Below are 57,538 nucleotides of genomic sequence, written 5' to 3'. Positions count from 1 at the left end.
TGCATCGGCGGCGGATCTGTTCGAAGTCGGCTTCAACCATTTCTTCCGCGCCTGCGCGCCGGACGGCAAGCCTGGTACGGGCGACCTCGTCTACTTCCAGCCGCATTCGTCGCCGGGCGTCTATGCGCGGGCTTACCTCGAAGGTTTCCTGTCCGAGGAGCACCTGCGGCACTACCGCCGCGAACTCGCCGGGCCGGGCTTGTGCTCGTATCCACATCCGTGGCTGATGCCGGACTTCTGGCAGTTCCCGACCGGCTCGATGGGCATTGGCCCGATCAACGCGATCTACCAGGCGCGCTTCATGCGCTACCTCGCCAACCGCGGCCTCGCTCAAACGGCAGGCCGCAAAGTGTGGGGCTTTTTCGGCGACGGCGAAATGGATGAGCCCGAATCGACCGGCGCGCTGTCGCTTGCCGCACGCGAGGGGCTCGACAACCTCGTGTTCGTGATCAACTGCAATCTGCAGCGGCTGGACGGCCCGGTGCGCAGCAACGGCCGCATCATCGACGAACTGGAAGCGCATTTCGCCGGCGCTGGCTGGAATGTGATCAAGGTGGTGTGGGGCTCGGACTGGGATGCGCTGTTCTCGCGCGATCGCAGCGGCGCGCTGCTGCGCGCGTTCGCGCACACAGTGGACGGCCAGTTCCAGACCTTTTCGGCGAACGACGGCGCGTACAACCGTGAGCGCTTTTTCGGCCAGAACCCGGAGCTTGCCGCACTCGCCGCGCAATTGGGCGACGACGACATCGACCGCCTGCGCCGCGGCGGCCACGACGTGCGCAAGCTGCATGCGGCCTACACGACAGCGCTGGCGCATCGCGGCCAGCCGACTGTGATCCTCGCGAAGACGATGAAGGGCTTCGGCATGGGCACCTCGGGCCAGGGCCGCATGACCACGCATCAGCAGAAGAAGCTCGGCTTCGACGACCTCAAGGCGTTTCGCGACCGTTTTCGCCTGCCGCTCAGCGATGAGGACGTCGAGCAGCTGAAGTTTTACAAACCAGCGGAAGACAGCCCGGAAATGCAGTACCTGCATGCTCGCCGGGCGGCTCTTGGAGGCTATCTGCCCAGAAGGCGGCGAGCTGCATCGGCGGGGCTGATCGTCCCGCCGGTGTCCTCCTGGGGGCAATTCGCGCTGGACTCGAACGGCCGCGAGATGTCCACGACGATGGCGCTCGTGCGCATGCTGAGCGCGCTGCTGAAAGACGCGCAGGTTGGCCCGCGCGTGGTGCCGATCGTCGCCGACGAAGCGCGCACGTTCGGCATGGCGAACATGTTCCGCCAGGTCGGCATCTATTCGCCGCTCGGGCAATTGTACGAGCCTGAAGACCTGGGCTCGATGCTGTATTACCGCGAGGACACGCAAGGGCAGATTCTCGAGGAAGGCATTTCGGAAGCAGGCGCGGTGTCGTCATGGATCGCCGCGGCGACGTCGTACAGCGTGCACGATCTGCCGATGCTGCCGTTCTATATCTACTACTCGATGTTCGGTTTCCAGCGCATCGGCGACCTGATCTGGGCGGCAGCAGATCAACGCGCGCGAGGCTTTCTGATCGGCGCGACGTCGGGCAAGACGACGCTCGGCGGCGAGGGCCTGCAACATCAGGACGGCTCGAGCCACCTCGCGGCATCGACGATTCCAAATTGCCGCGCTTACGATCCGGCGCTCGCCTACGAGCTTGCCGCGATCGTCGACGAAGGCATGCGCGAGATGGTCGAAACGCAACGCGACGTGTTCTATTACGTCACGGTGATGAACGAAAACTATGCGCAGCCTTCGGTGCCGGGCGGCGATCCGGCCGCGACGCGCGCGGGGATTCTGAAGGGCATCTATCCCTTGGCCGCCGCTCAGGCGCAGCAGGCACAGCGAGCAGCACGGGCGCAGGTGCAGTTGCTCGGCGCGGGCGCGATTCTCGGTGAGGTGATCGCCGCGCAGCAGATCCTGAAAGGCGACTGGGAGATCGACGCCGCCGTATGGAGCGTGACGAGCTTCAGCGAATTGCAACGCGATGGCATGGCGGCGGAACGGCTCGCGCGTCTGGGCGACACGCCGCCTGCGCCGTATGTCACGCAGGCGCTCGCGGCATCGCAAGGTCCGGTTATCGCCGCGACGGACTATGTGCGCGCGGTGCCCGAGCTGATCCGGGCGTATGTGCCGCGCCGCTATGTGACGCTTGGCACCGACGGCTTCGGCCGCAGCGACACGCGCCGGGCGTTGCGTGAATTCTTCGAAGTGGATCGCAAGGCTATCGTGTTGGCCGCGCTGCAAGCGCTCGCGGACGACGGCACGATCGAGGCCCGTGTGCTGGATGCTGCGCGCAGTAAGTATCGTGGTGATGCGCCGGCTGGCGCGGCGCCGTGGCAGTGCTGAGAAGGCCTACCACCCGCTTATGGCCACCTGATTTTTCCCATCCCGCTTCGCGCGATACAGGCCGACGTCGGCGGCTTCGATCAGCGTCGTCACCGGCTCGGCGACCGACGGCACGAGCGTCGCCGCGCCGATGCTGATCGTCACGACGCCGCTTGCCGAGCCCGCATGCGCGATCGCCAGCGCCTCGATCGCGAGGCGGATTTTTTCGGCGAGCAGGCGCAAGCCGCCCGCCGATGTGCCTGGCACCACCACCGCGAACTCTTCGCCGCCAAAGCGCGCCGCGAGATCGGGTGAGCGCCCGAGACACGACTCGACGGTTTGCGCGACGCGCTTGAGCACTTCGTCGCCGGCGACGTGTCCGTAGGTGTCGTTGTAAGCCTTGAAGTTATCCACATCGATCATCAGGAAGCCGAGGCCGGTCTTGTCGCGCGTACCGCGGCGCCATTCGGCGGCCAGATACTGATCGAGATAGCGGCGGTTCGACAGACCCGTCAGCCCGTCCGAATGTGTAAGCCGCTGCAATTCGAGGTTGGTCGCGAGCAGCTGCTGTTGCGATTGACGCAGCGCCTGGTAAGCCTCGTCGCGTTGCAGCAGGTTCAGATACGAGCGCGAGTGATAGCGGATGCGCGCGATCAGCTCGATGCGGTCCGGCAGCTTCACCAGGTAATCGTTGGCACCGGCGGCGAAGGCCGCGCTTTTCACGAGCGGCTCTTCCTTGGTCGACAGCACGATGATCGGAATGTCGCGGGTCGCCGGATTCTGCCGGTATTGCCGCACCAGCGTAAGACCGTCGGTGCCCGGCATCACGAGGTCCTGAAGGATTACGGTCGCGCGCGTTTCCTCCGCGCACTGCACCGCGTCTTCGGGCGACGCGCAGTAGTGGAAGTCGACGCTCGCTTCGTCGGCCAGCGCCTGGCGAATCGCCTCGGCGATGATCGCCTGGTCGTCGACCAGCAACACCATGATCGGGCATTCCGCCGCGGGAGGATTGCCGAGGATGCGCGCCAACGCGTCGTCGATGGCGAGGTTGGGCGCGTCCTCCGCGAGCGCCTGCGCATTCGCGTCGCGTTCTGCAAGGCCTCGCGCGGCGGCGTTCTGTTGCGGTTTGGGAGTGTCCATGATGTTCAGCCAGAATGAATGTCAGTGAATCGGGCTCGTCGGTGGCCGGTGCGTTCTATCGCGCGCTCGCCGCGGCGGCGAGCGCGGCGGCAATCCGGGGCAGCGGCAGGATCGCGACAGCCGCGCCAAGCGCGGCGGCCGCTTTCGGCATGCCGTACACGGCGCTGGTCGCTTCGTCCTGCGCGATCGTGTGATAGCCCTTGGTGCGCATCGCCTTGAGACCGATCGCGCCGTCGCGGCCCATGCCGGTGAGCAGCACGCCGATCGCGCGCGCCGGCCAGCGCGCCACCACGCTGTGAAAAAACACGTCGACGGAAGGGCGATACGGCGTTTCTTCCGGCACGCGCGTGTAGCCGAGTACGTCGGGCAGTGTGAGATGCAGATGATCGTCGGTGCCAGCGAGCAGCGCGAGGCCCGCCTGCGGCCGGTCGCCTTCGCGTGCGATCCGCACCGGCAACGCCGATTGCTGGTTCAGCCAGTCCGCCATGCCGGCCGCGAACGCCGCGTCCACGTGCTGCACGATCACGACCGCTGCGTTGAAATCCTTCGGCAGCCCGGCGAGCAGCGTGGCGAGCGCGGCCGGTCCGCCCGCCGACGCGCCGATCGCCACCAGCGGCGTATCGCGGTTCGTCGCGCGTGCGATTCCCGCCGCGGCCGCCGCGCCGGGCGCGTGGCGCTCCTTGACGAGCGCGCCGATGCGATCGATCTTCGCGATCAGCGTGGCGATGCTCCGGTGCGCGTCGGGACCGCTCAGCGACGGCGTATCGACGGCGTCGAGCGCGCCCGCGCCCATCGCCTCGTAGACGCGCCACGCGTTCGCGCCCACGTCGACGGTGACGATCAGGATCGCGCACGGCGCGCGCGCCATGATGCGGCGCGTGGCCTCGATCCCGTCGACGTTCGGCATCACCAGATCCATCAGCACGATGTCGGGCCGCTGAGCGGCGCAGAAATCGACCGCCTGCTCGCCGTCCTGCGCGACCCACAGCACGTCGTAGTCGTGACGGGCGGCGAGGGCGCGCCGCAGCGCCTCGACGGCGAGCGGCATGTCGTTGACGATTCCGATCTTCATCCGTTTACCCGTAGGCCTCGCCGATCAAATCACGCACCGCATCGAGCAGTGCTTCGTCATGAAAACTGCCTTTCGCCAGATAGTAATCCGCGCCCGCGTCGAGACCCGCGCGGCGATCCTCTTCGCGATCCTTGTAGGACACGATCATCACCGGCAGCGCTTGGAGTTGCGGGTCGCGTTTGATCAGCGTGACGAGTTCGATGCCATCCATGCGCGGCATGTCGATATCGGTGATGACGAGATCGAAGCGTTCGCCGCGCACGGCGTTCCAGCCGTCCATGCCGTCGACCGCAATCGTCACGTCATAACCGCGCGTGGCCAGCAGCTTGCGTTCGAGTTCGCGCACGGTGAGCGAATCGTCGACCACCAGCACGCGCCGGACGACGCGCTGCGCCGTCGACGTGCCGCCATGCTGCGCGTGCCGCAGATCGCCGCCCGCCACGAGCCGCTCGACCGAACGTAGCCAGTCGTCCACGTCGGCGATCAGCACGGGATCGCCGTTTTCCATCAGCGCGCCGGCCGTGATGTTGCGGATCTTGCCCAGACGCGGGTCGAGCGGCTGCACGACCAGCATCCGCTCGCCGAGAAAACGGTCGACTACCACGCCGTAGGTTTGCGGGCCGTCGCCGATCACCATGATGCAGACGGCGCCGTCTTCATTGGCGGGCGGCGCGGTGTCGAGAATCTGGTGCGCGGTGACGACGCCGATGCGCCGCCCCGAGAACGCGATGTGCTGATGCCCTTCGAGCAATTCGATGTCCGCGCGGCTCACGTGCAGCGTACGGTTCACGTGCGCGAGCGGCACTGCGTACGGCTCGCCCGCGACTTCGATCAGCAGGCTGCGGATCACCGACAGCGTGAGCGGCAGTTGCAATTGCACTCGCGTGCCGAGACCCGGCTCGTGGGTGATGCGCACGGTGCCGCGCACGCGTTTGACGACGTCGTGCACCGCGTCCAGTCCGACGCCGCGGCCCGACACTTCGGTTACCTGATCGCGCAGGGAGAAGCCGGGCAGGAACAGAAATTCCAGCAGCTCGGCTTCCGACAGACGCGCGGCCGTGTCCTCGCTCGCCAGCTTCTTGCGCACGATCGACGCGCGCAGCGCGGCGAGGTCGATGCCCGCGCCGTCGTCTGAGACGGTGATCAGCAACGCGCCGGCCGTGTGACGCGCGTCGAGCGTGAGCGTGCCTTCCTCCGCTTTGCCGCGCGCGAGCCGCACGGCGGGTGCTTCGATGCCGTGGTCGAGCGCGTTGCGCAGCAGGTGGCCGAGCGGCGCCTCGAGCAGATCGAGAATGTCGCGGTCCACCTGGGTCGATTCGCCGACCGGTTGCCAGCGCACTTTCTTGCCGAGCGCGCGCGCGACGTCTCGCACCATGCGTGCGAGTCCGCCGGTGCCGTCGCCGAACGGGCGCATCCGGCATTGCAGCGCGGCGTCGTAAAGCTGTTGCGACAGATGCGTCGAGCGGCGATCGAAGCTTTCCAGATCGGCGAGACGTTCGGCCAGCAGATGCTGCGATTCGGCGGTGAGGCGTCGCAGTTCTTCGAGCGCCGCGTGCGCGCGCGGATCGAGCTTCAGGCCGGCAAGCGTTTCGTGCAGCCGATCGAGCGCGCGGGTGCTGTCGCGCTGCACGCGTTTGACTCGCAGCATCGATTGCGCGAAGGGTTTCAGCCAGCGCGATTCGACCAGCGATTCGCCCGACAGCGACAGCAGCCGGTCGAGGTTGTCGGCGCGCACCCGCAGCATGCGGCCGGGGTCGTTGGCGGTGCTGGTTGTGCTGTTCGTGTTGGCCCGTGCGGTGGGTGTGTCGGCCGCAGTGCTCGCGGGTGTGGCGGGCACGACTGTCGGCGTGGCTTCCGCGCGCAGCGCGTCGGCCAGCAGGTTGAACGCGGCATCAGCGTCGGCGTCGGCCTTGCCGGGCGTATCGACCCGGGCCGCCGATGGTTCGATGACCGTGCGAGGCGCGGGCGCTGAAGCCGCTGAAACTGCGGCACCCGGTGATGGCATCCCGTCGCGCCGCAGCGAAGCCCCATGCGGCGCCACCCTCTCCATACGTGCTTGCAACGCAGCCACACATGCGCCGACCGCGTCACGCGCCGACTCGTCTTCATCGTTGCCGATGTGCGCGACGATATCGACGCCACGCAGCAATTGGTCGATCCACGCGGCGTCGAGCAGCGCACGGCCTTCCTGCGCGGCGACGAAGCAGTCCTCCATCGCATGCGCGAGTTCGACGCCGACCTGCACACCGACGATGCGCGCCGCACCCTTCAACGAATGCGCGGCGCGCATGCAGGCTTCGAGCGCGGCGGCGTCGTGGGGTGCGCGGTCGAGTACGAGCAGGCCGTCGTTGAGCACGCGCGCCTGGGTCCGCGCTTCTTCGCGGAACAGATCGATCAACGACGGGCGGCGCGGGTCGTCGGTCATCCGAGGCTCCGGTTCAGCGTGTCGAACAGCGCGTCGGCGTCGAGCAGGCCGACGCTCATGCCGCGCCACGGCGCGACCGCGCGCGTGTGCGCCGCGGCTGCGTGCGACAGCGTTGCGGGCGGCGCACAGAAAGTGGACGGCGCGAGCCAATGCACGCCGTCTACCTGATCGACGGGAAACACCGCGTGCTCTTCGTTACGCGAGACCACCAGCAGGCGCGGCAGATCGTGGCGCGACGGCTGGCTGTCGCGCGTCGCGGCAGCGGTGGTGGTGTCGGCTTCGAAACCGAGCAGGTGCGTGAGCGCCAGGCACACCAGCAATTCGCCGCGCACATTGACCACGCCGAGCACCGCGCGATTTTGCCGGTGCGGCAACGTGTGAATCGGCCGCGTCTGCACGATGCGCTTGAAGATCGGCGTCGGCAGCGCGAGCCATTCGCTGCCGATCCGGAACACGAGGAACGATTCGTTCGTCCCCCGCGCGTCGTGCCGCGGTTGGGCGGCCGTGCGGAGGTCATGGCGTGACAGATCCACGCGCGGAATCGGCTGATCGAGCAGCTTGGCGGCGGCCGCTTCGAACACCGGGCAATTCAGGCAGCGCACGTAGTCGGCCAGCCGCTCGCACGACGAATCGCCGCGCACACCGATGCGGTTCCAGCAATCGTCGAAGCCCGCCCTGCGATCGTCAGTCACGTGGCGCTCCTTGTGCGCGCGTCGCGCGTTGCATCAGGCGGCGCGCGCCGTCGCGATCTCCTTCGAGTTCGAGCAGCGCCGCCAGATGCGTGAGCGCTTCCGCGTGCTGCGGCTCGAGATAGAGCGCCTTGCGATACTGGCCGCGCGCGAGGAGGGCGTCGCCGTTGGCGTCGGCCAGCACGCCGAGCAGGTAGAACGCGTCGGCGTGCGGCGCGTGCTGCTCCAGGTACGCGTTGATCGCGGCGGCGGCTTCCGTCAGGCGCCCGGCGTCGGCCAGCGCGTGTGCGGCCTGAAGTGTGTCGCGTGCCGCGGTGCTCGGCGCATTCAGCGGCGAAGCGCTTTTCTGCGGCGGTGCCGAGTTAAGCGCGGCCGCTGCGGGGACCGGCGGCGTGCCAGCAGGTCGCGTCATGCCGTTGTTGAACAGATTGAACTGGGCCGCACCATCGAGCGACGCGCTGCGCGTCACTTGGTCGAGCGCTGCGCGCACGGCCGGATCGGGCCATGCAAAAGGCTCGGCGGCGAACGCCAGCGCAGGCGCGAGCGCAGGCGCCGGCGAATGCGTCATCGCGAGGGCGGCGGCGCCGGCGAGCAGCGCGGTGTGCCGGCCGTTCCACGGCGCGTCGGCGGGCGCGGCGCGCCGAAACGCGAACGCCAGCGGAATCTTGGCGGACTGCATGCCATGGCGCATCAGCAGTCCGGTTTCCGCTGGACCGACGAACAGCGTGCCGTTCTCCGCCAGCACGCTGTCGAGCGCGCGCAACGCGGTCTGCTGCGTTTCACGGTCGAAGTAGATCAGCACGTTGCGGCAGAACACGAAGTCGTAGACGCCGAGCGCCGCCGCGTCGAGCTGCATCAGATTGGCGCGCGAGAAGCGTACTGTGTCGACGATGCGCGGCGCGAGACGCCAGCCGTCTTCGGAGCGGGTGAAATGCGTGTCGCGAAAAGCGAACGCATTACCGCGAAACGAGTTGCGCCCGTAGAGCGCGCGCTGCGCCAGCGCGAGCGAACGTTCGCTGATATCCATTGCGTCGATGCGAAAACGCGCAGCGTCGATGCCGTCGTCGAGCAAGCTCATCGCGATCGTATACGGCTCTTCGCCGCTCGAGCACGGCAGGCTCAGGATGCGCAGCGGCAGTCCCGCCGCGCGTTCGTCAAGACGTTCGTGCGCAAGGCGGACGAGCGCACGGAACGCATCGGCGTCCCGATAGAACCAGGTCTCGGGCACCACCACGGTTTCGATCAGCGCCTGCACCATCGCTGGCGATGCCTGCGTCGCGTCCCAATAGTCGGCGAGCGTGGCCTCGGCAGGCCCCTGCGCGCGCCATGCGGCGGCGCGCTGATCGACCGCGCGCTCGATTGCGTGATGACCGAGCGACGCTGCGTCGAGCCCCATGGTTCGATGCAGCAGTTCGGCGAAGCGTCGATAGAGCGGCGCATTGTCGTGATGCGCGTTCATGCGTGCGCCTCGGGAAACAGCAGCGCCTTGACGTCGTCGGGCAGCAGATGTTCGATGCGCACCCACTGCACGAAGCCGCCCGCGTCGCTCGCGACCGGGCCCAGATAGCGCGCGTGCGGCACGTCGATGCCGGTCTCGTGGAATGCTTCGGTATCCAGACGAAGCGTGCGGGTCGCGCCTTCGAGCAGTAGCGCAAGCAGCCGCACGGCGCCCGCATGCGGATAGCGCACCAGCACGACGCGCGTCGACATCAGTTGCGCGGCCGGACGGCCGAGCGCCCGTGCGGGCAGATCGATCACCGGCAGCGGCGTGCCCTCGTAATCGAGCACGCCCGCCACCCACGACGGCGCGCCCGGAATCGCCTTCGGCGGCGATTGCGGCGCGAGCGGCATCAGACGCTCCACCTGCGTCGCGTCGATCACGTAGCGTTCGCTATCGAGCGTGAAGAGGATGAAAAGCATCGGCGTGTGAGCGGTGACGAAGCGGGCGCTGGCGGGTTCGCCTTGCGGCGCGCGTCAGGCCGCCACCTTGAAGCGCGACACGCCGGTGCGCAGACTGTTGGCGACGTGCGTCAGATCGTCGATCGCCTGAGTTGACTGCCGCAGCGATTCCGCCGTCTGCTGCGCGGCCTCCGACAACTGCGTCAGCGCCTGGGTGATCTGCTCGGCGCCGGTCGCCTGGGTCTGCATCCCGTCGTTGACCATCGAGAAGCGCGGCGCGAGTTGCTGCACCTGCTGGATGATCTGCGTGAGATGGCCGCCGACGTTCTGCACGTCGAGCATGCCGCGCCGCACTTCCTCGGAGAACTTGTCCATGCCCATCACGCCTGCGGCCACCGCCGACTGGATCTCCTTGACCATCTGTTCGATGTCGTAGGTGGCGACGGCGGTCTGGTCGGCGAGGCGGCGGATTTCGGTCGCCACGACCGCGAAGCCGCGGCCATATTCGCCCGCTTTTTCCGCTTCGATCGCCGCGTTCAGCGAGAGCAGGTTGGTCTGGTCCGCGACCTTCGTGATGGTGGCGACCACCTGGTTAATGTTGCTGGCCTTCTCGTTGAGGATCGCGAGCTTCGCGTTGACCGAGCCGGCCGCTTCCATCACGAGGCGCATGGTTTCTTCCATGCGCGCGAGACCGGCGTGGCCGGTACCCGCGAGCGCCGCCGACTGGCCCGCTACATCCGATACTTCGTTCATGGTGCGCAGCAGGTCGCGCGAGGTCGCGAAGATTTCCCGCGACGTCGCGCCGATCTCGGTCGTGGTGGCGGCGGTTTCGTTCGCGGTGGCTTGCTGTTCGCGCGAAGTCGCGGCGATTTCCGTTACCGACGTGGTGACCTGCATTGCCGATTTCTGGGCCTGGCCGACCAGCGCGGTGAGTTCGTCGGTCATCCGGTTAAAACCGGCTTCGAGCGCGCCGATCTCGTCTGCGCGATTCAGATGCAGGCGTTGCGTCAGGTCGCCCGTGCGCATCACGTCGACCACTTGCAGCACCTTGGCCATCGGCGTGGTCACCGCGCGCAGCAGCCAGTAACCGGCCAGCACGGCGGCAATCGCGGCGAGCAGCAGCATCACGAGCAACACGATGCGGGTGGTCTCGACCGAATTGCGGATGCTGTCCGTGGCCTGGTCGGAGTAGCTCTTGTTGTCTTCCACCAGCTTGCGCACCGACAACCGGCCGGTTTCCCAGATCGGCGTGAGCTGCGTGTTGAAGATGCGCGCGGCGTTGTCCTTCGAAGCCGGCAGGTTGTTGAGCAACGCGGTCTGGATTGGCAGGTACTGCGCGTGCTGCTGGCGGAAATGGTTGAACAGGTCCCGGTCGGTCTGGCGGGAGATGGTCGAGCTGTAGTCGTCGATCAGCTTCTGGAGCGTCTGCTGGGTTTCCTGCAAACGCGTGGCATCGCGCTTGACGGTGTCGGGGTCTGCGTCGACGTAGATCAGACGCTGCGTCACCGAATAGTTCTCGAACCAGGCCGCACGCATCGCGGTTGCGTAGTAGAGGCCGGGCATCGAGTCCTGCTGCTGACTCTTCGCGTCGCTGTCGATCGCGCCAAGCTGCTGGAAAGTGACGATTGCCATTGCCAGCATCACGATCAGCACGATCCCGAAGCTGCACAGAATCCGTTGACGGATGGTCCATTGTTTCACGCGCACGCCCCTTACTTTTTGGCTTGGTCCCGATCCCGGCTTGCCTGACACCGGCCCGTTCCATGATGGACGGATCGGTAAGCTTGGCGGGTCGTCGGATTGGTGGATTTGTCCGACGGCTTATGCGGCGGATTCTACATTGATCGGGAGATTGTTTCGCAATTGACAATTGCGGGTGCGCGCGGCGGACGACTCGCGAGGGCGTTTGTAACGTAATGTTCCGTTACCACTTGCAGCATCTATTTCTACGCACTCCCTTCACAATCCTTTCCATGCCTGAACGGCGGGAGCTGAAAATGAAAAAGATCGCAGTGGCGTTGGTGATGGTGGGAAGTCTGAGCATGGCCGGGCAAGCTTCGGCTCACGGTCATGGCGGTGGCGACGTGGTCGGTGCGCTGATTGGCGGCGCCGTGCTCGGCGCAGTGGTGAGTTCCGCGTTGACGCCCGCGCCGGTGGTGGCTTACCAGCAGCCTGTCTATGAGCAGCCGGCTTACCAACCCGCTCCGGTCTATGCGGGGCCGCCGCCGGGATACTGCTATGACCCGTACCAGCGCGGCTATGTCGCCTGCGCCGCGCCGGCGCCGGCACAGTATGGATACGGGCAGCCGCAACCTCAGCCGCAACCGGGCTGGTGATCCCAAGAGCGCGCAATCCTGCGTGCCGCAGAAAAAAGGCCGTCGCTCGATGCGACGGCCTTTGCATTTGATGCACCGCTCAGCGTTTGCTCAATGTTTCTGATGCAGCCATTCAGCATAGTGCGTATCGAGCCAGCGTTCGAGCCTTGGCGGCTTCGTAGTGCGGTGATAGAGGGACGCTGCCCAGATGGCAAGACCGATCACGATCATGACGGCAGGCCCCAGCAAATAAGCGATCAACGACTCAGGCATCGGAACCTCCGTATCGGCTTGCATCGATGCTTCAGTGTAGGCGATGGAAATCGGGGAAAAAAGAATCGTGTGAAGCGATTTGGCGGCGTGCTTCATGCCAGACAAAAGTTCACCTGTGAAACCTGGCGGACAATTTTATTTTTGAATCAGATCATTGGCTTGCCGACAGGTATGAGCGGCTTGTGTACCTAAGAATAACCATCGCAAAAGGCGGAAACGTTCGTCAGGCCGGGTGGGTTACCGTGCGCCGCGCGGTGTCGAGCTGTTGATCGACGAAGTCCGACCAGCCTTGAAGGATTCGACGCTGCTGCGCCGCTTTGTCCTCGTGTGAGAGAGCGTCGGCACCAAGCGCGCAGACGCCGTCGGGCGCGTCCTCTCCCTGCGCGAGTTCGCGCGCATGCGTCAAAGCGGTGCGCCGGAAGTCGTGTAGGACGAAATGTTCAACGTCGAGGCCGAGTGCCTTGACCGCCTGATTCAACGTGCTCTTCGCGATGGGCCGATCGTCGCCCCGGACGCTGGGGAATACGAATTTTCGGCTGGCCTTGGCGCGGTGAAGCTCACGCAGCATCGAGACCGCCTGATGCGGCAAATAGACGACGCGGTCCCGGCCCCTGTTCAGACGCGCGGCGGGAATCGTCCACAGCGCGTTGTCCAGATCGAATTCGGCCCACGTCGATTCCACCAGATCCGATTTGCGCACCATCGTCAGCACGAGCAGATGCAGCGCCAGTTTCAAGGGGCGGCGAATGCTCGACGCGTCGATCGCGCGCAGCATGCTGCCGATTTCCGCGCCGGAGAGCACGCGGGTGCGGCTGTCGAAGGTGGCGATCGAGCGCGCCGCAACGACCTCGGCCGGGTTGCCGGTCGCGAGCTGGCGCGCCATCAGATAGGCATAGAGGCGCTTGACCACGTTGCGCGTGTGGAGCGCCATTTTCGGCGAGCCCCGGCTTTTGATCCGCTCGCAGATTTCGACGATGTCGTCCGCGGTGACCGCGTTGATCGGCTTGCCGCCGATCGCGGGCAATACGTCCTTGTCGAGTGCGCGCCGGGTCGTGCGGCGATATTCGGCCGATTTACCGGCCATGGCGGTGGCGAGGTAGAGATCGGCGGCTTCGCGCAGCACGTCCGCCTTGCTTTCGGCGCCGCGATCGCGCCGGGCGGTGGCGACCGGCGAGATGCCCTGCGCGACCATCTCCGCGTATTTTTGCGCCTTGGCCCGCGCGACGCGCAGCGAGATCATCCGATAGTCGCCGATGGTCGCGAGCGGTTGCCGCCTGCCGTTAAGCGTGTAGCGAAAGCGCCAGACCTTGGTGCCAGTGGTCATGACTTCGATCACGAGGCCGTTGCCGTCGGCGACGCAATAGCGGGTGGCGCGCGGTTCGAGCGCGCGAATCTGGGATTCAGTGAGGGGGACAGCGAGGCGGGGCATGCTTGGATCGTTGAGACGCAGACAGCGGCGATTTTAGCGCTTAGGGTGGCTGTGTACCAAAGATTCTTTGGTTTTTGCGTCAACAACGTGAATGAAGGTCGTTTGCGATGCGATGCCTGGAAGCGGTGAAAACGCCTACGAGGCGCGCAAGCCCACAAATCTCAGTTTCACGACTACTTGCCAATACAGAATCTGCTGAAAATCACCCCTAGCAGATCGTCCGAGCTGAACTCACCGGTAATCGAGTTCAACTGATCTTGGGCGAGCCGCAATTCCTCGGCGAATAGATCCAGCGCCTGCGAGTTCTGATCCGCGTGGGCAGCCGCCGTCGCCAGATGCGCCTCGGCCGCGCGCAATGCGATCAGATGCCGCTCGCGCGCCAGGTACACGCTTTCCGCGCCGGCCTGCCAGCCGGCGATGCGCAACAACTCGGCGCGCAACAGTGCGACACCGTCACCCTGTTTCGCCGACAAACGCACCTCGCTAAGATCGAGATGCGGGTCGAGCGCCTGGGTCGCCGGCACGAGGGCTGTGAGGTCGGTCTTGTTCAGCACGCGCACCACCGGCACACCGCTCGGGAAGCGCCCGGCGATTGTTTCGTCTTCGGCGGTCATGCCCGTGCGCGCGTCGAGCAGATGCAGGACCACGTCCGCACGTTCGATTTCGTTCCAGGTGCGCGCAATGCCGATCTTCTCCACTTCGTCTTCGGTATCGCGCAGACCGGCAGTGTCGATCACGTGCAGTGGAATGCCTTCGATCTGGATGGTTTGCGCGACCTTGTCACGGGTCGTGCCCGCGATCGGCGTCACGATGGCCAGCTCGGCGCCCGCGAGCGCATTTAGCAGCGACGATTTACCCACGTTCGGCTGGCCCGCGAGCACCACGGACAAACCTTCGCGAAGCAACGCGCCCTGGCGCGCTTCGCTCAGCACGTGCGCGAGGCGCTCACGAATGCGCGTCAGCTTGCCGCGCGCATCGGCGGCTTCGAGGAAGTCGATTTCTTCTTCCGGAAAGTCGAGCGTCGCCTCGACCAGCATGCGCAAGGTGATCACCTCTTCGACCAGCGCGTGGATGTCGCGCGAAAACGCGCCGTCGAGCGAGCGGCCGGCCGAACGCGCGGCGGCCTCGGTGCTGGCCTCGATCAGATCGGCGACGGCTTCGGCCTGCGCCAGATCGAGCTTGTCGTTCAGGAACGCGCGGCGGGTGAATTCGCCCGGCTCGGCAAGACGCAGGCCGAATGCGCGGCCGGCGTCGATACAGCGCTGCAGCACGAGTTGCAACACGACCGGTCCGCCGTGGCCCTGCAATTCGAGCACGTGCTCGCCGGTGTACGAATGCGGCGCCGGAAAATACAGTGCGATGCCCCGATCGAGCGCTTTACCGCTGTCGTCCAGAAACGGGACGTAGCTGGCGTGGCGTGGCGCGAGCGCCTGGCCGGTGAGCGCCTTCATCAGCGGCTGGGCCGCCGCCACTCCCGCGCGGCCGAACGAAATCCGCACGACACCGATGCCTCCCCGACCGGGCGCGGTAGCAATGGCGACGATGGGATCGGAATCAGTGGTGAGCATGGGGCGTCGAAAAAAGCGGAGAGAAGGGCGGCGCGGCGCCAGGTAAACAGCGCGAGGCATTGTAACGCGGGCGCGGGCGACGACTGCGCAGCGGGGATGGCCAATGCGGCTGTCGCTGACTCTGACGGCAACTGCGCTTATCTCAAATAAGCTAGGATTATTCCTACGTTATCTTAGGAAAAGCGAAGGGAGATAAGGCGAGCGGAAGGCTAGAAAGCCTGCAGAATAAAGAAAACTAGAAAAAATTCCGACTGCCGAAATGCTTTGTCTGGCGCGGTTCGTAAGCTAAAACTATCTCAAATACGCTAATAGTAAGCCTGCCTGGTTGTCAACTCGGAGGATACTGAATTGCACAATCTGGCCCATGCCGACCGACAAAGAAAAAGCCGCCTTCGCCAAACGGCTGAAGGATCTGCTAGAGCCGCTCAAGATTCGCGGCGGGACTAAACTCGCCGAGCAATTCAACCTTCGCTATCACGGCGAGCGTCCCGTCACGCCGCAAACCGCGCACAAGTGGTTGACGGGTACGACGATCCCCAAGCCGGACAAACTGCGCACGTTAGCCGAATGGTTGAACGTCAAGGAGCATTGGCTTCACTATGGACCGCCGCCCGGGTCGAGCAGCAAACCCATGGCGCGTGGCGAGAAATACCCACCGACGCCGGAAACGATAGAACTCGCTTCGAAGATCGCATCTCTGATGCCGAAAGACCGCAACCTGGTCGAGGAGATGATCGAGCGCTTTTACGGCGAAGACGCCGACGAGTAATCGACGAGTCGAGGGCGCCGTCCGAGATTCGTGCGCCGATGAAAAAAAAGCCGCCCGGTTTGCGCCGGGCGGCTTTTTTTGTCGCTGTCTGGTTAGTCAGCGTCAGGCCTGCTTCGGCCTGACGCGCGAGGCGGCGGCCTCTCTCTGCCGCCGCCTTTCAGACAGTCCGTCAGGCCGGCTTCACCGACGACTTGCCCATCATGCGCGTGATGTAGTACTGCTGCGCGATCGACAGGACGTTGTTGACGACGTAGTACAGCACCAGACCCGCCGGGAAGAAGAAGAACATGACCGAGAACGCGATCGGCATGAACATCATCATCTTGGCCTGAACGGGGTCCGGCGGCGTCGGGTTCAGCTTGGTCTGCAGGAACATCGAGACGGCCATCAGGATCGGCAGGATGAAGTACGGGTCCTGTTGCGACAGATCCTGAATCCACAAAATCCACGGCGCACCGCGCATTTCCACCGACGACAGCAGCACCCAGTACAGCGAGATGAACACCGGAATCTGAATCACCACCGGCAGACAGCCGCCGAACGGATTGACTTTCTCGGTCTTGTACAACTCCATCAGCGCGGCGTTCATCTTTTGCGGATCGCCCTTGAAGCGTTCGCGCAACGCCTGCATGCGCGGCGTGATCGCCTTCATGCGCGCCATCGACTTGTAGCTCGCGGCCGACAGCGGGAAGAACACCGCCTTGATCAGCACCGTGAGCAGCACGATCGACCAGCCCCAGTTGCCGACATAGCTATGGATCTTCTCGAGCAGCCAGAACAGCGGCTTCGCGATGATCGTGACCCAGCCGTAGTCCTTCACCAGTTCCAGACCCGGCGCGATGCCTTCGAGCATGCGCTCTTCTTCCGGACCCGCGAACAGACGCGCCGACACGTTGACCGTCTGGCCCGGCGCAATGGTCGGCAGCGGCTGCTTGACGCCCACGCGATACAGCGACGGATCAATCTTCTCGACGTAGATGTCGCGCTTCGTACCCTGCTGCGGAATCCACGCGGACGCGAAGTAGTGCTGGACCATCGCGATCCAGCCGTTGTCGGCCGCGTTCACGTAATCCTGCTTGTTCTTGTCGATGTCGCCGAACGTCATCTTCTGGAAGTGATGCTGGTCGGTGTAGACAGCCGGTCCGATGAACGTGTGCGAAAAGCGCGGCGTTTCCACAGGCTGGTCGTCACGCACCAGTTCCATGTAGACCGACGGCGTGACTGGCGTGCTGCCGACGTTCTGGATCTTCGTTTCGACACCGATTACATAGCTGCCGCGCGTGAACGTGTAGGTCTTGATAACCTTCACGCCCCCCTTCTCCGGCGACTCGAAGCTCAGGCTGAACGTTTTCTCGTCGCCCTTCAGTTCGGTCTGCTGATTCGGCATCAGTGTGAAGATGTCGTTGTGGTTCGGAAAATCGCCGCCGAGCAGACCCGTGCGGGCCAAATACGTGTGATTGTTTGTGCGGTCGAATAGCGTGATCACCAGATCCGGTGTCTTGCCGTCGCCCTGCTTGACGAGCGAAAGCCGCGACAACGTGCCGCCGCGGGTGTCGATCTCACCGCTATAGACGTCGGTGGAAAACTTCACGAGTTGCGATTGCGTCGCCGCCGGCGCGTTGCCGGGCGCCGCTGCGTTGGTGGCCGGCAGATCGGCCGGCTGGGTTCCCGGCGTCGTGGTTCCCGGTGCGGCGCTACCGACGGTCTTGGTCGGCGTGGCGCTCGGGAAAAACATCGACGGGCGTCCGTGGTCGCGTTGCCAGTTGTCGAACAGCATGACAGCTGACATGAAAAAGATGACCCATAGGACGGTGCGTTTGATATCCATGCGTTGTCTCAGTGTCGATGGAACGGCGCGTCAGCGCTTTTCAGAAGTGGGAGGCGGGACAAGATCGATGCCGCCCGCGGAAAGCGGGTGGCAGCGGCAAATACGCCTGGCGGCGAGATAAGTCCCGCGCGCGGCGCCATGATACTGGATTGCTTCGCGCGCGTAATCAGAACAGGAAGGGTAAAAACGGCACCGGTTGCCGAGCATTGGGCTCACGGCAACCTTGTAAAAACGCAATAAAGCGATGAGTACCGTTTGCATGGCTGATGCGGCCGGACGGCGCCGCGCAACGTGGAGTACCGGGTGACGCCCGTCCGGCAGGGCGGCCAAGGCGGCCTGAACTGCCGAAACTTCAACACGGGCGGTCACTTGAGCGTCATTCCGTCTGGGGCGCTTCCGCGGGGGGCGCCTCGCGACGGACAATCTCGCGCGCTGCCTTGTCGAGCAGCGCCTCGATTTCGCAGCGGCACAGCGCCTTCAACGGCGGCGACGAGGCGCTCGGCAAAGCCTTCTTGTCGAAGCGCGTGTGCAATCGCAGCAGCACATCCCAACCGCCGAATTCCGCGCGACGCAGCCGGAAGGCTTCACGCGCGATTCGACGTACCAGATTACGCGTGGCCGCGCGCGGCGCATACTTCTTGCCGATCACGAGGCCCAAGCGCGCATCGTTGCCGGTAGGCCGGCCGTAGACCACAAAGTGCGGGGTTCGACGCCATGGGCGCAAACGAAAAACGGATGAAAATTCATCCGTTTTCAGTAGCCTTGCGGCTTTGGGAAACGCGGCGTGCGCTCGCAACGGAACCGAGCCCGGTTGCTGCGCCCCAGCCGCTCCCGCTTCGCCGCGGGCTTCGGTCACAGCGCGCAATCCGCTCGCCTTAGATGGCGAGGCGCTTGCGGCCCTTCGCGCGACGTGCGTTGATGACCTTACGGCCGCCAGCGGTCTTCATGCGAACGCGAAAGCCGTGGGTGCGCTTGCGACGGGTAACGGAAGGTTGGTAAGTACGTTTCATGTTGCTCTCACTTGATCGAAAAAAAACCGCGCGAGCATCGCTGAAAGCGCAATGACCGGAGGTTTACTGAAATTGGTTTTCGCGGAACCCGCTATTTAAACCGCTTTTCCGTTGGCCGTCAATAGTTTAGCCAGGTTCGGCCGCGCACCGGGCCGCGCTTGCCAGATGATCCGTCCCTGTGGATAACTCCCTTCCGGGTCCGTTTTGGCGTTAGAATCTCGCCTTACTTCCCAAAAATCCTGCACGCCGCTCCGGCTCGCTTGTCCCGCAAACCCTTGTGGCACAAGCGCCTGGAGCCGTTACGCCTGGCTGCTCAGGGCCTTGTTGCGCGCGCGCGACAAGGGCAGCGGCGACCGCCGTGCACACCATAACGACAGCAACTCGATGAACGATTTCTGGCAACACTGTTCCGCATTGCTGGAGCGTGAGCTTACGCCCCAGCAGTACGTGACGTGGATCAAACCGTTGGCCCCGGTCGCCTTCGACGCCGCTGCGAACACGCTTAGCATCGCCGCGCCGAACCGCTTCAAGCTCGACTGGGTCAAGAGCCAGTTCTCCGGCCGCATCGCGGATATGGCCCGCGACTTCTGGCAAGCCCCGGTCGACGTGCAATTCGTGCTGGATCCGAAAGCCGGCATGCGCGCCCTCGCGGCAGCGCCCGCGCCGGCTCGTCCGGCTTCGTCCGCGCCGATGGGCGGCGGTCATTCCGGCGGTGGCGCCGCAGTCGACGCGGCGGTCGGCGCCGTGCAGGCGGCGCAAATGGCCCGCGCCAACCACGCCATGGCCACGCAAAACGCCAACGCCCGCGCGGCTGCCGAAGACGCCGCCGACCTCGATCTGCCGAATCTCGACGCGAACGAAGCCGCAGCCGCACGCCGCACCTGGCGTCCGGGCCAAAGCGCCGGTTCGACCGGCAGCGGCGAAAACGACTCGATGTACGAGCGCTCAAAGCTGAATCCGGTCCTGACCTTCGACAACTTCGTGACCGGTAAGGCCAACCAGTTGGCGCGCGCTGCGGCGATTCAGGTCGCGGACAACCCCGGCATTTCGTACAACCCGCTGTTCCTGTATGGCGGCGTGGGCCTCGGCAAGACCCATCTGATCCACGCGATCGGCAACCAGCTTTTGATGGACAAGGCCGGCGCGCGGATTCGCTACATCCACGCCGAGCAGTACGTGTCGGACGTGGTGAAGGCGTACCAGCGCAAGGCGTTCGACGATTTCAAGCGCTACTACCACTCGCTCGACCTGCTCCTGATCGACGATATTCAGTTCTTTTCGGGCAAGTCGCGCACGCAGGAAGAATTTTTCTACGCGTTCGAGGCGCTGGTCGCGAACAAGGCGCAGGTGATCATCACCAGCGACACGTATCCGAAGGAAATCTCGGGGATCGACGACCGCCTGATCTCGCGCTTCGACTCGGGCCTTACGGTCGCGATCGAACCACCCGAGCTGGAAATGCGCGTCGCGATTCTGATGCGCAAGGCGCAGTCGGAGTTCGTCAGCCTGAACGAGGACGTCGCGTTCTTCGTCGCCAAGCATTTGCGCTCGAACGTCCGTGAACTCGAAGGCGCGCTGCGCAAGATCCTCGCATACTCGAAGTTCCACGGCCGCGAAATCACGATCGAACTCACCAAAGAGGCGCTGAAAGATCTGCTCACGGTGCAGAACCGGCAGATTTCGGTGGAAAACATCCAGAAGACCGTCGCTGACTTCTACAGCATCAAGGTCGCTGACATGTATTCGAAGAAGCGTCCGGCGAACATCGCGCGGCCGCGGCAGATCGCGATGTATCTGGCGAAGGAGCTGACCCAGAAGAGCCTGCCGGAAATCGGCGAGCTGTTCGGCGGGCGCGATCACACGACCGTGCTGCACGCGGTGCGCAAAATTGCCGACGAACGCAGCAAGGATGCCCAGCTGAACCACGAGCTGCACGTGCTGGAGCAGACGTTGAAGGGCTAAGCGGGCCGGACGGAAAAATCGACCTGTTTATTTCCAAACTCGCCCCCATTTTAGTGAGGCGGTTCCATTTTCAGGCACAATACAGGTTTAACCGCCCGGCGGCCGCGGGCGGATTTCACGCCGTGACGGGCGCTGCGTGGCGCCGGCGGGGAGCCACGGCTGCATGCTGCAAAGCTTACCTGGCAAGGCGCGCAGGCCGTTATATCAACGAAGGAACTCTATGCAACTGGTCAAGACCGAACGCGATAACCTCCTCAGGCCGCTGCAAACTGTGAGCGGCATCGTCGAACGCCGCCATACGTTGCCGATCCTCGCCAATTTGCTGATTACCAAGAACGGCCCTGATGTGTCGTTCCTGTCGACCGACCTCGAATTGCAGATCACCACGCGTGCCGATTTCGGCGTGGGCGGCGATTCGGTGGCGACCACGGTGGCAGCACGAAAGCTCCTCGACATTCTGCGCGCGATGCCCGACGGGCAGGTCACGCTCACTTTGAACGACAAGCGCCTGACCGTGCAATCCGGCAAGAGCCGTTTTGCCCTGCAAACGCTCGCCGCGGACGAATTCCCGACGGTCGCGCAAGCTAAAGACTACGGCGCGAACCTCGTGGTTCCCCAGAAGACGTTCCGCCAGCTGCTCGGCATGGTCCATTTTTCGATGGCCCAGCAGGACATCCGCTACTACCTGAACGGCATGCTGCTGGTGGTGGACGGCGACCAGCTGATGGCGGTCGCTACGGACGGCCACCGTCTGGCGTTCTCGTCGATGAAGATCGAAGGTTCGTTCTCGCGTCAGGAAGTGATCATTCCGCGCAAGACGATTCTGGAATTGCAGCGTCTGCTGGAAGACATCGACGACACACTGAAGATCGACATCGCGCAAACGCAGGTGAAGTTCACGTTCGGCCAGGTCGAACTGGTGTCGAAGCTGGTGGAAGGCAAGTTCCCCGACTTTCAGCGCGTGATCCCGAAGTCACACAAGAATCAATTCCTGATTGGCCGCGAAGAGCTGCAACGTTCGCTGCAACGCGCGGCAATCTTGACATCGGACAAATTCAAGGGCGTGCGCTGCATCATTGAGCCGGGCCAGTTGAAGATCATGTCCACCAACGCCGATCAGGAAGAGGCGCAGGAAGAACTGGAAATCGCGTACGACGGCGACAGCGTCGACATCGGGTTCAACGTCACGTATCTGCTCGACGTGCTAGCGAACCTGAAGGTCGACATGTTGCAAGTGAGCCTGGGCGACGCCAGCTCCAGCGCGTTGATCACGATTCCCGAGAACGACGAATTCAAATACGTGGTGATGCCGATGCGCATCTGACGCGTCCAACACCTAGAACACACCAAGGGGCGCAGCGCCCCTTTGGCGTTTTTATGGCGTTTTGAAAAGTCCCGAGCAGCAACCTTGCAGTAACGCAGAACCGGAAAAAATCCATGACTGAAACGAACAATACGCAACCCGACAACAGCTACGGCGCCTCGTCCATTCAGATCCTCGAAGGTCTGGAGGCTGTGCGCAAGCGGCCGGGCATGTACATCGGGGATACATCGGATGGCACCGGTTTGCACCACCTCGTGTTCGAGGTGCTCGACAACTCGATCGACGAGGCATTGGCCGGGCACTGCAACGACATCCAGGTGATCATTCACGCGGACAACTCCATCTCGATCACCGACAACGGCCGCGGCGTGCCGACCGGTCTGAAGATGGACGACAAGCACGACCCGAAGCGCAGCGCCGCTGAAATCGTGATGACCGAGCTGCACGCCGGCGGCAAGTTCGACCAGAACAGCTACAAGGTGTCTGGCGGCCTGCACGGCGTGGGCGTGTCGTGCGTGAATGCGCTCTCCGCGTGGTTGCGCCTGACCGTGCGCCGCGACGGTAAGAAGCACTTCATGGAATTCCACCGTGGCGTGCCGCAGAACCGCGTTATCGAAGAGATCGACGGCGTGGCCGTGTCGCCGATTCCGGTGGTGGGCGATACCGAGAACCGCGGTACTGAAGTGCACTTCATGGCCGACGAGACGATTTTCGGCAATGTCGAATATCACTACGACATCCTGGCCAAGCGGATTCGCGAACTGTCGTTCCTGAATAACGGCGTGCGCATTCGCCTGATGGACCAGCGCAGCGGCAAGGAAGAAGATTTCGCGTTCGTCGGCGGTGTGAAGGGCTTTGTCGAATACATCAACAAGAACAAGGCCGTACTGCACCCGAACATTTTCCACATCAGCGGCGAGAAGGACGGCGTCGGCGTGGAAGTGGCGATGCAGTGGAACGACAGCTACAACGAAAACGTGCTGTGCTTCACGAACAACATTCCGCAGCGCGATGGCGGCACCCACCTGACCGGGTTGCGTGCGGCGATGACGCGCGTGTTGAACAAGTACATCAACGATCACGAAGTCGCGAAGAAAGCGAAGGTCGAAACGTCCGGCGACGACATGCGTGAAGGGCTCTCGTGCGTGCTTTCCGTGAAGGTGCCGGAGCCGAAGTTCAGCGCGCAGACCAAGGACAAGCTGGTGTCATCCGAAGTGCGTGCGCCGGTGGAAGACGTGGTCGCGAAGGCGCTCGAGGAATTCCTGCTGGAAACGCCGAACGACGCGAAGATTATCTGCGGCAAGATCGTCGATGCGGCGCGCGCGCGCGACGCGGCTCGCAAGGCGCGCGAAATGACGCGTCGTAAGGGCGTGCTTGACGGCGTCGGTCTGCCCGGGAAGCTGGCGGATTGCCAGGAGAAGGATCCGGCGAAGTCGGAGATTTATATCGTCGAGGGTGACTCGGCAGGCGGCTCGGCGAAGCAGGGGCGTGACCGGAAGTTTCAGGCGATCTTGCCGCTGCGCGGCAAGGTGCTCAATGTGGAGAAGGCGCGTTATGACAAGCTGCTTTCTTCGGAGCAGATCGTGACGCTGATTACCGCTTTGGGTTGCGGAATTGGCAAGGACGATTACAACCTCGAGAAGCTGCGTTATCACCGCATCATCATCATGACCGATGCTGACGTCGACGGTGCGCACATTCGGACGCTGTTGCTGACGTTCTTCTATCGTCAGATGCCGGACATGATCGAGCGTGGGTATATCTACATCGCACAACCGCCGCTGTTTAAGATCAAGGCGGGTAAGGACGAGCGGTATCTGAAGGATGAAGCCGAGGTTAATGCTCACATTCTCAAGCTCGCGCTGCAAGGGTCGGAGCTGGTGGCTTCGGAAGGTGCCACGCCAATTACCGGCGATGCATTGGGCGAATTGGCTCGGGCTTATCTGCTTGCTCAAGCCGTGGTGAATCGTTTGAGCCGGTTGTACGACGCTGGTGCGCTCGAGGCGGTGATGGATGGGGTGGTGGTCGATCTCACGAGTGAAGCTGCGGCCGAGGCTTCGGCCAAGGCACTCGAGGCCAAGCTGCGCGACGACGCACTGAAGCCCGAGGTGACGGTCACCACGATGTATGACCCGGTGCGTGAACTGCGCTCGCTGCGCGTCGCTCGCACTCACCATGGTAATCAGAAGATTTCCGTGTTCGATGAAGAGTTTCAGTTGACTGCGGATTATCAGCAGCTGATCAACACCGCTAACACGTTCAAGGGATTGATTGGCGTTGGCGCAGTGATCAAGCGCGGCGAGCGGAGTATGGCAGTTAGCGACTTCAAGAGCGCGATGAAGTGGTTGCTGGCTGATGCTGAACGTAACGTTTCCAAGCAGCGCTATAAGGGGCTCGGCGAGATGAATCCTGAGCAGCTTTGGGAGACGACGATGGATCCGACGGTGCGTCGTTTGCTTCGTGTGCAGATCGAGGATGCTATTGCGGCTGATGGCATTTTTACGACGCTCATGGGGGATGATGTGGAACCGCGGAGGGCCTTCATTGAGTCGAATGCGTTGAGGGCGGGGAATATTGATGTTTGAATGATGTCGCGCAGGGGGCCCGAGCAATTGCGACCGGCGCCACAGTTTGCGGCTAGTACTACCCAGTTGACACAACGTAGTCCCAGAACCCCGCCGCCATCAGGCTCGCGGGGTTTTTTTATTATCAGATGTCCTCCAGTTTTCAAATAGACGCAAACGGCATCCACATCCTCTTGGATGTCCGGCGAGGCCGTATCTCTTGCGGCGTCATTTGCCTGCCAGCAATGGTGTCGATGCTACCGCCCCAATCGCGATCTGGCCGAACCTGTAAGCACGGCCAGGCCAACTGCATGGGACAGGGCTATTTAAGTAAGGCCGCGCGCCTTGCGCAACGCGGGCAAACGCTCGCGAAATTCCTTGCCGAAACTTAGGATGGCACAGCAGTACGGTATCACCACAGATATTGCGAAAATATCGATTTGGCGCTCTTTGATCACTCTCGGTCAAAGGGCAATTAGGACCCGTCTGGCAAAAATCTGAACAGCTTGGGGAGCAAGGACCTCCCACCGACGCCCCAAACTTATCCACCCCCCCTCTGTACAACGTTTGTAAAACACCCTTGGCACCTTGTGGGCGAAACTTTGATAAGCCCGCAGGTTAACCAGTCCGCACAAAAGTTTTCCCTGGCTCCGTCTTCCTGTCCACGTTTACTTCGCAGGCTTATGGTTTACGCAGCCCCTTGATCCGTAAACGAAGTTTCAAGTTATCCACAACCCGGTGCGATGCTTGTTAACTATTACTACGTATACATATACAAAGACTATAAAAACCAGAGGGGCACGCAGGAAGCACGTCGCGTACACATACGTAAGCGCGCACAACCGCCTTCCCATACCGTAGACCCTCAAACCAACGGTAAACAGATTTCGGTAAGCAACTCGGCAGGCGCAGTCTCCTTCGGGCTATTCAGATACTCCTCGAACACCGGCGCGTCCGCTGCTTCACGCCCGGACTGCACGAGCCACGTCCCATACAACCACTCATACGCCGTCCGGATATCGCTATACGGACCCTTATGCCGCAATACCGCGTATTCCCCGCCTTTAACATGCGCGACTGAAACCGGCGGACTCACCGTCACCGCCACTTGCAGCGGATGCGGCAACACCACACCAGCCTTCGAGCGCAACGCGTTTTCATCGACCGCACCAGGATCATCGAAGTAAAGTCCGATCATTCGCATCTCCGCCGCCAGCAAATTATGTTGAGCGAGCCACCCGAACAAAGCATCGAACGCTTTGCCGATTTGCATATACGGCCCCACGTGATCCACCGACAAAACCTTAACCGGCTCCGCATAACGAATCACCACTTCGCGCATCGGCATTTGACCGTCTCCTGAAAGCGCCGGACGAAACCGGCAAAGCGCGCTTTGCTAGCGATACTGCGCCGGCGGCACGCCAAACACCGCGCGGAAAGTGCGCGAAAAAAACTGCAAACTGCTGTAGCCCGAACGCTCGGCGACCTCCGCAATCGGCACCGAACCGTTCGCGAGATACCCCGCCGCGCGATGCAACCGCAAGCGGCAAACCGTTGTCGCGCCTGTCTCGCCATACGGCGACACGCACGCTATGCCAGCCAACCGCCCGACTGCGAGCCGCCTTTCGTATCGAACCCGATTGCCTGATTCGCTCATGAATGACCCGGCCGACAAAAAACGGCACAAATGAAAAAACAAAAGTACCACGCCCCCGTTTACCAAATTCTGCGAACTTCACACGAGGCAGGTATGCGCTGTTAAGCGCCCGTTAACATCCAAACGCGCCCACAACTTTGCCGAATTTCGATAACACCCTCGAATAATGGCTCCCTACCATCGGCTGAAGCCTGTCGGCCCTCGCACCGCAAAGCCTTGCGGCGTCGAGCAAACCGCGTCAACGCGCCAACGCGAACTCAGGAGCATCCGATGAAGCCAGCGTCCACTCATCAGTCGATCGGTCAGGCCATGCATCACGAGCTGAAGCAGACGCTCGGCACATGGCAGCTATGGGGTATTGCCGTCGGCCTCGTCATTTCCGGCGAATATTTCGGCTGGAGCTATGGCTGGGCGAGCGCCGGCACGCTCGGCTTCGTCATCACGGCTATTTTCGTCGCCGCGATGTATACGACCTTCATCTTCAGTTTCACCGAACTCACGACGTCGATTCCGCACGCGGGCGGCCCCTTCGCATACGCGCGCCAGGCGTTCGGGCCGACAGGCGGTTATCTCGCGGGCGCGGCGACGCTCGTCGAATTCGTATTCGCGCCACCGGCCATCGCTCTCGCCATCGGCGCTTATCTGCATGTGCAGTTTCCCGGACTCGAACCCAAACACGCCGCAATGGGCGCGTATCTCGTGTTCATGGCGTTGAACATCGCCGGCGTCCAGATCGCCGCGGCGTTCGAGTTGTGCGTGACGCTGCTTGCCATCTTCGAACTGCTGGTCTTTATGGGCGTCGTGTCGCCGGGTTTCCGCTGGTCGAACTTCACGACGGGCGGCTGGGCCGGCGCGAACACCTTCAGCATGGGCTCGTTCCACGGCATGTTCGCGGCAATCCCGTTCGCGATCTGGTTTTTCCTTGCGATCGAAGGCGTGGCGATGGCGGCCGAAGAAGCGAAAAACCCGAAGCGCTCGATTCCGATCGCCTACGTCACCGGCATTCTGACGCTGGTCGTGCTCGCGATCGGCGTGATGGTGTTTGCCGGCGCCGCCGGTGACTGGACCAAACTGTCGAACATCAACGACCCGCTGCCGCAAGCGATGAAATTCATCGTCGGCGAACACAGCGGCTGGATGCATATGCTGGTGTGGCTCGGCCTGTTTGGACTGGTCGCGTCGTTTCACGGCATCATCCTCGGCTATTCGCGGCAGATCTTCGCGCTGGCTCGCGCGGGCTATCTGCCGGAGTGGCTCTCGAAGGTGCATCCGCGCTTCAAGACGCCGCATCGCGCGATTCTCGCGGGCGGCGTGGTCGGCATTGCCGCGATATACAGCGACGAGCTGATCCAGTTCGGCGGCCAGACGCTGACGGCAAACATCGTGACGATGTCGGTGTTTGGGGCTATCGTGATGTATATCATCAGCATGCTGGCGTTGTTCAAGCTGCGCCGCAGCGCGCCGAACTTGGAGCGTCCGTTTCGTGCGCCGCTGTTTCCGTTCTTTCCGGCATTCGCGTTGGTGGCGGCGGTGATCTGTCTGGCGACGATGGTCTACTTCAATGTGCTGGTGGCGATCGTGTTCGCCATTTTTCTCGCGCTGGGCTACGTATACTTCCTGTTGACGCGCCATCAACGCGAGGCGGCGCCGACGGACGCTTTGCTCGAAGAATGACGTGACGAATCGAGCCCCTGTGCGAGCAGCGGCGATGGAGTCGTAAACATGAGCTACACCGAGTCGATTGGCAGCCGCACCTATCGCTTCGCCGATCTGAAGACGCTCATGGCGAAAGCCAGCCCGCAGCGTTCCGGCGACCAACTCGCCGGCGTCGCAGCAGCGAGCGAAGAAGAACGCGTCGCTGCCAAAATGGCGCTTGCGCAGGTGTCGTTGCGCACTTTCCTCAATGAAGCGTTGATCCCGTACGAAAGCGACGAGGTCACGCGTCTCGTGATCGACGATCACTCGTCGCAAGCGTTCGCCGAGATCGCGCATCTGACGGTCGGCGATTTTCGCAACTGGCTGCTGAGCAGTACGACCGATGCGGACACGCTCACGCGTATCGCCGCTGGTCTAACGCCTGAGATGGTTGCCGCCGTGTCGAAGCTGATGCGTAACCAGGATCTGATCCTGGCGGCGCGCAAACGTCCGGTGATGACGCGCTTTCGCAACACCATCGGCTTACCGGGTCACATGTCGGTGCGTCTGCAGCCGAATCATCCGACCGACGATGTCAAAGGCATCGCGGCTTCGATGCTCGACGGCCTGATGTACGGTTGCGGCGACGCGATGATCGGCATCAACCCGGCGAGCGACAATCTCGCCGCGATCACGAAGCTGTTGCTCATGATCGACGAGTTCCGGCAGCGCTATCAGGTGCCCACGCAATCGTGCGTGCTGACGCACGTCACCAACACGATTGCCGCGATAGAAAAAGGCGCGCCGGTCGACCTGGTGTTTCAATCGATCGCGGGCACCGAGAAAGCGAACGCGGGTTTCGGCATTTCTCTCGCGCTGCTGCAAGAAGCGTATGAAGCAGGGCTGTCGCTGCAACGGGGCACGGTCGGCAACAATCTGATGTACTTCGAAACCGGGCAGGGCAGCGCATTGTCGGCTGACGCGCATTTCGGCGTCGATCAACAGACCTGCGAAGTGCGCGCCTATGCGGTGGCGCGCAAGTTCAAACCGTTCCTGGTCAACACCGTCGTGGGCTTCATCGGCCCGGAGTATCTTTACGACGGCAAGCAGATCACGCGCGCCGGGCTCGAAGACCACTTCTGCGGCAAACTGCTCGGCGTGCCGATGGGTTGCGACATCTGCTATACGAACCACGCCGAAGCCGATCAGGACGACATGGACAACCTGCTGACGCTGCTCGGCGTCGCGGGTATCAATTTCATCATGGGCATTCCGGGCGCTGATGACGTGATGCTCAACTATCAGAGCACCTCGTTCCACGACGCGCTGTATGTGCGCGACGTGCTCGGTTTGCGCCGCGCGCCGGAATTCGAGGAGTGGCTGGAATCGATGCAGATCACCGATGCACGCGGTGCGTTGTTGAGCGCATCGCCGCAACAACCGCTGCTCGAAGGCGCGCGCGACTGGATGGGCATCGCATGAGCGATTTCCTCGAAAAGAACCCATGGAACGCATTGCGCGAGTTCACCAACGCGCGCATCGCGTTGGGCCGCGCGGGCAGCAGTTTGCCGACCGCGCCGTTGCTCGCGTTCAACCTGTCGCATGCGCAGGCGCGCGACGCGGTGCATCATCCGCTCGATGCCGATGTGTTGCATGAGCAGTTGCGCACGCAGGGCTTCAAGACGTTGGATGTGCATAGCGCGGCGCCCGATCGTGAGCACTATTTGCGGCGTCCTGATTTAGGCAGGCGATTATCGGAGGAGAGTCGCGCAATGCTCGCGCAATTGCCGGCCGCGCCGAGCGATGTGGTGTTCGTGATCGGCGACGGTCTTTCCGCGTTCGCCGCATCGAAGCAATCTGTCCCGTTGCTGCAAGCCGTTTGGCCGACGCTCGTGGATTGGTCGATCGGCCCGGTAGTGGTCGCGCGTCAGGCACGCGTCGCGCTCGGCGACGAAATCGGCGAGCTGCTCGACGCGAAGATCGTGGTGATGCTGATCGGCGAGCGGCCGGGTTTGAGTTCGCCTGACAGTCTTGGTATCTACCTGACGTACGCGCCGAAGGTAGGGTGTAGTGATGCTCAGCGCAATTGCATTTCGAATGTGCGCCCCGAAGGACTCGATTACCCGTTGGCCGCGCACAAGTTGCATTACCTGCTGACGCATGCGCGTCGCCTGGGATTCACCGGCGTCGGCCTGAAAGACGATAGCGATGCGTTGCTGGCAAGCACTTCAGCAACGCCCGTCATCGGTGACGATTCAAACAAGGCTGCGACGTAAGCGGCCCGACATCAGCCCTCACGCATCCGCCCGTTCCACCGGATGATTTTCAAGCCACACATTTTCATCGTCTTCGAAGAGCCGGGAGCGTGTGAGGAACCGCATGCCGCTCGGGCGCTCCAAAGAAAACATTCCGCCATTACCGGGCACCACGTCGATGATCAATTGCGTGTGCTGCCAGTATTCGAACTGCGATTCGCTCATATAGAACGGCACGTCCGCGATCGTCCCGAGTTTCACATCGGAGCCACCGACCATGAACTCGTTGCGGGGAAACATCATCGGTGCGCTGCCGTCGCAGCATCCGCCGGATTGATGGAACAGCACCTCGCCATGTTCGGCGCGCAGCTTGTCGATCAACTGGACAGCGGCAGGTGTCGCGATCACGCGGTCGACTTCCTTTTCATTGGCCATCACATGCTCTCGCTGAAAAAGAGCGAGCCGCGCGGCCCGCCCTGATAGGACCGTTAAGGTTTAGAAGAACCCGAGCGGCTTCTCGCCATAGCTGACGAGCAGGTTTTTGGTCTGCTGGTAGTGGTCGAGCATCATCTTGTGATTCTCCCGGCCGATGCCCGATTGCTTGTAGCCGCCGAACGCCGCATGCGCCGGATATGCGTGATAGCAATTGGTCCAGACGCGGCCCGCCTGAATTTGCCGGCCGAAGCGATAGGCGCGGGTACCGTCGCGCGTCCAGACGCCGGCGCCCAGGCCGTAGAGTGTATCGTTGGCGATTTCCAGCGCTTCTTCTTCTGTCTTGAAGGTCGTGACCGACACCACCGGCCCGAAGATTTCCTCCTGGAAGATGCGCATTTTGTTGTGACCGCGGAACACGGTCGGCTTCACGTAATAGCCCTTGCTCAGCTCACCGGCGAGCGTATTGCGCTCGCCGCCGATCAGACATTCCGCGCCTTCCTGTTTGCCGAGGTCGACATACGAGAGGATCTTTTCGAGCTGCTCCTGCGAAGCCTGTGCGCCGATCATCGTCTTACTGTCGAGCGGATGCCCTTGCGCAATCGCGGCAACGCGCTTCAACGCGCGTTCCATGAAGCGGTCGTAGATCTTTTCATCGATCAGCACGCGCGACGGACACGTACACACTTCGCCCTGATTCAGCGCGAACATCGTGAAGCCTTCGAGTGCTTTGTCGAAGTAGCTGTCGTCGGCGTTCATCACGTCGGCGAAGAAGATGTTCGGGCTCTTGCCGCCAAGTTCGAGCGTCACCGGAATGATGTTCTGGCTCGCGTACTGCATGATCAGACGGCCAGTCGTGGTCTCGCCGGTAAACGCGATCTTCGCGATGCGCTTGTTCGACGCGAGCGGCTTGCCCGCTTCGAGGCCAAAGCCATTCACGACGTTTAGCACGCCCGCGGGCAGCAGGTCATGAATCAGTTCGACCAGCACGAGGATCGAAGCTGGGGTTTGTTCAGCGGGCTTCAGCACCACGCAATTGCCGGCGGCCAGCGCGGGCGCGAGCTTCCACACCGCCATCAGGATCGGGAAATTCCACGGGATGATCTGCCCGACCACGCCGAGCGGTTCATGAAAGTGATAGGCGACGGTGTCCTCGTCGATCTCGGAGATCGAGCCTTCCTGTGCACGCACTGCGCCGGCGAAATAGCGGAAGTGATCGATCGCGAGCGGAATATCGGCGGCCATGGTTTCGCGCAGCGGCTTGCCGTTGTCGATCGTCTCGGCGACCGCGAGGCGTTGCAGATTCGCTTCCATCCGGTCGGCGATGCGGTTCAGGATGTTCGCACGATCCGCCGTGGAGGTTTTGCCCCATGCGACTTTCGCACGATGCGCGGCGTCGAGCGCGAGTTCGATATCGGCTTCGCGTGAACGCGGGATCGACGTGAAGGGCTCGCCGGTGATCGGCGACACATTGTCGAAGTACTCGCCGCCCACCGGCTTCACCCATTCCCCGCCGATAAAGTTCGCATACTGCTTTTTGTACGGGAATTCGGTGGTCAGAAATTGCATCTCCGCATGATTCATCTATGTGCTCCTCACATGTTTGAATGGGCTATATCCGGCGCGATATATCGCTCGGCCGTGACACCGTAGAGCCAGAAGTGTGCCAATGCACCGCGCCGGTGACCCATGCACGCGCAGCAAGCATCGGCGCACGGCATGGTGCGCCGCGCTGTTCAGGCCAGGGCGCTGGAGCGTTTCGTTTCTGACCAGTGCGTGCCGTGCTGTTCATCAATTGAACAGGCGACGCAGGCGAGCGCGCGACAAGTGGGTTCGGCATGGGACTTGCCTTGCTGTTCTGTTCCCCTTTCGTTGCGCAGACCCGGTATGACGACCGATACCCGAGACGACAGCCTGAGCAATCCGACACTCGCGCCGCAGCCGAGCTTCCGCGTGCAGACGCGCGTCGCTCACGACGCCGACGAACAGGCGGGCAATCTGCACGGCTGGAACCAGACCTACGACCAGTTGACCGCGGGCTGCTTCGTCGGCGAACTGACCGAGTTGTGTGTCGATCACATGCAAGTGTTCGTCGAGACGACGAGTCACACATTGCGGCAAACCTGCGAGGTGCAGAAGGACGCGTACTGGTTCGGCATTCCGACTTGCCCGGCGGGGGCGGGCCGCATCGACGCGCAGGTGATTGCGGGCGACGCGCTCGCATTTCGCCCCGGCGGCGTGGAATTCGAATTGCTGACCTCGGCGGGCTACGAGATTTTTGGCGTAGTGGTGAAGGGCGACGTGCTGCGCCGCTATGCGGCGGAGGTGGAGCGCGTCGGTCTCGCCGATCATGTGCCGCACACCGAAGTCGTGCCGATCGGCGTGGCGCGCAAGGCGCGCTTATGTGCGTCGCTGCGCCAACTACTCGACGACGGCGCGGCGAGCGGCGTACCGTTGTCTGCGTTCGCGCGCAACAGTCTGCAGGCGTCGGTGCTGGCGTTGCTGTTCGACCTCGGCGCGTTGCCGGCGGCAAAGCCGGTTGCGATGCCGGCGCGGCCGCGTCGTCAGTCGATCGTCTCTGAAGCGCGCGAGTACGTACTCGCCCATCGCGAGCGCGCGGTCGGTGTGCCGGAGTTGTGCGAGCGGCTGCATGTGAGCCGGCGCACGCTGCAGTACTGCTTTCAGGACGTGCTCGGCATGGCGCCCGCCACCTATCTGCGCGCGATTCGCCTGAATGGCGCGCGGCGCGATCTGTCGAATGCATCGCGCGAATCGCGTTCGGTGCAGGACGTCGCGGCGGCGTGGGGCTTCTGGCATCTGAGCCAGTTCGCGACCGATTACCGGAAGCTATTCGGCGTGCGCCCGTCCGAGACGTTGAAGGCGGCGGTGAGCGTTCGTCACGGCATGGCAGAAGCAGGTTCGTTCGCTCACTAGCGCGCGCGGCACGCGAGCGGCGAACACGTAGGGATCCCGCAGTTCAGGCGCCAGCAACACGCGCCTCGTATCCGCGCAACTCACTTGCGCAACAGACGCAGCCCGTTTCCCACCACCAGCAGGCTCGCGCCGACATCGGCGAACACCGCCATCCACATCGTGCCGAGACCCATCAACGTCAGTGCGAGAAACACGCTCTTGATGCCGAGCGCCAACGCGATGTTCTGCACCAGCACCGCATGCGTCGCCTTCGACAGGCGGATGAACTGAGGAATCTTGCGCAGGTCGTCGTCCATCAGCGCGACGTCGGCGGTTTCGATCGCCGTGTCGGTACCCATCGCGCCCATTGCGAAGCCGATGTCGGCGCGTACCAGCGCGGGCGCATCGTTGATGCCGTCGCCGACCATGCCGACCGTTGCCCCGTCAGCCGACCATTGGGCGACCGCGTTCAGCTTGTCTTGCGGCAACTGGTCGCCGCGCGCTTCGTCGATACCGACCTGCTGCGCGATCGCCGAGGCGGTGTGCCGGTTGTCGCCGGTGAGCATCGCCGTGGCGACGCCGAGCTGCCGCAATTCAGCGAGGGCGGCGCGGCTCGTTTCCTTCACCGTATCCGCGACGGCGAAGAGCGCGAGCACGCGCTCCGGGTTCATCAGCATCACGATGGTTTTGCCTTCGCCTTCGAGCGTGTCGAGGCGCGCTTCGAGCGACGCCGGGCAGCGGCCGAGCTCTTCGACCAGCCGATGATTGCCGAGCCAATACGGCGCGCCGTCGATAGTGCCGCGAACGCCGCGCCCTGCCAGCGCTTCGAACGCATCGACCGTGAGGTGGGCAATGCCGTCGCTTTGCGCCGCCGCCGCTATCGCCATCGACACCGGATGATCGGAGCGCCCCGCGAGACTCGCCGCGAGCGTCCGGTAGCGTAGGGCGTCTGCCATGCCGTCAGCGCCGTGCAACTGTTCGAACCCGGTCTGCGCCGGTTTGCCATGCGTGATCGTTCCGGTCTTGTCGAGCGCGAGCCGGGTGAGCTTGCGGCCCTGTTCGAGGTAGGCACCGCCTTTGATCAGGATGCCCTTGCGCGCGGCCGCCGCGAGTCCGCTGACAATGGTCACCGGCGTCGAGATCACGAGCGCGCACGGACAGGCGATCACCAGCATCACCAACGCCTTGTAGACCCACTCGTGCCATGCTCCGCCCAACAGCAGCGGCGGCACGACCGCGACGGCGAGCGCTATCGCGAACACGATCGGCGTATACACCCGCGCGAACTGGTCGACAAAACGTTGAGTCGGCGCTTGGGTGCCTTGCGCTTCCTCCACCGCGTGGATGATCCGTGCGAGCGTCGTGTTGCTGGACCCGGCCGTGACGCGATAGTCGAGCGAGCCCGCCTGGTTGATCGTGCCGGCGAACACGGCGTCGCCGATGGTTTTGTCGACGGGCAGGCTTTCGCCCGTGATCGGCGCCTGATCTACGCTGGAGCGGCCCGCGACAACCTCGCCGTCGAGCGCGATCCGCTCGCCTGGCTTCACGCGCACCACCGCGCCGGGCGGAATCGCGTCGAGCCTCGTGAGTTGCCAGCCGCCATCGGACTGCTGCACGCTCGCCTGCTTCGGCGTGAGTTGCATCAAGCCCTGGATTGCATGGCGGGCGCGGTCGAGCGACTTCGCCTCGACCAGGTCGGCGATCGTGAAGAGCACCATCACCATCGCGGCTTCCGGCCACTGGCCGAGGATCAGGGCGCCGCTCACCGCAATGCTCATCAACGCGTTGATGTTCAGGTTGCCATTGCGGATCGCGAGCCAGCCCTTGCGGTACGTCGTGAGGCCGCAGGAAACGATCGCGAGGATCGCCAGACCCGCAGCCAGCCAGACCGGCGCGCCGAGCCAGCCAGCGGCCTCTGAGCCCGCCGCGGCGGCCCCGGCGAGCGCGAGCGGCCACCACGGCTTGGGCGGCGTGGACAAAACGGCGGAGGGCGCCGTGCCGGAGGCGGCGTCCGCGAGTTCGGGCGTGAAGTCGAGCGAGCGCAGACTGGCGAGGATCGCATCGAGGGCATGCGGCGCGTGGACGACCGTCAGCACACGCTGCATCAGATTGAAGTCCATGCTGCGCACCTCGGCCATGCGGCTGAATTTCTTGCGAATCAGCGCTTCCTCGGTCGGGCAATCCATCTGCATGATGCGGATCGCGGTGCGCATGTCGTCGCCGATGGCTTCGGATCGCGGCAGCGCAATGGCCGCCGGGATCGAGGTTGCGGGTGTGCAGCAGACGGCGGCGTGGTCGTGATGGGCGTCATCGGCGTGGTGGGCGTGCGCATCCGCAGGCGCGTGGCCGTGATCGTGGCAATGGCCGTCGCTGTGCGCGTGCTTGTGTTCACGTTCGCAGCGCCCGTTTTCTCCGTGTGCATCGCCATGCTCATGAGCATGCCCCCCATGCCCATGAGCACGGCCTTTCCCCTCTTCGTGACGGTCTGCTTCGGATTCGCTGAGGTGATGCATTGGTGGCTTCCTGGTTCGATTTGTGGTCTAGTAAACACCTTGAAGCCACTACAAGGTCAAGGCCGCTATCCGGAGGGCTCATGAAAATTGGCGAATTGGCGAGAATCGCCCATTGCACGACCGAAACCATCCGTTTCTATGAGAAAGAGGGCCTGTTGCCCGAAGCGGATCGCACCGAGGCCAATTACCGCAGTTACACGGCGAAGCACGTCGAGCGCTTGCGCTTTATCCGCAATTGCCGCGCGCTCGACATGACCCACGACGAAATCCGCGCGTTGCTGCTGTTGACCGACGCGCCGGCGAACGGCTGCGGCGGCATCAATACGTTGATCGACGAGCACATCGCGCACGTGGACACGCGCATCGACGAACTGAAGCAACTGAAACTGCAATTGACCTCGTTGCGCGAGCAATGCCACGGCGAACAGGCCGTCGAAGACTGCGGCATCGTGCACGGCCTGAGCGAAATGGACGTGAGCGCGCCGCGTGCGCGCCATACGCATCTGGGCTGAAGCGTTTCGGCCGCATCGCGTGATAGAGCGTGGCGACCCCTTCATGGCCGGGCCGTTCGTGCGGCCCGCCCAACAAACCCCCGAATCCAGTTGGAGAATCAACGTGTTTACCTGTAGAAATCAGTCCTGCGACGCGCAGTGGGAACTGTCGGACGTCGTCATCAAGAACGAAGGGCAGGGGCTGCTGTTCCGTTGCCCGATGTGCGGTGCGCGCAATTACGTCGAGCGTTTCGACGGCGAAGACGGCTCGGTGCTGTACGAACAGATCGAAGGCCGTCCCGCCCCTGGCCCCATGGCCGACTAGTCCCCAGCCAATAGCGAACCCTCACCCTATGAACAGTCCCACCACCGCTGGCGCGCCGTTTAGCGAATTGCCGCTGCCGGACGCGACCCTCGCGAACCTGACGCAGCTCGGCTATGTCGAGATGACGCCGATTCAGGCCGCGAGCCTGCCGATCGCGCTCGCCGGCCATGATCTGATCGCCCAGGCGAAAACGGGCAGCGGCAAGACTGCAGCGTTTTCGCTCGCGCTGCTCGCGCGCCTCGACGTACGCAACTTCGCCGTGCAGGCGATGGTGCTGTGCCCGACGCGCGAACTCGCCGATCAGGTCACGCAGGAAATCCGCCGCCTCGCGCGCGCGGAAGAAAACATCAAGGTGCTGACGCTGTGCGGCGGCACGCCGATGCGTCCGCAAACGGCCAGCCTCGAACACGGCGCGCACATCGTGGTCGGCACGCCGGGCCGCATCATGGATCACCTGGAACGCGGCAGCCTGCCGCTGCAAGCGCTGAACACGCTGGTGCTCGACGAAGCCGACCGAATGCTCGACATGGGTTTCTTCGACGATATTGCGACCGTCGTGAAGCAATGCCCGAAAGAGCGGCAAACGCTGCTGTTCTCGGCGACGTATCCCGAGGGCATCGTCAAACTGAGCCAGCAGTTCCTGCGCAATCCGAAGGAAGTGAAGCTCGCCGAGCGGCACGACAACACCAAGATTCGCCAGCGCTTCTACGAAGTGACCGAAGACGAGCGCCTGCATGCCGTCGGTCTCCTGCTGAACCACTATCGCCCGGTGAGCACGCTCGCGTTCTGCAATACCAAGCAGCAATGCCGCGATCTGCTAGACGTGCTGCGCGCGCAAGGTTTCCATGCGCTCGCGCTGCATGGCGAACTTGATCAGCGCGAGCGCGATCAGGTGCTGATCCAGTTCGCGAATCGCAGCTGCTCGGTGTTGGTCGCCACCGACGTCGCCGCGCGGGGTCTCGACATCGCGCAACTCGAAGCGGTGATCAATGTCGACGTAACGCCGGACCCGGAAGTGCACGTGCACCGCATCGGCCGCACGGGCCGCGCCGATCAGGAAGGCTGGGCATTGAGCCTCGCGAGCATGAACGAGATGGGCCGCGTCGGCAGTCTCGAACAGGCTCAAAAGCGCGACGTCGAATGGCACAAGCTGTCCGAACTCACGACGACGAGCAAGGAGCCGCTGCTGCCGCCGATGGAAACGCTGCAGATTCTCGGCGGCCGCAAGGAAAAGATCCGTCCCGGCGACGTGCTCGGCGCGCTGACCGGCGAGGCGGGTTTCGCCGGCTCGCAGATCGGCAAGATCAACGTAACCGAGATGTCGACTTACGTGGCGGTGGAGCGCCATATCGCGCGCGACGCGCTGCGCAAGCTCAGCGCCGGCAAGGTCAAGGGCAAGAAGGTCAAGGTCCGTCTGATGGACGACGCCTGATAGCGCCCGCTATCAGGACAAGGCAAGGGGCGGCGGCATTTGCGGCCGCTCCCTTCGCGCATCACATTACGTCATACCAGCGCTTGGTTCCAGGCGCTTTCCGCGGGCCGGTTTCTTCCCCCAAGGCTTTGATCCGACTGGCTTCACCCGGCGCGGTGCGCTTTCGCGCGCGCCATGACGTAAACGCATGCCGCGCATGACAAAGTTTCGATTGTGACGGTTCTTTGGCTGATGCCTAATCACCAGACCGGAAAGACCGCCGCAGTGCCGGTGCGTCATCGAATCCGCAGCTGGATGAAGAAAGGGAGAAAGCCTTATGCAGAGCGCCATGCAAGCCCGCTCGAAACTGCCTGACGTGGGCACGACGATTTTTACCGTGATCGGCCAGCTGGCCGCTCAATACGATGCGCTGAACCTGTCCCAGGGCGCACCGAATTTCGCGCCGGACGCGAGACTGGTCGACGGTGTGGCGCAAGCGATGCGCGCCGGCCATAACCAGTACGCGCCGATGGCCGGCATTGCCGCGTTGCGCGAAGCGCTCGCCGACAAGGTCGAAACGCTGTACGGCGTGCGCTACGACCCGGTCAGTGAAGTGACCGTGATCGCGAGCGCGAGCGAAGGGCTGTATTCGACGATCAGCGCACTGGTGCATCCCGGCGACGAAGTGATCTACTTCGAGCCCTCGTTCGACAGCTATGGTCCGATCGTCCGGCTGCAAGGCGCGACGCCGGTGGCGATCAAGCTCTCGTTGAGCGACTTCCGCGTGGACTGGGACGAGGTCGCCGCCGCGATCACGCCGAAGACCCGCATGATCATCATCAACACGCCGCACAACCCGACCGCTACCGTGTTCAGCGAGGCCGACATCGCGCGGCTGAAGGCGCTCACACGTAACACCGACATCGTGATTCTCGCCGACGAGGTCTACGAACACGTGGTGTTCGACGGCGCGAAACATCAGAGCATGGCGTGCGATGCCGAGCTCGCGGAGCGCAGCGTAATCGTCTCGTCTTTCGGCAAGTCGTATCACGTGACCGGCTGGCGCGTCGGCTATTGCCTCGCACCCGCCGCGCTGATGGAGGAGATCCGCAAGGTTCATCAGTTCATGGTCTTTTCCGCCGATACCCCCATGCAGTACGCGTTCGCCGATGCGCTGGCCAATCGCGAAAGCTATCTGGGCCTGTCCGCGTTCTATCAGAAAAAGCGCGATCTGCTCGCGCACGCGCTGCGCGAGTCGCGCTTCGAATTGTTGCCGAGCGAGGGCAGCTTCTTCATGCTTGCTCGTTTTCGCGGCTTCTCCGACGAAAGCGACAGCGATTTCGTGCTGCGCCTGATTCGCGATGCGCGCGTCGCGACGATTCCGTTGTCCGCGTTTTACACTGACGGCACGGATTCCGGTTTGATCCGCCTCAGCTTCTCGAAGGACGACGCGACACTGCTCGAAGGCGCGCGCCGTCTGTGCGAGATCTGAGCGCTGACGAACGTGGCCGCGCACTGGCTGATTTTTTGAACGCAGTATGATCGTCGCGCCTCGTTAGGTCGCCGTGCATCGGCATGTTGCGGCGGGGGCGATAGATGAAATTGAAAGAAGAAAGGAATTCGCTATGAAGTTGCTCAAGCCTCTATTGGCGCTGGCCTGCGCATTCGCGTCGCTCGCGGCGGTGTCCGCGGCGAGGGCTGCCGACACCGCGACGCTGCGTTTCGGCGTCGAAGCGCAGTATCCGCCGTTCGAATCGAAAGGCCCGAACGGAGAGTTGCAGGGACTCGATATCGACGTGGGCAATGCGGTCTGCGCCGCCGCGCATATGACGTGCAAGTGGGTCGAGACCTCGTTCGACGGATTGATTCCCGCACTGCAGGGCCGCAAGTTCGACGCGATCAATTCGGCGATGAACGCGACCGAGCAGCGTCGTCAGGCAATCGACTTCACCACGGTCGTGTATCGCGTGCCGACGCAATTGATCGCGCGGCGTGACAGCGGCTTGCTGCCGACACCCGAGTCGTTGAAGGGCAAGCGGGTGGGCGTGTTGCAGGCGTCGATTCAGGAGACCTTCGCGAAGACCCACTGGGAACCGGCGGGGGTGACCGTCGTGCCGTACCAGGATCAGAATCAGGTCTACACGGATATGGTGGCGGGTCGTCTCGACGCGACGCTCGTGCTCGCGCCTGCGGGACAAACGGGTTTTCTGTCGAAGCCTAACGGCAAGGACTATGCGTTCGTCGGCCGGCCAGTGCGTGACGACAAGATTCTCGGCAGCGGCATCGCGTACGGGATTCGCAAGGGCGATACGGCGTTGCGCGATCAGTTGAACGCGGCAATCGCGAAGGTGCAGGCAGACGGCACGGTGAAGACGCTGGCGACAAAATATCTCGGCAACATCGATGTGAGTGCCAAGTAAGTTATTGCATGCGCATACGCACGCGCGGTGATGTTGAAGCTCTCCCGGTGTTCGCTTGTTGACGGCGTGTTTGGCGGCTACGATACGCAGGCCTCGCTTTGGCGAGGCCCATGCAAGCATTGGAGAGCACGCGGATGAGCGGGGTCACAGAGACGGCAAGCCATGTTAAGAGCGCTTCTGCGCCGAAGTTCTGGCGCAGCGACGCGCTGCCCTTCATCGAAGCGCGTTCCATCGACGACGGCCGCGAGGTCTGCTACGCCAAACACTCGCACGAGACGTTTTCGATCGGCGCTGTGACCGGCGGCCGCAGTGTGTACCTGAATCGCCATGCGCGCGAGTGGATCGGCGCCGGCGCAGTCGTCATGATGAACCCCGACGACGTGCATGCGTGCAACCCGATCGCCGACGAGCGCTGGTCGTATCGCATGTTGCATGTCGACGTCGAATGGCTGACGGGGCTGCAACGCGAACTGGGCTTCAGCGAGAACCGCGCGTTTTGCGCGTTCTCGCAGACCATGACGCTGGATGCGGCGTTGTTCGATGGCTTGAACCGGCTGTGCGCGATTCTCGTCGACGACGATGCCGACACGCTGCGCAAGGAAAGCGCTGCGATCACCTTCTTTTCCGAAGTGCAACGCAAGCTGAATCCGGCGTCCTTGCCGGATCGCGACGCAAGCCGGCAACTGGCGCGGGCTGCGGAATTCATCGCTGAAAACTGCACGCAATCGCTGACACTCGAAGTTATTTGCGAGGTGGCGGAGTTGTCCGCGTCGCATCTGATTCGCGCGTTCAAGCGGCGCTATGGGATGACCCCGCACGCTTACTTGATCAACCGGCGCATTCAATACAGCCGCGCGCAACTCAGACGCGGCCGTCTGATTGCGGATGTCGCGCTCGATGCCGGCTTCGCCGACCAGGCGCATTTGCAGCGGACGTTCAAGCGGCTGGTCGCGGCGACGCCGGGGCAGTATCGCACTTGACCTTGACCTTGAACTTGACTTTGATCTGGCGAATGCACTGAGCGGTGCAGCCAGTGCGGCGCGTCACTTCACCGCACCATCAGCAGACATAGTGCGCTGGCCGCAAGCAGCCCCGCCATCACGCGATTGAACAGCCGGACCCGCACCGGTTCCTGCAAGTATTTGCGCAGGAACGTGCCCGCGTACGCCCAACTCGCAATCGACACGTAGCAGATCACGAAGTACAGCGCGGTGAACTGCCAGACGAGGCCGCCGTCGCCGTTGGCGGCATAGACGCCCATGCCGGCGAGCGACGCGAGCCAGGCTTTCGGATTGAGCCATTGCATCGCCGCGCCATGGACGAAGGTCGGGCCGTGAGACGGTTTGTCCGCGCCGAGACGGCCGTCGTCAATCGCGAGCGTGTACGCCATGTAAAGCAGGAATGCGATACCGGCCCATTTGACGATGTCGACGAGATTGGGGAAGTGGGTGAGCAACTCATGCAGACCCAGTCCGATGAGCAGAAGCAGTGCGGTGAAGCCGACGGTCGCACCGCTCACGTGCCGCATGCTAGCGGCGAGTCCGTGCCGGGCGCCCGCGCTGAGCGCGACGACATTTACCGGGCCGGGGGAAATGGAACTGGCGAGCGCGAAGGCGGCCATGGAGAGTAAGACGGTCATCAGATGCCTCGGTACGTGAGCGCGTTGCGCAGGAATGGCGACGGTCCACGGTATCGGGCGAAGGGGTGGCGTGTATTGAAGGAAATTGCTTTGTGGAAGGCGTGCGCTTGAAGGGTGCTGGAAAAGCAAAAAGCCCGGTCGCGAGGACCGGGCTTTTTGCTTTGAATCTTTGGTGGGGCGTGAGTGACTCGAACACTCGACCTACGGATTAAGAGTCCGCTGCTCTACCAACTGAGCTAACGCCCCCAACAGAAGCGAAATTATGCAGTAACTTTTTGAGCTTGCCAAGCCCCTTTAGTCAATTTCTTAAAAATCTTCACGTGGGCATCGGAGCCATTCCTTGATGGCGCCACGAGCGTGGAAAAGGCGCGGCGTTGATCGTCCCGGTATCATGTCGCGGACATCTCACCGCGCGAAGCGTCGCGCGGCTTTCGACCGGGGACTGCCATGGATGAGAAAGAAATTATCGAGTTGCTCGATCGGATCCTCGCGCCATGGGTCCGCGCGCTCACGCTGACCCCGGTCAAGGTCGATGAAGAAAGCGCCACACTGCGCCTGCCGTTTTCCGGCGGCCTGCGCCATGCGGGCGGCGTGATCTGCGGCCAGGTGTTCATGGCGGCCGCCGACACGGCGATGATCGTCGCCATTTCGGCCGCGCTCGGCGGCTTCAAGCCGATGAGCACGGTGTCGTTGAACATCAATTTCATGCGCGCGGTCCGCAAGGGCGACGTGCTGATCACCGCGCGCGTGCTGCGCATGGGCCGCAATCTGGTATTCGGCGAAGTCGAACTGTTCGACGAAACCGGCAACATGGCCGTCCATGCCACCACCACCTACGCGCTGCTCGACTGAGACAGAAACAGCGCGGCAAGTCGCACGAGAGGAAAAGCCAGGATGTTCGATCAGGTCGTATTCGCCGGCGGCGGCAACCGCTGCTGGTGGCAGGCGGGTTTCTGGGACGTGGTGCAGCCGGAGCTACAGGTCCGGCCGCGCGTCATTACCGGCATTTCGGCCGGCGCCGCGACCGCGTGCATGCTCTACACGCGCGACTCCGACTGGGTCATGCGCTATTACCAACACGCACTGCGCCACAACACCCGCAACGCTTACTGGGGCAACCTGCTGCGCGGCGAGTCGGTGTTTCCGCACTACCGGATCTACCGGCAGGCGCTGCTCGACATCTACGGCGAGAAGTTTTCGACGCTCGCCGACGCGCCGGAAATCCGCATCGGCGTGTCGCATCTGCCGCGCTGGCTGGGCGCGCGTAGCGCGGTCGCCGCGGGCCTGATCGCGTACAACATCGAGAAATACGTGCGCAAGACGCTGCATCCGACCTTGGGTCAGACGCTCGGCTTTCATCCGGAATTCGTGCGTGCGCAGGATTGCGCGAGCGTCGAGGATCTCGCGGATCTGATTCTGCAATCATCAAGTACGCCGCCGTTTACGCCTGTTCTGCGGCGCAACGGCCGGCCTGTGCTGGACGGCGGCATGGTCGACAACGTGCCGGTCGGCGCACTCGACGCCAACGCGCCCGGTAACGTGCTGGTGATGGTCACGCGCCTCTACCCACGGCCACAGATGTTCGTCGTGCCGCACGGCGTGCAGCAACGGCTTTACGTGCAGCCGTCGCGCAAGGTGCCGATTTCGAGCTGGGATTACACGAGCCCTTCGCAGATGACGCATGCATACAACCTCGGTCGCGCCGATGGCGAGACCTTCCTCGAGCGCGTGCCCGATCTGCTGGAGGCTGGCGCGCAAGAAGCGCAAGAAGCGCGCTGACTCGAACCGAGCTGCGCGGATGGGTTGTGCTTGAGATCGCGCACCGGCGGGTCACCAGCGGCCGGCAATCATCGCCCGTAGCCAGTCAACGCCGAGCCCTACCGCCGGCGCCCGCCCTGCAACGCCTCCGGATTCGCGACGCTGGCGGTATCGCCGGCGTCGAACGCCAGAATGTTGTTGAACGCCGCGGTGAAATACAGTTCGTAGCTCTCGCGTTCCACGTAGCCGATGTGCGGCGTGCAGATCACGTTTTCCATTCGCAGCAGGCTGTAACCCTGCAGGATCGGCTCGCTCTCGTAGACATCGATGGCGACCATCCCCGGCCGGTTGTGCGACAGCGCGCTCACCAGCGCGTTTTCGTCGAGCAGTTCGGCCCGGCTAGTGTTCACGAGCAAAGCGGTCGGCTTCATGCGCATCAGGTCTTCCTGCTTGACGATGCCGCGCGTGTCGTCGTGCAGACGCAGGTGCAAGGACAGCACGTCGGTCTGCTCGAAAAGCGCTTCGCGGCTCTCGGCCACGCCATACCCGTCGGCGCGAGCGGCTTCACGCGAATGCTCGCGGCCCCAGATCAGCACGTTCATGCCGAATGCCTTGCCGTAGCCGGCGACCAGACGTCCGATCTTGCCGTAACCCCAAATCCCCAGCGTTTGACCCCGCAGCACCTGACCTAGCCCGAAGTTCGGCGGCAGCGCCGACGTCTTCAGGCCGGATTGCTGCCAGGCACCCTGCTTAAGGTTTGCTACGTATTGCGGAATGCGGCGCTGCGCCGCCATGATGAGAGCCCACGTCAGTTCGGCGGGCGCAAACGGCGAGCCGGTACCTTCCAGCACGGCGACACCGCGTTCCGTGCAGGCCGCGAGATCGATGTGGCCGGCCACTTTGCCGGTCTGGCTAATCATGCGCAAACGCGGCAATTTGTCGAGCAGTTGCGAGTTGATGCGGGTGCGTTCACGAATCAGGACGAGCGCGTCGACTTCGGCGAGACGGCTTGCGAGCTGGCCGAGGCCGCGCACGGTATTGTTGAAAACTTTGACTTCGTGATCGGCCAGCAATTGAAAGCAGTCGAGCTTGCGGACGGCGTCCTGGTAATCGTCGAGGATGGCAATCTTCATGGTATGTGTCTTGCGGCGCACCGTGACGGTGCGGAACCGAGTGTTATGCTCACTGTCCCTCCATGTGACTTAGGTCACATGCCGGTGTGGCAGGATGCCTTACCGTAGATGCTGCTGCAAAGTACAACAGCACCACGTTAAGGGCAAATTGAAATCGTTTTTAACAGTTTGTTGCGCGTTGAGGCAAGCCGCTTTACAGACGGTTGCAGAAGCCCCGTCAATAGGGCGTCTCCGCCAGACAGGCTGGATGGCTCGGGATGACCTGCGCAATCGCGCGTCGGGGTAGTCGACACCTCGCGTGATGAATTGAATGCCTCTCGCATGCAGCGTCGCCGGGCTGGTACCGTTTTTCTATTGCTTTCAAACGGAGACAGGTCGATGAATCATCCCTCATTCGAAGGACAGCCCGCTGTCGAGGCGCCCGCGTGGGTCAAGAATCGCAAACTGATCGACTGGGTCCGGCGGGTTGCCGCGATGACCAAGCCGGCCAGGATCGTCTGGTGCGACGGCTCGCAGGAGGAGTACGACCGCCTTTGCGCCCAGATGGTCGAAGCGGGCACCCTCAAGAAGCTCAATCCGGCAAAGCGTCCCAATTCTTACCTGGCATGGTCCGATCCTTCCGACGTCGCGCGCGTCGAGGATCGCACCTTCATCTGCTCGCAGCGTGCGGAAGACGCCGGCCCCACCAATAACTGGATCGCCCCGGACGAGATGCGCGCCACGCTCGACGGCCTGTTTGACGGCGCGATGCGCGGCCGCACGATGTACGTGGTGCCGTTTTCGATGGGGCCGCTCGGCTCCCCAATCGCACACATCGGCGTCGAGTTGAGCGACAGCCCGTACGTCGCCACCAACATGCGCATCATGACGCGCATGGGCCGCCAGGTGTACGACGTGCTGGGCGAAGACGGCGAGTTCGTGCCGTGCGTCCATTCGGTCGGCGCGCCGCTTGCAGCGGGCGAGAAAGACGTGTCCTGGCCGTGCAACAAGACCAAATACATTGTCCATTTCCCGGAATCGCGCGAAATCTGGAGCTACGGCTCGGGCTACGGCGGCAATGCGCTGCTCGGCAAGAAGTGTTTCGCACTTCGCATCGCCTCGACGATGGGCCGCGCCGAAGGCTGGCTCGCCGAGCACATGCTGATTCTCGGCGTGACGTCGCCGCAAGGACGCAAGCATCACGTCGCGGCGGCGTTTCCGTCGGCGTGCGGCAAGACCAACTTTGCGATGCTGATCCCGCCGGAAGGGCTGAACGGCTGGAAAATTTCCACGATCGGCGACGATATCGCCTGGATCAAGCCGGGGGAGGATGGCCGTCTGTACGCGATCAATCCCGAAGCGGGTTATTTCGGCGTTGCGCCGGGCACGAGCGAAAAGACCAACTTCAACGCGATGGCCACGCTGAAGGAAAATGTCATCTTCACGAACGTCGCGCTGACGGACGACGGCGACGTCTGGTGGGAAGGCATGACCGACGAGCCGCCCGCGCACCTGATCGACTGGCAGGGCAAGGACTGGACGCCGGCCAGCGCGAAGGAGAGCGGACGCAAGGCGGCGCATCCGAACGCACGCTTCACGGCGCCGGCCTCGCAATGTCCGTCGATCGACGCGGACTGGGAAAATCCGGCGGGCGTCCCGATCGATGCGTTCATCTTCGGCGGCCGCCGTTCGACCACCGTGCCGCTCGTGACCGAAGCGCGCAACTGGGTCGAAGGCGTCTACATGGCGGCGACCATGGGCTCCGAGACGACCGCCGCCGCCGCCGGCCAGCAGGGCGTGGTGCGCCGCGATCCGTTCGCCATGCTGCCGTTCTGCGGCTACAACATGAGCGACTACTTCGGTCACTGGCTGAAAACCGGCGAGCGTCTTGAAAAACTGAACGCGAAGCTGCCGAAAATCTTCTGCGTGAACTGGTTCCGCAAAGGCGCGGACGGCAAGTTCGTCTGGCCGGGCTTTGGGGAGAACATGCGCGTGTTGAACTGGATGGTCGGCCGGATCGAAGGCACGACGCAGGGCAAGGAGCACGCGTTCGGCGTATCGCCTCACTACGAGGACATTGACTGGAGCGGGCTGGACTTCAGCCGCGAGCAGTTCGAGCAGGTGATTTCAGTCGACGACGCGGCGTGGCGCGACGAACTCGCGCTGCATGCGGAGTTATTCGACACATTGCGGAATGGTTTGCCCCCCGCTTTGACGCAGGCCAAGCAGGCGCTCGAAGGAAAACTCGCGGCTTGATCATGTGAGCGTTCACTTTCTGAGGAAAGCCGCCTCCGGGCGGCTTTTTCTTGCCTGATTCACCCTGTCGCGCGATTTTTTCGGATTCCGCAATGTCGGAACGACCTTTACGTCTGTTCGAACAAAAAACAGTGCACTAGCTGCGCCGCAGCAAATTGTTTCGTTTCAAGGAACAATTGACGGTGATGCCCCACATTAGGGAATACAGTCGCACGAAAATTGACGATATTTCGCGTTTCGCGGGCAACTTCTGCACGATTTTGCGAGTCGTAGGAGAATTCCAAGTTCGCTTCACTGGTTTTCACTAATTGTCAGGAAGCTGTAACACGGCAGGAGTTGTCCTATGGATCATTTGCAGTCGATGCGAGTTTTCGTCAAAGTGGCGGATCTCGGCAGTTTTGCCCGCGCTGCGAGCGCGATGGATATTTCCAACGCGGTCGCCACCCGTCACGTTGCGGACCTCGAAGGCCGTCTCGGTACGCGGCTGCTCAATCGCACAACCCGCAGCTTGTCGCTGACCGAATCAGGTCAGGTGTATCTCGAGCGTGCGCGCCAGATTCTCGACGAACTCGAAGACGTCGAACAGATGGTGGTGGCACGTAATCATGAGCCGGTCGGCACGTTGCGAATCGTCGCACCGGTCGTCTTTGGTTTGCATAATCTCGCGCCCGTGCTTCAAACGTACGCGGAGCGTTATCCGAAAGTCATTCCCGATGTCACGCTGGTCGACCGTCAGGTTGATCTCGTCGAAGAAGGTTTCGACGTCGGCGTCGTGATTGCACGGCAAATGCGCAGTGCCAGCATCGTGACGCGGCGCCTGACCACCGGCTGCATGACCGTGTGCGCGACGCCGGCCTATCTGGAGAAGCACGGCACGCCGACGCGTCCCGAGCATCTGCTGGAGCATCCGTGCCTGAGTCTGCCCTCCGAGTACTGGGGCGACGAGCGAGTGTTCACGGGCCCGGAAGGCGAGGTGCGCGTGCGTCCGTCGAACGTAATCGTTGCGAATAACACGGAAATGCTGCGGCAGTTTGCGCTGCTCGGCATGGGCATCGCGATTTTGCCGAGCTACCTGATCGGCCGCGACATGACACGCGGCAGACTGGTGCGCTTGCTCGGCGATTACCGCTTGCCGCAGGTGGAGATCAACATCGCCTATCCGAGCCGTCGTCACTTGCCGGCGAAGGTACGCACGTTCATCGATCATCTGGTCGAGCACTTCAACCAGACGCCGAACAGCCTGCTCGGTGAGCAATGGATCAAGGACGGCCTCGAGCGGCCCGTCACGTCGGCAGGGTTCGATTCCGCGGACTCCATGCCGCCGGAAGCGTTCGATGGCGCTGAGCCGCTATCGCGATTGCTGGACAGCGAGCTGGCGCCCGTGCCGAAGACTTTGGCAAAGACGACGAATCGCACCCGGCCAACGGCTTTGTCGCCGCTGTAACGGTCGGGACGATAGAAGTCAGCAACGCAGGCATAGGCCTGTGGACATTAAAAAGGCGCAGTCACCAAAAGTGACTGCGCCTTTTTTCATGGCAAGCGCGGATGAAACCGGCCGGAATGGAAACGTCTTCCGGCGCGGCTATCAGCTTGAATCAGGAGCCGGTTTTACGCGCTACCGCTTTTTTCGAGGGCGCTTTCTTGGCTGCTGCGGTTTTGGCCGCAGGCGCTTTCTTCGCCGCAGCCTTTTTGGCCGCAGGCGTAGTCTTCACCGCCACTGCCGTTTCTCCGTCGTCCGACTCCGGCGCCGCCTTCGCAGCCGATTTGGCCGCCGCGGTCTTTGCGGCAGTCTTCGCCGACGGCTCTTTCTTCTCGAATTCAAAGCCGATCTTGCCGTCGTTCTGCTTGACGAGGAATGCCTTGAAGTTACGTCCGGTGCGCGACGACTTGAAGCTCGTCAGGAGGTCCGTGCGGCCTTCTTCGAGCAGCTTGGCCATCTGCTCGCGGGCAATTTCCTGCTGCAGGATCACCTTGCCTGAGCGGAAGTCACAGGTCTTGGGGTTGGCGACCGAGTTCTCGCAGACGTAGCTCATGCCGTGTTCAAACACGCGGCCCTTGCACTTCGGGCAAGCGCCCACCGGCTGCTGATCCGAGAAGTCAGGCGGTTCGCCGTCTTCGCCGCCCGCATCCTGGCCGAAATCGAACTCGAGCTTGTAGTTCTTGATCTCATCGTCAAACGACAGCTTGAGGATCGCCGAAAACGGCCGCCCCATTTTGCTGCGAAAGCCCGACAGCGGTCCGATCGTCTTGTTTTGCAGGAGTTCTTCCACTTCTGGAATTTCGAACTGGCGTCCGCCCGGAATCTTCGAAATCGAGAATTCGCATTTCGAGCAGGCGAAACGCCGGTAATTCTCCTTCACCTGGCCGCCGCAATTCGGACACGGCGTTTGCAAGGTCGCGTAATCGCCGGGGATCGTGTCGGAATCGTATTCCTTCGCGCGCTTGACGATGGTCTGCGTCATGCGGGCGATTTCCTGCATGAACGCATCGCGAGGCAAGTTGCCGCGTTCCATCTGCGAGAGCTTGTATTCCCACTCGCCGGTCAATTCAGGTGCTGTGAGCTCCTTCACGCCCAGGCCGCGCAACAGCGTCATCAGCTGGAAGGCTTTGGCGGTTGGAATCAGATCGCGGCCTTCGCGGATCAGATATTTTTCACCGAGCAGACCTTCGATGATGGCCGCACGCGTAGCCGGCGTGCCAAGCCCCTTGGCGGCCATCGCTTCGCGCAACTCGTCGTCCTCGACGAGTTTGCCCGCGCCTTCCATCGCCGACAGCAAGGTCGCTTCGTTGTAGCGTGCAGGCGGCTTCGTCACCAGTTGCTGAGCGGCGATCTTGTCGGTCTTGACCTTCTCGTCCTTTTGCACCGGTACGAGGTTCGCGTCCTCACCGCTGATTTCGCGGCCGTAGACCTGCAGCCAGCCGGGTTCGACGAGCACCTTGCCTTCGGTCTTGAAGTGATGGCCGACCACTTGCGTGATCCGCGTCGTCACCCGGTATTCGGCGGCGGGGAAGAACACCGACAGGAAGCGTTTCACGACGAGGTCGTAGAGCTTCTGCTCCGGCTCGGACAGATTCTTCGGCGCTTGCAGCGTCGGGATGATTGCGAAGTGGTCGCTGATCTTCGAGTTGTCGAAGATGCGCTTGTTCGGCTTCACCCAGCCCTTGTCGAGCACCTGCTTGGCGAACGGCAAATAGTTGTTGCTTTCCTTGAGCATGCCGAGCGTCTGCTTGACCGTATCCATATAGTCTTCCGGCAGCGCGCGAGCGTCGGTCCGGGGATAGGTCAGCACCTTGTGCTTTTCATACAGCGCCTGGGCGAGGCCCAGTGTGTTCTTCGCCGAGAAGCCAAAGCGGCCATTGGCCTCACGCTGCAAGCTCGTCAGGTCGAAGAGGGCCGGCGACAGCTGTGTGGATGGCTTCGATTCTTCGGTCACGGTGCCGATCTGGCCGCGGCAGGCGGCGACGATCGTTTCGGCCGCGGGCAGTGCCCACAGACGCGAATCGCGTTTTTCCGGGTCGAACTCGTCGCGCTTGAATTTGGGATCGAACCAGCGGCCCTCGTAGAAACCGCCCGCACAGACGAACTCCGCCTTCACTTCCCAGTAGTCGCGCGGCACGAAGCGGCGAATCTTCTCTTCGCGCTCGACGACGATCGACAGCGTCGGCGTCTGCACCCGCCCGACCGTGGTCAGGAAGAAGCCGCCGCCCTTGCTGTTGAACGCGGTCATTGCCCGCGTGCCGTTGATGCCGACCAGCCAGTCCGCCTCCGAGCGACAGCGCGCCGCATCGGCGAGCGGCTGCATCTCTTCGTCGCTGCGCAGACGGGCGAAGCCGTCGCGGATTGCGCCGGCCGTCATCGATTGCAGCCACAGACGCTGCACCGGCTGCCTGGCTTTGGCGTGCTGCGCGATCAGGCGGAAGATCAGCTCGCCCTCGCGCCCCGCGTCGCATGCGTTGATCAGACGGTCGACGTCCTTACGCTTGAGCAGCTTGGTCAGCACCTTCAGGCGCGACTCGCTCTTGGCGATCGGATTCAGATCGAAATGTGGCGGAATGACGGGCAGATTGGCGAAGCTCCACTTGCCGCGCTTGACTTCGTAGTCTTCGGGCGCGGCAATTTCCAGCAGATGGCCGACTGCCGAGGAAAGGACGTAGTCGTCGCTTTCGTAGTACTCGTCATGCTTGGTAAAGCCGCCCAAAGCGCGCGCGATGTCGTTCGCGACGGAAGGCTTTTCGGCGATGATCAGTGCTTTGGACATGACTCGATGTGAGGTTGGTAGATCCGGGTTGATGGCCTTGAGTGCGCCGTTTAAGCGCGCGACCCTCGTTTGCGACCTGTGCGACCCATTGACGACCGCTTTATAGCACACGGCGCGAAGGCGGCGTGTCAAGTGCCTTAAAAGCGCGCCATCATAATTGCGCACTCAGACATTGGGCAAGCTGCGGCAAACCTGCCGTGCAACGCTTTCAACCCGCCCTCGCAGCGACAGTCGAGCGCCGGCGGCGCCGCGTTCAGGCGACCGTCAGCGCGGGCCGCAGCTTCGGCGCGCCGGTGATGCCAGGCACGGCCGTCAGGTCCAGCAACATCCGCTCCACAATCGACGCCTGTGGCAAAACCGTACCGAAAAAGCGTGTCGTGACCGAGTCTTCGATCAGGATGGTCGGAAAGTTTTCGACATCCAGATCGTCGAAGCGATCCGCATGAGTTTCGATGTCGATCCATGCGAAACAGATATCCGGATGCCGGTCGGCGAGTTTGTCGAAAGCGTCCCGATAATCACGGCAGGTCCCACACCATTCCGCGCACAGGCACGCCACGAACAGCGTGTCGGGCTCGTTGACGCGCTCGGCGATCCGGTCCTGGTCGGTGTCGAGATTCAGCGCGGGCATGTGGTGGGTTCCTTGCGTACTGTGTCAGGTGCTTTGGCGCGAATGTAGCATGGCCGATGCCGAAGGGTGGTCAACCCTGGTCCACGCGAGGTCGGCTGTGGCTGGCCCGCATGAAACGGCCACCGGGCAGCAAGGTCACCTGTCCGGCGAGTTCGAGTTGCAGCAACGTGGTTTGCAGGGCCGAGTCCTCCATCTCGGTGCGGGTGGCCAGGATTTCAAGCGTGGTGGGCGAGTGGCCGAGCGCCGCGAGGAGTCGCTGCGCATCGGGAGCGGCCGCGTTGAGCGGTGGCACGGGCGGTTCCGGAGCCGCGAATTCGCCGTGGGCCGCTGCTTGCTTCGCCGCAGCGGGTCGTGGTTTTTTCAGCGGTGTTCCCGCTGCTATCGACAGCGTGGTCGAGTCAGGCGCGGGCTCCGAGCCGGCGCATACCGCTTCGCCCGTGTCTGAAGTCGTCAATTCCGGGTGATTCACTTCGGCGGCCGACGCCGTTGCCAGCGCGGGCTGAACTTTTGCCGAAGCGTTGACTGGCGGCGCATTGCGCGAATCGACGCCATCCCGAAGTACAGTCTGCGTTGAAGCCGACGCAGCACGCACCGCCGGCCGCCTTGCAAAGCCCAATTCTTCCAGCACTTCCTCGGGCGATTCCACCAGCTTTGCGCCCTGCTTGATGATCCGATGACATCCGCGCGACAGCGGCGCGTGAATCGAGCCGGGCAACGCGAAGATGTCGCGTCCCATTTCATTGGCGAGCCGCGCGGTGATCAGCGAGCCAGAGCGCATCGCCGCCTCGACGATCACCACGCCGCTTGCCAGCCCGGCGATCAGGCGGTTTCGCTGCGGAAAATTGGCGGCGCGCGCGGGCGTGCCGAGCGGCCATTCCGAGAGAATGGCGCCCTGCACGGCGATCTGCCGCGCCAGCGCGTGATGCGCCGCCGGGTACACGAGGTCCGCGCCGGTGCCGATCACCGCGACCGTGCCGCCGATGCCTTCCAGGCCGCCCCGATGCGCGGCGCCGTCGATGCCGAGCGCGAGTCCCGACACGATGGCCACACCTGCCGCCGACAGTTCGCGTGCGAAACGCTCTGCGTCTTCCACGCCTTGCGGCGTCGCGCTGCGGCTACCGATGAGAGCGACCGCTCGCGTATGCAACAGATCGAGCCGGCCTTTTATATATAGAAGCGGTGGCGGGTCGGGCATGGTCAGCAGCGCGGGCGGATACGCAGGATCGTCGAGTGTCACGACCTGATTGCCGGGCAGCTCCCGCCATGCGATCACCGCGTCGAGCCGGGCGTCGAATTCGGGGCCAGGCGGCGCGAGCGCGGCACGTGCCGCGGCATCGCCGGCGACCCCGGCCAAGGCTTGCGGCGATTGACCTAGAATCGCTCCCGGCAATCCAAAAGCGCTTAGCATCAAGCGCAGCGCCGCGGGTTTTAGCCCCGGTGCGAGCGACAGCCGCAGCCAGGCGGCGAGTTCGATGTCGGTTGCGGGCAAGGTGTGCATTGCGAGTCGCTCCTTCTGCAGGGCCAGCGGGCAGGCGGGCGCCATGCTAAAATTTTCATCATCCGAAATAACCGCAGCGCCGCGCCCACCCGCGCGGGCCCGTCGTTTAGCGCATGTAGTGCGTTGAATCGAACCGGTTCGACACCATCTATCCTCGGCGCAATACGATGGGCCCACAACCTGGCCGAACGGCCAACGCGAACCCTTCCATGGTCAGCGGCGCCTCAAATCACACTCGAAATCATGGCTTTACTGAATATCCTCAACTATCCGGACAAGCGTCTGCATAAGATTGCGAAGCCGGTCGAACAGGTCAACGACCGGATCCGCCGTCTCGTCGCAGACATGGCCGAGACCATGTACGCGGCGCCTGGCGTCGGCCTCGCCGCGACCCAGGTGGACGTGCACGAACGCGTGATCGTGATCGACGTATCGGACACGCACGACCAGTTGCTCGCGTTCATCAATCCGGAAATCGTCTGGTCGAGCGATGAGCGCAAGCTGTCGGAAGAAGGCTGCCTCTCGGTGCCAGGCATTTACGACAACGTCGAACGTGCCGAGAAAGTGCGTGTGCGCGCCCTGAACGAGAAGGGCGAAACCTTCGAACTCGATTGCGAAGGGCTGCTCGCCGTGTGCATCCAGCACGAAATGGATCACTTGATGGGCCGCGTGTTCGTCGAGTACCTGTCGTCGCTGAAGCAGACGCGTATCAAAAGCAAGATGAAGAAGCTCGCCCACGCGATGTAATGCGCGTTCACCTCGTCCATCGTCCCCGTTCATGAGTCATTCGTTGCGCGTCATCTTTGCCGGTACGCCGGAGTTCGCCGCGGCCGCGCTGGCCGCGATTCACCGTGCCGGTTTTCCCGTGCCGCTCGTGCTGACCCAGCCCGACCGGCCCGCCGGGCGCGGGATGAAATTGCAGGCGAGCCCCGTCAAACGCTATGCGCAGGAGCATGGGCTCGAGGTCGCGCAGCCGCCTTCGCTGCGCCGCGCTGGCAAATACCCGGCGGAAGCCGCGGCCGCGATCGAGCAATTGCGCGCCACACCACACGACGTCATGGTGGTCGCCGCCTACGGCCTGATCCTGCCGCAGGAAGTGCTCGATATTCCACGGCTTGGCTGCATCAACATTCACGCGTCGTTGCTGCCGCGTTGGCGCGGAGCGGCGCCAATCCATCGCGCGATCGAAGCGGGCGACGCGCAAACCGGCATCACGCTGATGCAGATGGACGTCGGCCTCGACACCGGCGCGATGATCTCCGAAGCGCGCACGCCGATTTCCGCCGACGACACCACCGCCACACTGCACGACCGTCTGGCGCAGGAGGGCGCGAAGCTCATCGTCGACGCGTTGATCGAAATCGAGCGCAACGGCAAGCTGACATCGACCCCGCAACCGCCAGACGGCGTGACCTACGCGGAAAAAATCGGCAAGCACGAAGCCGCCCTCGACTGGCGCCGCCCGGCCGAGGTCCTTGCGCGCCAGGTGCGTGCGTTCGATCCGTTTCCCGGTGGCGTGGGCACGCTGGAAGACGGCAGCTCGGTCAAAATCTGGGCCGCGGTTCCCGCTCAGGCCCAAGGCGACAGCGCGCCCGGCACGATTACCGAAGTCTCTGCCGACGGCGTGATCGTGGCTTGCGGCGAGGCCGCGTTGCGTTTGATGCAATTGCAGAAACCCGGTGGCAAGCGCCTGCCGGTGCGCGAATTCCTCGCGGGGTCGACGCTGGCCGCAGGGCAGCGTTTTCAACTTCCGGAAGCAAAGTAACCGCTCGCGCATGTCTTGAGCATCGACCGTTCGGCCGATGTTCAAGACCCCCGCCGAGACGCTGCCGCGCGTTAGAATCCTCCATGCAGTCGCCCAAATTTCGAGGTTTTCAATGTTCGGCATTACCCATTTCGAGTTTTTCGTCGTTGCTGTCTTCCTTCTGAATGTGACGCCCGGTCCGGACACGGCGTACATCGTCGGGCGCAGCGTCGCTCAAGGCCGTGGCGCGGGTTTGATGTCCGCACTCGGCATCTCGGCGGGTTGCTGTGTCCATTCGCTTGCGTGCGCCTTCGGTTTGACCGCGCTGCTGGCCGCCTCGACCACGGCGTTCACCGTCATCAAGTTCGCCGGCGCGATTTATCTGATCTACCTCGGCGCACGCCTTATTTTCGCCAAACCTGCAGCGCAGACCGTGGTGGGCGACGCACGGGCGACCGATGCACCCAAGTCGCTGAAGCAGCTTTTTCTGCAAGGCTTCTGGACCAATGTGCTCAATCCCAAGGTGGTGCTTTTCTTCGTATCGTTTTTCCCGCAGTTCGTGACAACCGGCAGCGAACACAAAACGTTCGCTTTCCTCACGCTCGGCGCGGTGTTCGTCGTGATGAGTATGCTCTGGAACAGTTTTGTCGCATGGATCGCGGGTAGCGTGACGCAGCGCTTTTCGGGCAAGCCTTCGGTGAAAAAGTGGCTGGACCGGGGAGTCGGCAGCGCGTTCGTCGGCTTGGGCATCAAGCTCGCCACCGCGTCAAGATGATTGAATTTTCTCCATCCGTCCTTATCTAACGTTTCGCTTACAATCAGGCGGCGCGTTCGAGCGGCGCAGAGATGAAGCCTACGTTTTAGGAGTTGCAGACATGTTCAATTGGGTCAAAACCGCGATGTTGATGGCCGCGATCACGGCCCTTTTCATCGTGATCGGCGGGATGATCGGCGGGTCGCGCGGCATGATGATCGCGCTCGTGATCGCCCTTGGGATGAATTTTTTCTCGTACTGGTTTTCGGACAAGATGGTGCTGCGCATGTACAACGCGCAGGAAGTCGACGAAAGCAGCGCGCCGCAGTTCTATCGCATGGTGCGCGAGCTTTCCACGCGCGCCAACCTGCCGATGCCGCGCGTCTACCTGATCAATGAAGATGCGCCGAACGCATTCGCCACCGGCCGCAATCCGGAACATGCAGCGGTCGCCGCCACCACCGGCATCCTGCGCGTGCTGTCCGAGCGCGAAATGCGCGGCGTGATGGCGCACGAACTGGCGCACGTGAAGCATCGTGACATTCTGATTTCGACCGTGTCGGCCACCATGGCAGGCGCCATTTCCGCGCTGGCGAACTTCGCAATGTTTTTCGGCGGCCGCGCCGAGAACGGCAATCGGTCGAACCCGATCGCGAGCATCGCCGTCGCGTTGCTGGCGCCGCTCGCCGGTGCGCTGATTCAGATGGCGATTTCGCGCGCGCGGGAATTCGAAGCCGACCGTGGCGGCGCCCAGATTTCCGGCGACCCGCAAGCGCTCGCTTCGGCGCTCGACAAGATCCATCGTTACGCGAGCGGAATTCCGTTCCCCGTGGCCGAGCAGCATCCGGCCACCGCGCAGATGATGATCATGAATCCGCTGTCGGGCGGCGGCATTGCGAATCTGTTTTCGACGCACCCGGCCACTGAGGAACGCATCGCGCGTCTGATGGAAATGGCGCGCACGGGGCGCTTCGAATAGCGCCGAGCGACGTGAGACGGAAGAAGGCGGGCCTGCGTGCCCGCCTTCTTTACTTCAGGCATCGTAAGAGGGCGCATGCGGGAGCGTCGCCGGACGACTTCACGAAAAATCTCAGATAGCGCCACCCGGCGAGTTCGCTTCACCTCTTTTCCTGCTGTTGCAGCGAACCTGCGGCCGCCGCTACGCTCGCACGGCTAGCCTCGCTATGATTGCCCGCCCCTGATTTGCCACGACGCCAC

General features: G+C 63.0%; 48 protein-coding genes and 1 tRNA gene (1 of these 49 cut by a window edge). 24 read left to right on the top strand and 25 right to left on the bottom strand.

Annotated features, from left to right (window positions below; genetic code table 11):
• Positions 1-2,371, top strand: partial view of an alpha-ketoglutarate dehydrogenase gene (mdeB, locus tag CIC12_RS09505; RefSeq protein WP_168663871.1) — the 3' portion only. 365 nt of this gene lie to the left of the window's left edge; the window shows 2,371 of its 2,736 coding nt (coding positions 366-2,736); its start codon lies off the left edge, out of view; the stop codon is at positions 2,369-2,371.
• Between the two features lie 6 nt (positions 2,372-2,377).
• Here mdeB and CIC12_RS09500 read toward each other — a convergent pair whose 3' ends face one another.
• From CIC12_RS09500 to CIC12_RS09470, 7 genes are read right to left on the bottom strand one after another with little or no spacing between them, the layout of a single operon-like run.
• Positions 2,378-3,490 carry a diguanylate cyclase gene (locus CIC12_RS09500; RefSeq protein WP_168663870.1) on the bottom strand — a complete coding sequence of 371 codons (1,113 nt, stop codon included), beginning with the start codon at positions 3,488-3,490 and terminating at the stop codon, positions 2,378-2,380.
• Between the two features lie 55 nt (positions 3,491-3,545).
• Positions 3,546-4,562 (bottom strand): chemotaxis response regulator protein-glutamate methylesterase, encoded by a 1,017-nt coding sequence (gene cheB, locus CIC12_RS09495; RefSeq protein ID WP_168663869.1) that lies wholly within the window; start codon positions 4,560-4,562, stop codon positions 3,546-3,548.
• Positions 4,563-4,566: 4 nt separating this feature from the next.
• Positions 4,567-6,987: a hybrid sensor histidine kinase/response regulator gene (locus tag CIC12_RS09490; RefSeq protein WP_168663868.1), complete on the bottom strand. Its 2,421-nt coding sequence runs from the start codon at positions 6,985-6,987 to the stop codon at positions 4,567-4,569.
• Positions 6,984-7,679, bottom strand: a complete 696-nt coding sequence (locus CIC12_RS09485) for a chemotaxis protein CheW (protein WP_168663867.1) — start codon at positions 7,677-7,679, stop codon at positions 6,984-6,986. Before CIC12_RS09485 ends, CIC12_RS09490 begins: the two co-directional genes overlap by 4 nt.
• Positions 7,672-9,135 (bottom strand): CheR family methyltransferase, encoded by a 1,464-nt coding sequence (locus CIC12_RS09480; protein WP_168663866.1) that lies wholly within the window; start codon positions 9,133-9,135, stop codon positions 7,672-7,674. The genes CIC12_RS09485 and CIC12_RS09480 overlap by 8 nt, the downstream gene beginning before the upstream one ends.
• Positions 9,132-9,596, bottom strand: a complete 465-nt coding sequence (locus CIC12_RS09475) for a chemotaxis protein CheW (protein ID WP_168663865.1) — start codon at positions 9,594-9,596, stop codon at positions 9,132-9,134. The genes CIC12_RS09480 and CIC12_RS09475 overlap by 4 nt, the downstream gene beginning before the upstream one ends.
• Before the next feature lie 54 nt (positions 9,597-9,650).
• Positions 9,651-11,276 carry a methyl-accepting chemotaxis protein gene (locus CIC12_RS09470; RefSeq protein ID WP_168663864.1) on the bottom strand — a complete coding sequence of 542 codons (1,626 nt, stop codon included), beginning with the start codon at positions 11,274-11,276 and terminating at the stop codon, positions 9,651-9,653.
• A gap of 296 nt (positions 11,277-11,572) precedes the next feature.
• On the opposite strand from CIC12_RS09470, the gene CIC12_RS09465 reads away from it, so the two are divergent.
• The gene (locus CIC12_RS09465) at positions 11,573-11,911 is read left to right on the top strand and encodes an ecotin precursor (protein ID WP_168663863.1); all 339 of its coding nucleotides are present in this window, start codon (positions 11,573-11,575) and stop codon (positions 11,909-11,911) included.
• Positions 11,912-12,001: 90 nt separating this feature from the next.
• Here CIC12_RS09465 and CIC12_RS09460 read toward each other — a convergent pair whose 3' ends face one another.
• The 3 genes from CIC12_RS09460 to mnmE form a co-directional block, all read right to left on the bottom strand.
• Positions 12,002-12,259, bottom strand: a complete 258-nt coding sequence (locus CIC12_RS09460; protein ID WP_168663829.1) for a hypothetical protein — start codon at positions 12,257-12,259, stop codon at positions 12,002-12,004.
• A gap of 127 nt (positions 12,260-12,386) precedes the next feature.
• Positions 12,387-13,592 (bottom strand): tyrosine-type recombinase/integrase, encoded by a 1,206-nt coding sequence (locus tag CIC12_RS09455; protein ID WP_168663862.1) that lies wholly within the window; start codon positions 13,590-13,592, stop codon positions 12,387-12,389.
• 173 nt (positions 13,593-13,765) lie between these two features.
• Positions 13,766-15,160 (bottom strand): tRNA uridine-5-carboxymethylaminomethyl(34) synthesis GTPase MnmE, encoded by a 1,395-nt coding sequence (mnmE, locus tag CIC12_RS09450; RefSeq protein ID WP_168663861.1) that lies wholly within the window; start codon positions 15,158-15,160, stop codon positions 13,766-13,768.
• A 364-nt stretch (positions 15,161-15,524) separates the two neighbouring features.
• Between mnmE and CIC12_RS09445 the strand changes: the two genes are divergently transcribed.
• The gene (locus CIC12_RS09445; RefSeq protein ID WP_168663860.1) at positions 15,525-15,929 is read left to right on the top strand and encodes an XRE family transcriptional regulator; all 405 of its coding nucleotides are present in this window, start codon (positions 15,525-15,527) and stop codon (positions 15,927-15,929) included.
• A gap of 169 nt (positions 15,930-16,098) precedes the next feature.
• Here the strand turns inward: CIC12_RS09445 and yidC are convergent, their stop codons facing one another.
• The 4 genes from yidC to rpmH form a co-directional block, all read right to left on the bottom strand.
• Positions 16,099-17,757, bottom strand: a complete 1,659-nt coding sequence (yidC, locus tag CIC12_RS09440; RefSeq protein WP_168663859.1) for a membrane protein insertase YidC — start codon at positions 17,755-17,757, stop codon at positions 16,099-16,101.
• Positions 17,758-17,787: 30 nt separating this feature from the next.
• Complete coding sequence (yidD, locus tag CIC12_RS09435) at positions 17,788-18,018, bottom strand: membrane protein insertion efficiency factor YidD (protein WP_168663858.1); 231 nt, start codon at positions 18,016-18,018, stop codon at positions 17,788-17,790.
• Positions 18,019-18,133: 115 nt separating this feature from the next.
• Complete coding sequence (gene rnpA, locus CIC12_RS09430; RefSeq protein ID WP_168663857.1) at positions 18,134-18,613, bottom strand: ribonuclease P protein component; 480 nt, start codon at positions 18,611-18,613, stop codon at positions 18,134-18,136.
• Between the two features lie 19 nt (positions 18,614-18,632).
• Positions 18,633-18,767 (bottom strand): 50S ribosomal protein L34, encoded by a 135-nt coding sequence (gene rpmH, locus CIC12_RS09425; RefSeq protein ID WP_004198824.1) that lies wholly within the window; start codon positions 18,765-18,767, stop codon positions 18,633-18,635.
• Positions 18,768-19,151: 384 nt separating this feature from the next.
• Here rpmH and dnaA point away from each other — a divergent pair, with 384 nt between their 5' ends.
• The 3 genes from dnaA to gyrB all read left to right on the top strand — a co-directional run bounded on the left by dnaA (position 19,152) and on the right by gyrB (position 24,638).
• Complete coding sequence (dnaA, locus tag CIC12_RS09420) at positions 19,152-20,729, top strand: chromosomal replication initiator protein DnaA (RefSeq protein ID WP_238812486.1); 1,578 nt, start codon at positions 19,152-19,154, stop codon at positions 20,727-20,729.
• Positions 20,730-20,949: 220 nt separating this feature from the next.
• Positions 20,950-22,053, top strand: coding sequence for a DNA polymerase III subunit beta (gene dnaN / locus CIC12_RS09415; RefSeq protein ID WP_121316156.1), 1,104 nt, complete (start codon positions 20,950-20,952; stop codon positions 22,051-22,053).
• Positions 22,054-22,166: 113 nt separating this feature from the next.
• Complete coding sequence (gene gyrB, locus CIC12_RS09410) at positions 22,167-24,638, top strand: DNA topoisomerase (ATP-hydrolyzing) subunit B (RefSeq protein ID WP_168663855.1); 2,472 nt, start codon at positions 22,167-22,169, stop codon at positions 24,636-24,638.
• 844 nt (positions 24,639-25,482) lie between these two features.
• On the opposite strand, the gene CIC12_RS33030 is transcribed toward gyrB, so the two are convergent.
• Together CIC12_RS33030 and CIC12_RS33625 are read right to left on the bottom strand one after the other, a co-directional pair.
• Entirely contained in the window at positions 25,483-25,965 is a 483-nt protein-coding gene (locus CIC12_RS33030) for an AraC family transcriptional regulator (RefSeq protein WP_238812484.1), read from the bottom strand.
• A 48-nt stretch (positions 25,966-26,013) separates the two neighbouring features.
• Entirely contained in the window at positions 26,014-26,274 is a 261-nt protein-coding gene (locus CIC12_RS33625) for a helix-turn-helix transcriptional regulator (protein WP_274597548.1), read from the bottom strand.
• A gap of 270 nt (positions 26,275-26,544) precedes the next feature.
• Between CIC12_RS33625 and eat the strand changes: the two genes are divergently transcribed.
• From eat to eutC, 3 genes are read left to right on the top strand one after another with little or no spacing between them, the layout of a single operon-like run.
• Positions 26,545-27,948 carry an ethanolamine permease gene (gene eat, locus CIC12_RS09400; RefSeq protein ID WP_168663854.1) on the top strand — a complete coding sequence of 468 codons (1,404 nt, stop codon included), beginning with the start codon at positions 26,545-26,547 and terminating at the stop codon, positions 27,946-27,948.
• A 48-nt stretch (positions 27,949-27,996) separates the two neighbouring features.
• Positions 27,997-29,391, top strand: coding sequence for an ethanolamine ammonia-lyase subunit EutB (locus tag CIC12_RS09395; protein WP_168663853.1), 1,395 nt, complete (start codon positions 27,997-27,999; stop codon positions 29,389-29,391).
• On the top strand, positions 29,388-30,185 hold the full coding sequence (gene eutC, locus CIC12_RS09390; RefSeq protein WP_168663852.1) for an ethanolamine ammonia-lyase subunit EutC: 798 nt from the start codon (positions 29,388-29,390) through the stop codon (positions 30,183-30,185). The genes CIC12_RS09395 and eutC overlap by 4 nt, the downstream gene beginning before the upstream one ends.
• Positions 30,186-30,203: 18 nt before the next feature.
• Here eutC and CIC12_RS09385 read toward each other — a convergent pair whose 3' ends face one another.
• Entirely contained in the window at positions 30,204-30,599 is a 396-nt protein-coding gene (locus tag CIC12_RS09385) for a DUF779 domain-containing protein (RefSeq protein ID WP_168663851.1), read from the bottom strand.
• 60 nt (positions 30,600-30,659) lie between these two features.
• On the bottom strand, positions 30,660-32,180 hold the full coding sequence (adh, locus tag CIC12_RS09380; RefSeq protein WP_168663850.1) for an aldehyde dehydrogenase: 1,521 nt from the start codon (positions 32,178-32,180) through the stop codon (positions 30,660-30,662).
• 303 nt (positions 32,181-32,483) lie between these two features.
• Between adh and CIC12_RS09375 the strand changes: the two genes are divergently transcribed.
• The gene (locus CIC12_RS09375) at positions 32,484-33,530 is read left to right on the top strand and encodes a helix-turn-helix domain-containing protein (RefSeq protein ID WP_168663849.1); all 1,047 of its coding nucleotides are present in this window, start codon (positions 32,484-32,486) and stop codon (positions 33,528-33,530) included.
• A gap of 80 nt (positions 33,531-33,610) precedes the next feature.
• On the opposite strand, the gene CIC12_RS09370 is transcribed toward CIC12_RS09375, so the two are convergent.
• On the bottom strand, positions 33,611-36,022 hold the full coding sequence (locus CIC12_RS09370) for a heavy metal translocating P-type ATPase (RefSeq protein ID WP_168663848.1): 2,412 nt from the start codon (positions 36,020-36,022) through the stop codon (positions 33,611-33,613).
• 80 nt (positions 36,023-36,102) lie between these two features.
• Between CIC12_RS09370 and cadR the strand changes: the two genes are divergently transcribed.
• The 6 genes from cadR to CIC12_RS09340 all read left to right on the top strand — a co-directional run bounded on the left by cadR (position 36,103) and on the right by CIC12_RS09340 (position 41,649).
• The gene (gene cadR / locus CIC12_RS09365; protein WP_168663847.1) at positions 36,103-36,534 is read left to right on the top strand and encodes a Cd(II)/Pb(II)-responsive transcriptional regulator; all 432 of its coding nucleotides are present in this window, start codon (positions 36,103-36,105) and stop codon (positions 36,532-36,534) included.
• Positions 36,535-36,637: 103 nt separating this feature from the next.
• The gene (locus CIC12_RS09360) at positions 36,638-36,838 is read left to right on the top strand and encodes a hypothetical protein (protein ID WP_121316200.1); all 201 of its coding nucleotides are present in this window, start codon (positions 36,638-36,640) and stop codon (positions 36,836-36,838) included.
• 28 nt (positions 36,839-36,866) lie between these two features.
• Positions 36,867-38,270, top strand: a complete 1,404-nt coding sequence (dbpA, locus tag CIC12_RS09355; protein WP_168663846.1) for an ATP-dependent RNA helicase DbpA — start codon at positions 36,867-36,869, stop codon at positions 38,268-38,270.
• Positions 38,271-38,586: 316 nt separating this feature from the next.
• Positions 38,587-39,741 (top strand): pyridoxal phosphate-dependent aminotransferase, encoded by a 1,155-nt coding sequence (locus CIC12_RS09350; RefSeq protein ID WP_168663845.1) that lies wholly within the window; start codon positions 38,587-38,589, stop codon positions 39,739-39,741.
• 133 nt (positions 39,742-39,874) lie between these two features.
• Positions 39,875-40,669 carry an ABC transporter substrate-binding protein gene (locus tag CIC12_RS09345; RefSeq protein WP_168663844.1) on the top strand — a complete coding sequence of 265 codons (795 nt, stop codon included), beginning with the start codon at positions 39,875-39,877 and terminating at the stop codon, positions 40,667-40,669.
• A gap of 134 nt (positions 40,670-40,803) precedes the next feature.
• Complete coding sequence (locus CIC12_RS09340; protein WP_168663843.1) at positions 40,804-41,649, top strand: AraC family transcriptional regulator; 846 nt, start codon at positions 40,804-40,806, stop codon at positions 41,647-41,649.
• A 68-nt stretch (positions 41,650-41,717) separates the two neighbouring features.
• Here the strand turns inward: CIC12_RS09340 and CIC12_RS09335 are convergent, their stop codons facing one another.
• Both CIC12_RS09335 and CIC12_RS09330 read right to left on the bottom strand, forming a co-directional pair.
• On the bottom strand, positions 41,718-42,308 hold the full coding sequence (locus tag CIC12_RS09335) for a LysE family translocator (RefSeq protein WP_168663842.1): 591 nt from the start codon (positions 42,306-42,308) through the stop codon (positions 41,718-41,720).
• 170 nt (positions 42,309-42,478) lie between these two features.
• Positions 42,479-42,554 (bottom strand) — tRNA-Lys (locus CIC12_RS09330).
• A 201-nt stretch (positions 42,555-42,755) separates the two neighbouring features.
• On the opposite strand from CIC12_RS09330, the gene CIC12_RS09325 reads away from it, so the two are divergent.
• The gene (locus CIC12_RS09325; RefSeq protein WP_168663841.1) at positions 42,756-43,160 is read left to right on the top strand and encodes a PaaI family thioesterase; all 405 of its coding nucleotides are present in this window, start codon (positions 42,756-42,758) and stop codon (positions 43,158-43,160) included.
• Between the two features lie 42 nt (positions 43,161-43,202).
• A complete protein-coding gene (locus CIC12_RS09320) occupies positions 43,203-44,087 on the top strand; it encodes a patatin-like phospholipase family protein (protein WP_168663840.1) in 885 nt (294 codons plus the stop codon).
• 98 nt (positions 44,088-44,185) lie between these two features.
• On the opposite strand, the gene CIC12_RS09315 is transcribed toward CIC12_RS09320, so the two are convergent.
• Positions 44,186-45,199 (bottom strand): D-2-hydroxyacid dehydrogenase family protein, encoded by a 1,014-nt coding sequence (locus tag CIC12_RS09315; RefSeq protein ID WP_168663839.1) that lies wholly within the window; start codon positions 45,197-45,199, stop codon positions 44,186-44,188.
• Between the two features lie 378 nt (positions 45,200-45,577).
• On the opposite strand from CIC12_RS09315, the gene CIC12_RS09310 reads away from it, so the two are divergent.
• Both CIC12_RS09310 and CIC12_RS09305 read left to right on the top strand, forming a co-directional pair.
• Entirely contained in the window at positions 45,578-47,434 is a 1,857-nt protein-coding gene (locus CIC12_RS09310; protein ID WP_168663838.1) for a phosphoenolpyruvate carboxykinase (GTP), read from the top strand.
• 343 nt (positions 47,435-47,777) lie between these two features.
• A complete protein-coding gene (locus CIC12_RS09305) occupies positions 47,778-48,878 on the top strand; it encodes a LysR family transcriptional regulator (protein WP_168663837.1) in 1,101 nt (366 codons plus the stop codon).
• A gap of 151 nt (positions 48,879-49,029) precedes the next feature.
• On the opposite strand, the gene CIC12_RS09300 is transcribed toward CIC12_RS09305, so the two are convergent.
• The 3 genes from CIC12_RS09300 to dprA form a co-directional block, all read right to left on the bottom strand.
• The gene (locus CIC12_RS09300; RefSeq protein ID WP_168663836.1) at positions 49,030-51,693 is read right to left on the bottom strand and encodes a DNA topoisomerase III; all 2,664 of its coding nucleotides are present in this window, start codon (positions 51,691-51,693) and stop codon (positions 49,030-49,032) included.
• Between the two features lie 253 nt (positions 51,694-51,946).
• Entirely contained in the window at positions 51,947-52,324 is a 378-nt protein-coding gene (locus CIC12_RS09295) for a thioredoxin family protein (RefSeq protein WP_168663835.1), read from the bottom strand.
• Positions 52,325-52,394: 70 nt separating this feature from the next.
• Positions 52,395-53,822 carry a DNA-processing protein DprA gene (gene dprA, locus CIC12_RS09290; RefSeq protein WP_168663834.1) on the bottom strand — a complete coding sequence of 476 codons (1,428 nt, stop codon included), beginning with the start codon at positions 53,820-53,822 and terminating at the stop codon, positions 52,395-52,397.
• Positions 53,823-54,065: 243 nt separating this feature from the next.
• Between dprA and def the strand changes: the two genes are divergently transcribed.
• The 4 genes from def to htpX all read left to right on the top strand — a co-directional run bounded on the left by def (position 54,066) and on the right by htpX (position 57,299).
• Entirely contained in the window at positions 54,066-54,569 is a 504-nt protein-coding gene (def, locus tag CIC12_RS09285; RefSeq protein ID WP_168663833.1) for a peptide deformylase, read from the top strand.
• A 31-nt stretch (positions 54,570-54,600) separates the two neighbouring features.
• Complete coding sequence (fmt, locus tag CIC12_RS09280; protein WP_168663832.1) at positions 54,601-55,587, top strand: methionyl-tRNA formyltransferase; 987 nt, start codon at positions 54,601-54,603, stop codon at positions 55,585-55,587.
• Between the two features lie 112 nt (positions 55,588-55,699).
• Positions 55,700-56,341 carry a LysE family translocator gene (locus CIC12_RS09275; protein WP_168663831.1) on the top strand — a complete coding sequence of 214 codons (642 nt, stop codon included), beginning with the start codon at positions 55,700-55,702 and terminating at the stop codon, positions 56,339-56,341.
• Positions 56,342-56,441: 100 nt separating this feature from the next.
• Positions 56,442-57,299, top strand: coding sequence for a zinc metalloprotease HtpX (htpX, locus tag CIC12_RS09270; protein ID WP_168663830.1), 858 nt, complete (start codon positions 56,442-56,444; stop codon positions 57,297-57,299).
• Positions 57,300-57,538 lie beyond the last annotated feature (239 nt).

Source organism: Paraburkholderia sp. SG-MS1, from assembly GCF_012275575.1.
In the GTDB taxonomy this organism is placed as follows: Bacteria; Pseudomonadota; Gammaproteobacteria; order Burkholderiales; family Burkholderiaceae; genus Paraburkholderia.
This window is presented reverse-complemented; position numbering and strand designations above follow the sequence as displayed.

What these genes read in the sequence shown, in the direction of transcription:
- CIC12_RS09455 (WP_168663862.1), bottom strand. Translation starts at nt 13,592, where the DNA reads ATGCCCCGCCTCGCTGTCCCCCTCACTGAATCCCAGATTCGCGCGCTC.
- CIC12_RS09445 (WP_168663860.1), top strand. Translation starts at nt 15,525, where the DNA reads ATGCCGACCGACAAAGAAAAAGCCGCCTTCGCCAAACGGCTGAAGGAT.
- adh (WP_168663850.1), bottom strand. Translation starts at nt 32,180, where the DNA reads ATGAATCATGCGGAGATGCAATTTCTGACCACCGAATTCCCGTACAAA.
- CIC12_RS09310 (WP_168663838.1), top strand. Translation starts at nt 45,578, where the DNA reads ATGAATCATCCCTCATTCGAAGGACAGCCCGCTGTCGAGGCGCCCGCG.
- CIC12_RS09475 (WP_168663865.1), bottom strand. Translation starts at nt 9,596, where the DNA reads ATGCTTTTCATCCTCTTCACGCTCGATAGCGAACGCTACGTGATCGAC.
- CIC12_RS09345 (WP_168663844.1), top strand. Translation starts at nt 39,875, where the DNA reads ATGAAGTTGCTCAAGCCTCTATTGGCGCTGGCCTGCGCATTCGCGTCG.
- CIC12_RS33625 (WP_274597548.1), bottom strand. Translation starts at nt 26,274, where the DNA reads ATGAGCGAATCAGGCAATCGGGTTCGATACGAAAGGCGGCTCGCAGTC.
- CIC12_RS09385 (WP_168663851.1), bottom strand. Translation starts at nt 30,599, where the DNA reads ATGGCCAATGAAAAGGAAGTCGACCGCGTGATCGCGACACCTGCCGCT.
- CIC12_RS09340 (WP_168663843.1), top strand. Translation starts at nt 40,804, where the DNA reads ATGAGCGGGGTCACAGAGACGGCAAGCCATGTTAAGAGCGCTTCTGCG.
- CIC12_RS33030 (WP_238812484.1), bottom strand. Translation starts at nt 25,965, where the DNA reads ATGCCGATGCGCGAAGTGGTGATTCGTTATGCGGAGCCGGTTAAGGTT.
- CIC12_RS09335 (WP_168663842.1), bottom strand. Translation starts at nt 42,308, where the DNA reads ATGACCGTCTTACTCTCCATGGCCGCCTTCGCGCTCGCCAGTTCCATT.
- eat (WP_168663854.1), top strand. Translation starts at nt 26,545, where the DNA reads ATGAAGCCAGCGTCCACTCATCAGTCGATCGGTCAGGCCATGCATCAC.
- rpmH (WP_004198824.1), bottom strand. Translation starts at nt 18,767, where the DNA reads ATGAAACGTACTTACCAACCTTCCGTTACCCGTCGCAAGCGCACCCAC.
- CIC12_RS09325 (WP_168663841.1), top strand. Translation starts at nt 42,756, where the DNA reads ATGGATGAGAAAGAAATTATCGAGTTGCTCGATCGGATCCTCGCGCCA.
- CIC12_RS09500 (WP_168663870.1), bottom strand. Translation starts at nt 3,490, where the DNA reads ATGGACACTCCCAAACCGCAACAGAACGCCGCCGCGCGAGGCCTTGCA.
- CIC12_RS09465 (WP_168663863.1), top strand. Translation starts at nt 11,573, where the DNA reads ATGAAAAAGATCGCAGTGGCGTTGGTGATGGTGGGAAGTCTGAGCATG.
- CIC12_RS09370 (WP_168663848.1), bottom strand. Translation starts at nt 36,022, where the DNA reads ATGCATCACCTCAGCGAATCCGAAGCAGACCGTCACGAAGAGGGGAAA.
- CIC12_RS09490 (WP_168663868.1), bottom strand. Translation starts at nt 6,987, where the DNA reads ATGACCGACGACCCGCGCCGCCCGTCGTTGATCGATCTGTTCCGCGAA.
- htpX (WP_168663830.1), top strand. Translation starts at nt 56,442, where the DNA reads ATGTTCAATTGGGTCAAAACCGCGATGTTGATGGCCGCGATCACGGCC.
- CIC12_RS09300 (WP_168663836.1), bottom strand. Translation starts at nt 51,693, where the DNA reads ATGTCCAAAGCACTGATCATCGCCGAAAAGCCTTCCGTCGCGAACGAC.
- yidD (WP_168663858.1), bottom strand. Translation starts at nt 18,018, where the DNA reads ATGCAAACGGTACTCATCGCTTTATTGCGTTTTTACAAGGTTGCCGTG.
- dprA (WP_168663834.1), bottom strand. Translation starts at nt 53,822, where the DNA reads ATGCACACCTTGCCCGCAACCGACATCGAACTCGCCGCCTGGCTGCGG.
- CIC12_RS09275 (WP_168663831.1), top strand. Translation starts at nt 55,700, where the DNA reads ATGTTCGGCATTACCCATTTCGAGTTTTTCGTCGTTGCTGTCTTCCTT.
- CIC12_RS09305 (WP_168663837.1), top strand. Translation starts at nt 47,778, where the DNA reads ATGGATCATTTGCAGTCGATGCGAGTTTTCGTCAAAGTGGCGGATCTC.
- CIC12_RS09320 (WP_168663840.1), top strand. Translation starts at nt 43,203, where the DNA reads ATGTTCGATCAGGTCGTATTCGCCGGCGGCGGCAACCGCTGCTGGTGG.
- dbpA (WP_168663846.1), top strand. Translation starts at nt 36,867, where the DNA reads ATGAACAGTCCCACCACCGCTGGCGCGCCGTTTAGCGAATTGCCGCTG.
- yidC (WP_168663859.1), bottom strand. Translation starts at nt 17,757, where the DNA reads ATGGATATCAAACGCACCGTCCTATGGGTCATCTTTTTCATGTCAGCT.
- dnaN (WP_121316156.1), top strand. Translation starts at nt 20,950, where the DNA reads ATGCAACTGGTCAAGACCGAACGCGATAACCTCCTCAGGCCGCTGCAA.
- eutC (WP_168663852.1), top strand. Translation starts at nt 29,388, where the DNA reads ATGAGCGATTTCCTCGAAAAGAACCCATGGAACGCATTGCGCGAGTTC.
- CIC12_RS09350 (WP_168663845.1), top strand. Translation starts at nt 38,587, where the DNA reads ATGCAGAGCGCCATGCAAGCCCGCTCGAAACTGCCTGACGTGGGCACG.
- CIC12_RS09460 (WP_168663829.1), bottom strand. Translation starts at nt 12,259, where the DNA reads ATGAAGCACGCCGCCAAATCGCTTCACACGATTCTTTTTTCCCCGATT.
- CIC12_RS09295 (WP_168663835.1), bottom strand. Translation starts at nt 52,324, where the DNA reads ATGCCCGCGCTGAATCTCGACACCGACCAGGACCGGATCGCCGAGCGC.
- CIC12_RS09480 (WP_168663866.1), bottom strand. Translation starts at nt 9,135, where the DNA reads ATGAACGCGCATCACGACAATGCGCCGCTCTATCGACGCTTCGCCGAA.
- CIC12_RS09315 (WP_168663839.1), bottom strand. Translation starts at nt 45,199, where the DNA reads ATGAAGATTGCCATCCTCGACGATTACCAGGACGCCGTCCGCAAGCTC.
- dnaA (WP_238812486.1), top strand. Translation starts at nt 19,152, where the DNA reads ATGAACGATTTCTGGCAACACTGTTCCGCATTGCTGGAGCGTGAGCTT.
- cheB (WP_168663869.1), bottom strand. Translation starts at nt 4,562, where the DNA reads ATGAAGATCGGAATCGTCAACGACATGCCGCTCGCCGTCGAGGCGCTG.
- gyrB (WP_168663855.1), top strand. Translation starts at nt 22,167, where the DNA reads ATGACTGAAACGAACAATACGCAACCCGACAACAGCTACGGCGCCTCG.
- CIC12_RS09375 (WP_168663849.1), top strand. Translation starts at nt 32,484, where the DNA reads ATGACGACCGATACCCGAGACGACAGCCTGAGCAATCCGACACTCGCG.
- cadR (WP_168663847.1), top strand. Translation starts at nt 36,103, where the DNA reads ATGAAAATTGGCGAATTGGCGAGAATCGCCCATTGCACGACCGAAACC.
- def (WP_168663833.1), top strand. Translation starts at nt 54,066, where the DNA reads ATGGCTTTACTGAATATCCTCAACTATCCGGACAAGCGTCTGCATAAG.
- fmt (WP_168663832.1), top strand. Translation starts at nt 54,601, where the DNA reads ATGAGTCATTCGTTGCGCGTCATCTTTGCCGGTACGCCGGAGTTCGCC.
- CIC12_RS09395 (WP_168663853.1), top strand. Translation starts at nt 27,997, where the DNA reads ATGAGCTACACCGAGTCGATTGGCAGCCGCACCTATCGCTTCGCCGAT.
- mnmE (WP_168663861.1), bottom strand. Translation starts at nt 15,160, where the DNA reads ATGCTCACCACTGATTCCGATCCCATCGTCGCCATTGCTACCGCGCCC.